Raw genomic sequence first — 42,800 nt, 5'->3', positions numbered from 1 at the left:
TCTGGACCCGGGCCCAGGCGTTCTTCGCCCAGGCCGGAGTCACCGTGGAGCGAGTGCTGACCGACAACGGCGCCTGCTACCGCTCACGCGACTGGTGCGAGCTGCTGGCAGCGGCCGGGATCACACACAAGCGCACCCGCCCCTACCGGCCCCAGACCAACGGCAAGGTCGAACGCTTCAACCGCACCCTGCTCGACGAATGGGCCTACGCCCGCCCCTACCGCTCCGAACAGGAACGGCGTGACGCCTTCCCCGGCTGGCTGCACACCTACAATCACCACCGCGGACACACCGCGCTGAAAGGCCAACCACCCGCCAGCCGCGTCCCCAACCTCACGGGTCAATACAACTAGGGCCCGTCCCTCCGGGAGCGTCTTCGGGGAGCTTCAGGGCCTTCCGGGAGGGCCTTCCGGGGGGCCTTCCAGAGGGTCTTCCGGGGGGTGTTCCGGGGGGTGTTCCGGGGGTCGCCTTTCGGCCGACCGGCACCCGGAGGGGCTAGGCGGGGCGGCGCCGGGTACCCGGCCGGGACCGGAGATTCCGGAACCGAAAGGGGAGGCGAAGCCTCATGGGGCTCGGCGGATGCATCATCCTCATCGCCGTGGGGGCCATCCTCACGTTCGCGACCGACTGGCACATGCACGGCGTCAATCTCACGGTCGTCGGCCTGATCCTGATGGCCGTCGGCCTGATCGGCGTCGCCACGTTCAGCGGTATCGCCCGGCGCCGGCGGGTCGTCGTACCGCCGACCACGCCGATCGTGGAGGAGGAACCGCACCACCACCATCACCACCACACCGGCGACGGCTACACGGACGGCTACGGCGTCTGAGGCCCGCTCGTCCACCGCGCGGCCCGGAAGGAAGCGGGCCGCACGCCGCGAACCGACCGGCGCCCGCCGTGATGAACCCGCCGAACCGGGGAAGGGCTCAGGGCATGAGATTCCTGGTACGCGACCGGCTCCTCGGCATCGGCGAAGACTACTGGATCGAGGACGAGCACGGCCGAAAGGTGTTCCTCGTCGACGGCAAGGCCATGCGGCTGCGGGACACCTTCGAGCTGAAGGACGCCCAGGGCCGGGTCCTGATCGACATCCACCAGAAGATGTTCGCCCTGCGCGACACGATGGTGATCGAACGGGACGGCGAGGGCCTCGCCACCATCAGGCGCAAGCGGCTGTCCCTGCTGCGCAACCACTACCGCGTCGCCCTGGCCGACGGCTCCGAACTGGACGTCAGCGGCAAGATCCTCGACCGCGAGTTCGTGGTCGAGTACGACGGCGAGGTGCTGGCCGTGATCTCCCGGCGCTGGCTGCACCTGCGGGAGACCTACGGCGTGGACGTCGTACGCGAGGACGCGGACCCGGCGCTGCTCATCGCGGTCGCGGTGTGCGTGATCCATCTCGCGGAGAAGGAGCGGGAGGACGACTGACGCGCCGTCGGCATCCGGGGGCGGGCTATCGGCGGGGCGGTGTCAGCCCCAGGACGCGGTCCTTCAGCGCGGGGAACTGCTCCCGCGTCGCCGCCACCTTCGCCGGGTCGAAGTCGACCGTGAGGACCTCCTCGCCGGGGCCCGCCTCGGCCAGCACCTCACCCCACGGATCCACCACGATCGAGTGACCCGCCTGCGGAACTCCCGCGTGGGTCCCGGCCGTTCCACAGGCAAGCACGAACGCCTGGTTCTCCACCGCCCGCGCCTGAGCCAGCAGCGTCCAGTGCGCGCGTCGCCGCTCGGGCCAGCCCGCCGGGAGCACCAGCACCTCGGCGCCGGCGTCGACCAGCGCGCGGAAGAGTTCCGGGAACCGCAGGTCGTAGCAGGTGCCGAGGCCGAGCGTGGCCCCGGGCAGCGGGACCGTCACCAGCTCCCGCCCCGCGCCCATCAGCACGGCCTCGCCCTGGTCGAAGCCGAAGCGGTGGATCTTGCGGTAGGCGGCGGCCAGCTCACCGGAAGGGGAGAAGACGAGGGAGGTGTTGTAGAGGGTCCCGTCGCCCCGCGCGGCCGCGTCGCCCTGCGTGGAGCCGTCGCCGGACGCCGCGCGCTCGGGGATCGACCCGGCGTGCAGCCACACGCCCGCGTCGGCCGCCGCCTTGGCCATCGTCTCGAACGTCGGTCCTTCGAGCGGTTCGGCCTCGCGGCCGAAGTCCTCGTAGGCGAAGGCGCCGGTTGTCCACAGCTCGGGCAGCACCACGAGATCGGACCCGGCCTGTTCCCGGACCAGGGCCGCCGCGCGCTGCCTGCGCGAGTCGACCGATTCGCCTTCGTCAACGGCCATCTGGATCAGAGAGGCGCGCACACTACCACCGTCCTGGCATTCGAGTCGTCCACACGGGCCTACGATCGTCACGCGAAAGCACTGCCGGGGTGCCTGCCAGCAGCGTAACTTAGCTTCTCAGACACCCGCCGACGTGCAGCCGCCGCCCGCTGGCACCGCCGCCGCAACCTGCCCGTGTACCGACCGCCGAGGGGTCCCGTTCCGTGAGTCTGCATCCCACCCTCCAGCCCTACGCCGACGCCTGGACGCACTCCGTCGACGCGATATCAGAGATGGTGCAGCCACTGGCCGAGGCCGAGTGGAACCGGCGGACTCCGTGCCCGGGGTGGTCGGTGCGCGACGTCGTGTCCCACGTCATCGGCCTGGACAGCGAGCTGCTCGGCGACCCGCGCCCCATCCACTCCCTGCCGCGCGACCTCTTCCACGTCGCCAACGAGCACCAGCGCTACATGGAGATGCAGGTCGACGTCCGCCGGCACCACACCGCGCCGGAGATGACGGCCGAACTGGAGTACACGGTCATCCGCCGCAACCGCCAGATGCGCAACGAGAACCGCGAGCCCGACACCCTGGTGCGCGGCCCGCTGGGCACGGAGGTCACCCTCGAACAGGCCTACCGGGTGCGCGCCTTCGACGTCTGGGTGCACGAACAGGATCTGCGTACGGCCCTCGGCCGCCCCGGCAACCTCGACTCCCCCGGCGCGCACGTCACCCGTGACTTCCTGCTGGAAATGCTGCCGAAGATCGTCGCGAAGGACGCGAACGCGCCGCGCAGTTCGGCGGTCGTCTTCGACGTGCACGGCCCGGTGGAGTTCCTGCGCACCATCCGCGTCGACATCCAGGGCCGCGGCACCCTGGAGACCGCCCCGGCGCTCGGCCCGGTGGCCAGCCTCAGCCTCGACTGGGAGACCTACGTCCGGCTGGCGTGCGGCCGCGTGACCCCCGAGGCGGTGGCGGACCACATCAAGACCGACGGCGACCAGGAGCTGGCGGCGGCCATCCTGCACCACTTCGTCGTGACGCCGTGACGCTGTGATGCCGTGACGTCGTGATGCCATGACGTCGTGATGCCATGACGTCGTGACGCCGTGACGGGCGTGACCGTCCGTGCGCCGGCCGGGGTTCGGCCCGCCGGCAAATCGGTGGTGGCGGGCCGGTACGGCCCTCTAGCGTGCCCGGTATGACCAACGCCCTGCCCCGGCACACCCGGCTCACCTTCCACGGCCCCCTCTCGGAGGCCCGCGCGACCGCCATGGTCCGACGGCTCGCGGCGATCCGCCCCCGCACCGTGCTGGACATCGGCTGCGGCTGGGCCGAGTTGCTGCTGCGCGTGCTGGAGGCCGTGCCGGACGCCACGGGAACCGGCGTCGACCTGAACGCCGACGACCTCGCCCGCGCCCGGCGGAACGCCGAGGAACGCGGGCTCGGCCACCGGGTGGAGTTCGCCGAGGAGTCCGCCGTGGGCACCCGGCGGGGCCCGGCCGACCTGGTGCTCTGTCTCGGCGCGACCCAGGCCCTCAGCGAGGCCGAGCCGCCCACCGTCGAGGCCCTGCGCGCGCTGCGCCGCCTGGTGACCGACGAGGGCCGGGTGCTGGTCAGCGAGGGCTTCTGGCAGCGTCCGCCCGCCGAGGCCGAACTGGCGGGCATGTGGCCGGGAGCGACGCCGGGTGACCACGACGATCTCCGGACGCTGCTCGATCACGCGGTCGAGGCCGGTTTCCGTCCGGAGTGGACCGAGACGGCGAGCCCCCAGGAGTGGGAGGAGTTCGAGTCGGGCTACCAGGCGGACCTGGAGGTCTGGCTCGCCGGCCACCCGGACCATCCACTGGCGCCGGAGACCCGGGCCCGCCTGGACCGGCACCGCGCCCAGTGGATGAGCTACCGCGACATCCTCGGCATCGCGTACCTCACCCTCGTCCCGGACCTGCGCTGACGCTGGCCCGGCCGGGCTCACGCCGGTACGTGCACCGTCTCCACCCGGCTGGCCACCAGCCGCTCACGCTCCCGGCGCGCCGCCCGGCCCCGCAGCCGCAGGATCTGGCTGAGCCCGATCGCCTGAAGGACGAACACCGCGCTGAACGCCACCGTGTAGTCGTCCCCCGTCGCGTCCAGCAGCACGCCGATCGCGAGCAGTGTGGTCATCGAGGCGATGAAACCGCCCATGTTGGTGATCCCGGACGCGGTGCCCTGCCGCTCGGGCGGGTTGGCCGGGCGGGCGAAGTCGAACCCGATCATCGAGGCGGGCCCGCACGCGCCGAGCACCGCGCACAGCACGATCAGCAGCCACATCGGCGCGTGCGCGCCGGGGTAGGCCTGCGTCGCCGCCCACAGCAGCGCCGTCGCCCCCACCGTGCCCAGCGCGAGCGGCAGCCGGGCGGCGTGGTGCCGGGCGATGATCTGGCCGTAGACCAGCCCGACCACCATGTTGGACAGCACCACGAGGGTCAGCAGCTCACCGGCCGTGGCCCGGCTGAGCCCCTCCGCCTCGACCAGGAACGGCAGGCCCCACAGCAGCAGGAAGACCATCGCCGGGAACTGGGTGGTGAAGTGCACCCACATCCCGAGCCGGGTGCCCGGCTCCCGCCAGGCCTCGGCGATCTGCCGGCGGACGTAGGCGGAGCCCTGGTGCGGGGACGGCGCGGGCTCGTGCCCCTCGGGGTGGTCCTTCAGGAACAGCAGGGTCAGCACGAGGACGACCACGCCGGCCAGCGCGCTGCCCGCGAACGCCTGCGTCCAGCCGACGCTGTGCAGCAGCCGGGCGAGCACGAGGGTGGAGATCAGGTTGCCCGCCATGCCCACCAGGGCCGCGAGCTGCGCGACCATCGGTCCGCGCCGGACCGGGAACCAGCGGGTGCCGAGGCGCAGCACGCTGATGAACGTCATCGCGTCACCGCAGCCCAGCAGCGCCCGCGAGGCGAGCGCGGTGCCGTACGACGGCGAGAAGGCGAAGCCCAGCTGGCCGATCGTGAACAGCACGGTGCCGAGGGCGAGCACCTTCTTGGTGCCGAGCCGGTCGACCATCAGGCCGACGGGTATCTGCATGCCGGCGTAGACCAGCAGCTGGAGTATGGAGAAGGTGGACAGCGCAGAGGCGTTCACATGGAAGCGGTCGGCCGCGTCGAGGCCCGCCACGCCCAGCGAGGTGCGGAAGATGACGGCGACGAAGTAGACCGCGACGCCTATGGACCACACCCCGACGGCCCGCGCGCCGCCCGGCGGGTCACCCGGAAGAGTGAGCTTGTTCATCGGACCTCCCCCCGCGCGAGCAGAGATACCCGGCTCACGTGCCGGTGCACGACCCCGACGGCCGCCTCCGCGTCACCCGCGCGCAGCGCCTTGAGGATCTCCTCGTGCTCGGCGAGCGTCTTGGCGACCCGGTCGGGGTGCGAGTACATGACGGCGACCCCCATCCGTAGCTGACGGTCCCGTAGCTGGTCGTAGAGCCGCGCCAGGATCTCGTTGCCCCCGCTGCGGACGATCTCGGCGTGGAAGCTGCGGTCGGTCGCCGCCGCCTCGGTCAGCTCCCCGGCGGCAACCTGCGCCTTCTGCCGCTCCAGCAGCTCGGCCAGCCGCTCCACCAGGCCCGGTGGGGCGGGCACGGCCTTGCGCGCGGCGTGCTCCTCCACCAGCAGCCGGGTCTCCACCACATCGGAGATCTCCTGCGCGGAGACGGGCAGGACCAGGGCGCCCTTCTTCGGGTAGAGCCGGATCAGGCCCTCGACCTCCAGCCGCAGCAGCGCCTCCCGCACGGGGGTGCGCGACACCCCCACGGCCTCGGCCAGCTCGCCTTCGGTCAGGAGGATGCCGCCCTCGTAGCTCCGGTCGAGGACGCCCTGTTTGACGTGGGTGTAGACGCGGTCGGCGGCGGGTGGCTGCTTGGCGGGCGGGGAGGAGTGCGAGACGGCCGTCTTCATGCCTACAGGATAGATACATCAGGTACGCAACACGTTCCGGCGTCCACGATGCGGACATGACGCCCATCTCCTTCGATGACCGCACAACTTTCTGTGCTACCTACATGTCAGACAGATGCGACCCCCCTCTCTCGATGCACCTCAACTCGACCGCACCCAGGGGCAATTCAAACAATCGGGGTATACCACTTTGATTACCGGCATCAAGGCCCTCCGCCTCCGCCGAGCCACCGCCGTCGCGATCACCTCCGGCGCGCTGCTCGCCACCGTCGCCCTCACCGCCGCGCCCGCACAGGCCGCCACCGCGCCTCCGATCGTGGCCAAGGGCGGCTACACGATGAACAACGCGAGCGGTTCGACGCTGTACACCAAGAACGCGGACAAGGAACTGCCCACCGGCTCCACCACCAAGATCATGACCGCCAAGGTGGTGCTCGCCCAGACGAACCTCGACCTCGACGCCAAGGTGACGATCCAGAAGGCGTACAGCGACTACGTCGTCAAGAACAACGCCTCCCAGGCCCACCTGATCGTGGGCGACAAGGTGACCGTCCGCCAGCTGCTGTACGGCCTGATGCTGCCGTCCGGCTGCGACGCCGCCTACGCCCTCGCCGACAAGTACGGTTCCGGCTCCTCCCGCTCCGCCCGCGTCGCCAACTTCATCGGCAAGATGAACACCGCCGCGAAGAACCTGAACCTGAAGCACACGCACTTCGACTCCTTCGACGGCATCGACAACGGCAACAACTACTCGACGCCGCGCGACCTGACGAAGATCGCCAGCAGTGCGATGAAGAACTCCACGTTCCGCACCATCGTGAAGACCACGTCGTACACGGCCAAGACGACGACGAAGTCCGGCGGCACCCGCACGATGGGCGCCTGGACCAACACCAACGGTCTCCTCAAGAGCTACAGCGGCACCATCGGCGTGAAGACCGGCTCCGGCCCCGAGGCCGGCTACTGCCTGGTCTTCGCCGCCACCCGCCATGGCAAGACCGTCATCGGCACCGTCCTCGCCTCCACCTCCATCGCCAAGCGCGAGTCGGACGCCACCCTGCTGCTCAAGTACGGCTTCGCCAAGCTCGGCTGAGGCCTGACACCCGCTCATCCGCTCACCCGCCCCGGGCCCGTCGCATCCAGCGGCGGGCCCGTCGCGCTGCCCGGGGCCAGGCGGCCGACCGAACCGGAGGGCCCGGCCAGGCTGCCGCGATGAAGCGAATGGTGCTAGTTTCATTAGCACCATGTTGCTGCGTCTGGACACCACCGACACCCGCCCCCTGCACGAGCAGGTCGCGGCGGCCCTCCGGCGGGCCATCGCCGACGGCGAGTGCCGCGCGGGCGAGCGCCTGCCCTCGGCCCGCGATCTCTCCACGGCCCTGGACATCAACGTCAACACCGTCCTGCGCGGCCTGCGCGAACTACGGGACGAAGGCCTGCTGGAGTTCCGCCGGGGCCGCGGCATCACCGTCACCGAGGGCGCCGCGGCCCCGCGCTCGGAGCTGCGGATCAAGGTGCGCGAACTGGTGGCCGAGGCATCCCGGCTGGGATACAGCCGGACCGATCTCATCGACATGATCCGGGAGTTGTCATGACGGACGGGCACGACGGGGGACACGGCCGGCGCCGTGCCGCGCGCTGGGCACTCGCGGGCGGCATAACGACCGTGGCCGCGCTGATCGCCGGACTTCCCTGGATCCGGCAGGACCGGCTCCCCGGTCGGCTGGCCACCCACTGGAGCGGCGGCACGGCACCCGACGGCTCGATGCCGCTGTGGGCGGCCTCCCTGGTCCCGGCCGCGGTCTGGCTGGTGCTCGCCCTCGCCCTGAGCGTGCGGTGGCGCCGCTCCTGGTCCGGGCCCCGCCCCTGGGTGGCGGTCGCCCTTGTCCCCACCGGTGTCGTCCTCGTCGGCGCCCAGGCCTCCGTCGTCGGGGCGAACCTCGACCGCACCGACTGGCACCAGGCCCACCAGCCGGTCTGGTGGGTCGCCGTCACCCTGGCCCTCGCCGCGGCGTCCGGAGCGCTGGCCTGGCGGCTGGCCGTCCGGGCCAATGCCGCCGAGCCCCCGGCCGGGACCCCGGAACTGGACCTGGCGCCGGACGAACGCCTGGTCTGGTTCTCCCGCACGGCCAACCCCTGGCTGCAACTGCTGTCGGCGGTGACCGGCCTGATCGCCGTCGGCGCCGTGGTGGGGCTCGCACTGGGGCTGGCGCCCGCCGCGTCGCTCTGGCCGGCGTGTGCGGCCTGCGCCCTCGCCTCCGTCGCGGGCGGCGTCTGCTCGTCGGTCCAGGCGAAGGTCTCGGAGGCCGGCCTGGAGGTCTCCTTCGGCCCCCTCGGCTGGCCCGTCCGCCGCTGGTCCCCGGACGCCCTCGTCTCCGCCCGCGCCGAGCGGCGCCTGCCCTCCCAGGTCGGCGGCTGGGGCTACCGCCTCAGCGGGCTGGGCACCACCGTCATGCTCCGCGCCGGCGACTGTCTGGTCGTGCGCCCCCGGGGCCGGCGTTCCGACTTCGCGGTGAGCGTGGACGACGCGGAGCGGGGTGCGGCCCTGCTGAACGCCCTCCGCGCACGCCTGGCCGAGCCCGGCCGGTGAGTCGCCCTCCGGCGGCCCTCCCCTTCCCGTTCTCCTTTCCGTACTCCTTCCGATTCCCCTTCCGCTTCCGCTACTTCGCCTGTATTCGGGAAAGCCGGTCGTAGGTCTGGAAGGTGTACGACGCGTCGTACGTCATCAGGTTGCCCTCGGCCGCCGGCAGGCCGAGACGGTGGTCGAGGAGCTGGGTGCGCGGTCCGCAGTGCTCGGGGGCGGGGACGGTGAAGGTGTCGTCGTAGGCGGAGAACTCGATCAGCGGCGGGTCCTGGGAGACCCAGGTGGAGGGACCCGAGCGCGTCAGCCGGAAGTCGACGGGCGCGTCGGCACCGATGGTGCAGCCCGGTGCCGCCAGCGGGCCGAGCAGCCGGAAGCGGAGACTGAACGTGCCAGTGTAGAAGTCGGACCGGCCGCCGTACTCGGGCTGTATCGCGAGGTCCCGGACTCCGGGCACGGCGGTCGGCGCGCTGTGCATCGCGCCCCACACCTGCCCGGCACCGCCGTCCGGCAAGGGGCCCTCGGCGTGGGTCATGGTGATCGGGGCGAGCCGCGTCGTCATCTTGCCGATGGTCAGCACCGGGGCGGCGGTGTGCACTTCGCATCTCCAGCGGGCCGGGTCCACTCCGTCGGGCAGGGGCGGGCAGTCACGGAAGTCGGTCACGGGCACGGCGGAGGCGGGCACGGTGGACGCGGCGGCCCGGGGCGCGGAGTACGCGAGTCCCGGCGCGCACACGGCCGCCGTACCGGCGAGGACGGCCGCACCGGCGACGGCGGCGGTCCTGCGGGCGAACACGCCCCGCACGAAGGAGAAACGGCGGGTGGAGCCCGAACCGGGCCCGGCGGCAGTGGATTTCGTCATGGCACCAGCGTGCCGCCCACGACCGCGCGCCCACCATCCGTGACACCCCTGGCGAGACCCTGACCTGCCCCTGATCCCCTGTCAGGGGAGGGCCGGGGCCGGGCTCAGGGATCCATCCGGTTCCGGTGTTGAGGTGGTGGCCACGTGGGGTTCAAAAAAAAGTCGTTCAAGGCGTACAACCGTTCCCCGGCGCCGCGAGTCTCTCTTGCGAGTCACCAGACTCACAACATCGTTCAGAGCCCGCACGCTTTCATGCTCGTGCGCGCGGCTCTCTCCACGTGGGGAACATAGATGCGAATTCGTGCCAGCCTGGCCGCCGCGACAGTGTCCGGCGCTGTAGCGCTCACCGCGCTTGTCGCTCCGGCCGCGCAGGCGGCGGACAGCCCGCAGGTCCCGAAGGCCTTCCTCTCGAAGCCTGCGACGCCTTCGACCGGGCGTATGACTCCGGCCGACGAGACCGACGGCGACGTCACGATCACCAAGGTGACCGACAACTCCAACAAGGACGTCGTCGTCGGCACCGGCCAGAAGACCTTCAACATCTACGTGACGGCCAGCGACCCGTCCGGGATCTACACCGCCGACGCCATCCTGTGGCACGGCACCGACATCGACAACGACGTGGACGGCGTGCTCGCTTCGGAGAACGAGGCGACCTGCGACAACTGGAGCGCCACGTCCGCCACCTGCAAGATCACCATCACGGCCACGCCGGGCACCGACCTGTACGACAGCGCCCTGAACGGCAAGTGGAACGTGGCCGTCTACGCGGTCGCCAACGACGGCGACTACATCGAGAAGGACGTCTACAAGAACCGCTGGGTCAAGCGTGCCGCCAGCTTCAGCGGTTTCAACGCCTCTCCGGAGCCCGTGGCCAAGGGCAAGACCATCACGGTCGCCGGAACCCTGAACCGCGCCAGCTGGACCTACCTGAAGTACTACGGCTACGGCAGCCAGTCCGTCGAGCTGCAGTTCAAGCCGGCGACCGGCAGCACCTACAGCACGGTCAAGACGATCAAGAGCTCGTCCACCGGCTACCTGAAGACCACCGTCACCGCTTCGGTGGACGGCACCTGGCGCTTCCACTACGCCGGTAACAGCACCTCCTCCGTCGCGGACGCCTACGACGCCGTCGACGTGCGCTGACCCTTCGCCTGACACGGCATGACGAAGGCCCTGTGGATCACTCCACAGGGCCTTCGGAATTTTCCTCAGGGACCGGTCACGCCCAGGTGATCAGCCGCTTCGGCTCTTCCAGGATCGCGGCCACGTCGGCGAGGACCTTGGAGCCCAGTTCGCCGTCGACCAGGCGGTGGTCGAAGCTCAGGGCGAGAGTCGTCACCTGGCGCGGCTTGACCTTGCCCTTGTGGACCCAGGGCTGGAGCTTGATCGCGCCGATGGCGAGTATCGCCGACTCGCCGGGGTTGAGGATCGGCGTGCCGGTGTCGACGCCGAAGACGCCGACGTTGGTGATCGTCACCGTGCCGCCCTGCATGGCGGACGGGGAGGTCTTGCCCTCCCGCGCCGTGGACACCAGCTCGCCGAGGGCGTCGGCGAGCTGGGGCAGCGTCTTGGCGTGCGCGTCCTTGATGTTCGGGACGATCAGGCCGCGCGGGGTGGCCGCCGCGATGCCCAGGTTGACGTAGTGCTTGACCACGATCTCCTGGTTGGCCTCGTCCCAGGCCGCGTTGATGTCCGGGTTGCGCTTGATGGCGACCAGCAGGGCCTTGGCGATCAGCAGCAGCGGGTTGACCCGCCTGCCCTGCATCTCCTTGTCCTGCTTCAGCTCCTCGACCAGCTTCATGGTGCGGGTCACGTCCACCGTCACGAACTCCGTGACATGCGGTGCCGTGAACGCCGAGCCGACCATGGCCGCCGCGGTCGCCTTGCGCACGCCCTTGACGGGGATACGGGTCTCCCGGGCGCCGTCGTACGTCACCACGGGGGCGACAGCGGCGGGGGCCGCCGCCACCGGCTCGGGGGCCGCCACGGGCGCGGCCGCCGCGTGGACGTCCTCGCGCGTGATGACCCCGTCCGGGCCGGACGGGGTGACCGTGGCCAGGTCGACACCCAGGTCCTTGGCCAGCTTGCGCACCGGCGGCTTGGCCAGCGGGCGGGGGCTGTCCGCCGCGGGCGCGTGGCCGTTCACCTCGGGCTGGGCGGCCGGTGCCGGAACGGTGGCCTCGGGCTGGGCGGCCGGGGCCGGGACGGTGACCTCGGGGCCCTTGCGGGGGCGGCGCTTGGTCGCGGAGGTCGACACGCCGTAGCCCACCAGGACCGGCTGACGGCCCTGGGCCTTCGGCTCCTCGGCCGAAGCAACCGGTGCGGCCGAGACCGCCGGTGCCTCCGCTGCCGCCGCCTCGGGCTGCGCGGGAGCCGGAGCCGGAGCGCCGCCCGCCACCTCCACCGTGATGATCGCCGTACCCACGTCGACCGTGGTTCCCTCGGGGAACCGCAGCTCGCGGACCACGCCGTCGTAGGGGATGGGCAGTTCGACGGCCGCCTTGGCGGTCTCGACCTCGCACACCACCTGGCCGTCGGTGACCGTGTCGCCCGGCTGGACGTACCACTTGAGGATCTCGGCCTCGGTCAGGCCCTCGCCCACGTCGGGCATCTTGAACTCGCGTACGGACGCGTCCGTCATCGTCGTCACGACCCTCTCCCTCAGTACGCCAGCGAGCGGTCGACGGCGTCGAGCACGCGGTCCAGGTCCGGCAGGTACTCCTCCTCCAGGCGGGCCGGCGGGTACGGGGCGTGGTAGCCGCCGACCCGGAGCACCGGGGCCTCCAGGTGGTAGAAGCAGCGCTCGGTGATCCGGGCGGCGATCTCCCCGCCGGAGCCGAAGAACACCGGCGCCTCGTGGACCACGACCAGGCGGCGGGTCTTCTCGACCGAGGCCTGGATGGCGTCGAAGTCGAGGGGGGAGACCGAGCGCAGGTCCAGGACCTCCAGGCTCTTGCCCTCCTCGGCGGCCGCGGCGGCGACCTCCTGGCACAGCTTCACCATCGGGCCGTAGGCCGCGAGGGTCAGGTCGGTGCCCTCGCGGACCACCTGGGCCTTGTGCAGCGGGGCGGGGATCGCCTCGACGTCCACCTCGGCCTTGTCCCAGTAGCGGCGCTTGGGCTCGAAGTAGATCACCGGGTCGTCGCTCTGGATGGCCTGCTGCATCATCCAGTACGCGTCCGACGCGTTCGACGGGCTGACGATCTTCAGGCCGGCGACGTGCGCGAACAGGGCCTCGGGGGACTCGGAGTGGTGCTCGACCGCGCCGATGCCGCCGCCGTAGGGGATGCGCACGACGACCGGCATCTTGACCTTGCCGAGCGAGCGCGCGTGCATCTTGGCGAGCTGGGTGACGATCTGGTCGTAGGCCGGGAAGACGAAGCCGTCGAACTGGATCTCCACGACCGGCCGGTAGCCGCGCAGGGCCAGGCCGATCGCGGCGCCGACGATGCCGGACTCGGCGAGCGGGGTGTCGATGACCCGGCTGTCGCCGAAGTCCTTCTGCAGGCCGTCCGTCACGCGGAAGACACCACCGAGCTTGCCGACGTCCTCGCCCATGACCAGGACCTTGGGGTCGGCCTCCAGGGCGCGGCGCAGCGACTCGTTGATGGCCTTGGCCATCGCCATCTTCTCGGCCATCTCAGTGACCCCCTTCTGCGTCCGCGAACGACGCCTGGTAGGCGGCGAACTGGGCCCGCTCCTCGTCGACGAGCGCGTGCCCGTCCGCGTACACGTTCTCGAAGATGGCGAAGTGGTCCGGGTCGGGCATGGCGCGGACCGCTTCGCGCACTCGCTTGCCCAACGCCTCGGACTCCGCTTCGAGTTCCTCGAAGAATCCCTCGTCCGCGTGGTTTGAGGCCTCCAGGTGGCGGCGAAGGCGCAGGATCGGGTCCTTCGCCTCCCAGGCCTGCCGCTCCTCGTCACCGCGGTAGCGGCTGGGGTCGTCGGAGGTGGTGTGGGCACCCATGCGGTAGGTGAACGCCTCGACCAGGGTCGGGCCCTCGCCGTTGCGGGCGCGCTCCAGGGCCCACTTGGTGACCGCGAGACAGGCGAGCACGTCGTTGCCGTCCACGCGCACGCCCGGGAAGCCGTAGCCCTGGGCGCGCTGGTAGAGCGGCACCCGGGTCTGCTTCTCGGTCGGCTCGGAGATCGCCCACTGGTTGTTCTGGCAGAAGAACACCACGGGCGCGTTGTAGACCGCCGAGAAGGTGAACGACTCGGCCACGTCGCCCTGGCTGGAGGCGCCGTCGCCGAAGTAGGCGATGACCGCCGAGTCCGCGCCGTCCTTGGCCACGCCCATCGCGTAGCCGGTGGCGTGCAGCGTCTGGGAGCCGATGACGATCGTGTACAGGTGGAAGTTGTTGCTGTTCGGGTCCCAGCCGCCGTTGTTCACGCCGCGGAACATGCCGAGCAGGTTGGTCGGGTCCACGCCGCGACACCAGGCGACGCCGTGCTCGCGGTAGGTCGGGAAGACGTAGTCGTCCTCCCGGGTGGCCCGGCCGGAGCCGATCTGGGCGGCCTCCTGGCCCAGCAGGGAGGCCCACAGGCCCAGCTCGCCCTGGCGCTGCAAGGCGGTGGCCTCGGCGTCGAAGCGACGGGTGAGCACCATGTCGCGGTAGAGACCGCGCAGGTCTTCGGGGGTGATGCCGGCGACGTAGGGGTCGTACTCGGCGTTCTTGACCCGCTTGCCCTCCGGCGTCAGAAGCTGCACGAGCTCGGGCTCGGTGCTCTTCTTCGCGCCGGCGCGCGCGGTGCGCGGGGCTCGGGTCGTGCTGGTGGTGCGCTTGGCGCCGGTGGCTCCTGACTTGGTCCCGGCAGCGCCGGTCTTGCTGCCGGTGGTGCCGGCCTTGCCTGCGGCGCTGCGCTTGCGCGCGGCACTGCTGTCCACGGTCACGTGTGCTCCTCCGTCGTTCCGGCCCCCGGGGTTGCCGGTAGGCCAGTGCGGCTCACCTGTTTCGACCACGGGGCACGGGGTGGGTGCCACTCGGCCGGGAACAGGCGTGACAGGTGCCCCGGCGAGCGCCCTGCGACCATTACGTTACCCAGTGCTCCACATTTCTGTGAAACCCCACTTGACCTGCGATTTTGCTTGGATTTCCAAGTAAATCGAGGGGATGCGGAACCGTGCTGGTCACAGCCTTGCGGCAAGGCCGGAGCACCCGAACGTTATCCCGGTCACCCAGGTGACGGGAAGAGTCGGCGGAGGGATACCGACTCCGCGCTCTTTGCGGGAGGAAAACGCGGAAACCTCGGAAACGCTTCGAGACCGGCTCGAACAAAGTCGGCGCCCACGTTCGGCCCGGTTCACCCTGTGACCGATTGCGACCATCGATGACTGACTGTGAAAGCCCCAGCTCACAGCGTGTTTTCCGTGCCTTAGCATCTCCCGCGTGCCGCGCCCTTGTGTACCACCCCCCGCATCCCACGCGCCCCCTCTGGGCGCCCTGCTCCGCCTGTACGACGCCGCTGGTACGCCCCTGGCGTGCGAACCGGTCGACCAGGGGCTGCTCAACCGCGGCTACCGGCTGTGCACCACGCGTGGCCGGTACTTCCTCAAGCACCACTTCGACCCCGACACCGCCGACCCGGCCGCCATCGAACGCCGGCACCGGGCCACCCAGCGCCTGGCCGCCCTCGGCGTGCCGGTCGCCGCGCCGCTCGCGCACCGTGAGGGCCGTACCGTCGCCGTCGTCGGCGGCCATGCCTACGCTCTGCACCCCTGGATCGACGGCGGACACCGCCACGGCGGCCAGCTCACCCGGTCGGAGAGCGCACGCCTGGGGGCGCTGCTGGGCGCCGTGCACGCCTGTCTGGAGCGCGTGATGCCGCCCAAGGGGCGCACCCGCCCGGCCACCAGCCCCCATCCCGTGGAGAGCGCCGACCCGGCCGACACGTTCACCCTCATCGACCTGCTGCTCGCCCGGGTGCGCCGGCACCGCCCGGCCGACGCCTTCGACGCGCTGGCCCGGCACCGGCTGCTGGAACGGCGGGCGCTGCTGGAACGGCACTCGGACCGGCGCCCGCCGCCCGGCGGCCCGGTGGGCTGGGTGCACGGCGACTTCCACCCGTTCAACCTGCTCTACAAGGACGGCGCCCCGGCCGCGATCGTGGACTGGGACCGGCTCGGCGTGCAGCCCCGCGCCGAGGAGGCCGTACGCGCCGCCGCGATCTTCTTCGTGCGCCCGGCGGGCGCTCTGGACCTGTCGAAGGTGCGGGCGTACGCCCGCGCGTACCGGCGCGCGGCCGGCGCCACGCCCTCGGAGCTGGCGGCGGCCGTGCACCGGGTGTGGTGGGAACGTCTGAACGACTTCTGGATGCTGCGCTGGCACTACGAGCGCGGCGACACCCGCGCGGACTGCCAGTTCCCGGCCGCCTCGGCGCTCGTGGTGTGGTGGACCCGGGAGTACGGCGCGGTGTGCGACGCCTTCACCCGGTGAGCGGGTTTACCGGGGCCTCGTCGGCCAAGGGGCGAACGGGGCCCGGCTTCCCGGGCCCCACTGGTGTCACCCGGTGGGCATCCCCGCCGCCCCGCCGGCCGCCGCGTTGCCGTCGGTGGTGTTGCCACTGGTCGTGCCCGCGTCCGTGCCGCCGCCCGTGGTCCCGGTGCCGGTACCGCCGTCGAGGGTGCCGCCGCTCGTGTCGCCGCCGGTCGTCGGGTCCGTGGGCTTCGTCCACGTGGGCTGCGGCTTCGTCGGCTGGTTGGTCGGACCGGTGGTCTGCGGGTCGCTCGGCGTGTACGACGGCGTGTACGACGGCGTCCAGCCCGATCCGGAACCGGTGCCCGACCCGTCGTCGGTGGCGGTGTCCGTGGGCTGCCCGGTGCTGTCGTCGGTCGGGCTCGCGGAGGCGGAACCGTCGTCGGTGCTCTTGGTGTGTGTGGCCGGCGGCTTGGTGTCGGTGCCGGAGCCGCCGCCGGTGCCCGTGCCCTTCAGCGCGAGCGCGACGCCCGCCACGATGGCGATGACCGCGAGCACGGCGAGGATCCACAGCTTGCCGCGGCCGCTGCCCTTGTTGCCGTGCCCCTCGAAGCCGCCGTCGTCGCCGTGGCCGTAGCCCTGCGGCAGCAGCGGCTGCGGGATCTGCGCGGTGCCGGAGCCGGCCATCGCGTGCGGCATGGCGGTCGTCCCCGCGAAGCCGCCCACCGGGGCGTGCCGGCCGTCGTGCCCCGCCACCGGGCCGGTGTTCCAGGTGCCGGTGTGGCCGCCCTGGTCGTAGAGCATCTGCAGGCCGTACTGGACCATGCCCCGCATCTCCTCCGCCGTCTGGAACCGGTCGTCCGGTTCCTTGGCGAGCGAGCGCATGACCAGGCCGTCCAGCTCCGGCGGGCAGGCCTGAAGGACCTGCGAAGGCGCCACCGGCGTGTCCTGCACGTGCTGGTAGACCACGGACAGCGGCGTCTCACCGGTGAACGGGGGCCGCAGCGCGAGCAGCTCGTACAGCAGGCAGCCGGTCGCGTACAGGTCGGAGCGGTGGTCGACGGCCTTGCCGAGTGCCTGCTCGGGGGAGAGGTACTGCGGGGTGCCCATGACCATGCCGGTCTGAGTCATCGTGGACTGCGCGCCGTGCAGGGCGCGGGCGATGCCGAAGTCCATCACCTTGACGGCGCCGCTGTCGGTGATGATGACGTTCGCCGGCTTGATGTCACGGTGCACGATGCCGTGCTGGTGCGAGTAGGCGAGCGCCTCCAGGACGCCGGAGACGATGATCAGCGCCTGCTCGGGGCCGGGCGCCTCCGCGTTCATCAGCAGATCGCGGATGGTGCGGCCCTCGACCAACTCCATCACGATGTACGGCACCGACTGGCCGCCCACGACGTCCTCACCGGAGTCGTACACGGCGACGATCGCATGGTGGTTGAGCCCTGCGACGGACTGTGCCTCACGCGTGAAGCGGGCCTTGGAGACGGGGTCCTCGGCCAGGTCGGCGCGGAGCAGCTTGACCGCGACCGTACGGCCCAGACGGACGTCCTCGGCCGCGAAGACCTCGGCCATGCCGCCCCGTCCCAGCCGGTGCGTGAGCCGGTACCGGCCGTCGCCGACCAGCCCTGCGTTGCCCCAGCTCTCCGGCGTGTCCGACATGCCGCCGCCAGACGCCTCCGGGTCGGACGGGCCCTGGGCGCGCTGCGTCTGTGCCATCAGTCCTCGCCGTCGTTTCTGCCCGCGGTGCGCGCGGTGTTGTCACGGTCTCCGTCGGCCACGCTACAGCCTCCTTGGGGGCCGCCGGTTCGGAACCGGAACCGGGGCCTGCTCTGCGACGGACCGGCCATGAAACCCTCAGCACAGGCCGTCGTGCAAATTCTGTGTGCTGGTCGCGCACCCCCTGTAACGCTTGCGCGACGCTTCTTGCGCGTACGGTCACGGAACGGGCACCGAGCTTGACGTGTCGGAGGCCTGGGGCAGACTTGGCCGGGAATGAGACATTCGATCAAGACCTGCGCGACGAGCCAGGGTGCCGGACGGCCGATGGGGGACGGGGAGAGATGAGCCAGGACGGCGCACACGGCCGGTATACGGGGCAGGCGCTGGCCAGCGGCCGCTACCAGTTGCGCGACTTGCTCGGCGAGGGCGGCATGGCCTCGGTGCACCTTGCGTACGACGCCGTGCTGGACCGCCAGGTCGCGATCAAGACGCTGCACACCGAGCTGGGCCGGGAACAGGCCTTCCGCGAGCGCTTCCGCCGCGAGGCCCAAGCCGTGGCGAAGCTCACGCACACCAATATCGTCTCCGTCTTCGACACCGGCGAGGACGACCTGGGCGGTCTGGCGACGCCGTACATCGTCATGGAGTACGTCGAGGGCCGCCCGCTGGGCTCGGTCCTCGAAGAGGACATCCGGCGGTACGGCGCCATGCCCGCCGACAAGGCGCTGAAGGTGACCGCGGACGTGCTCGCGGCGCTGGACATCAGCCATGAGATGGGGCTGGTCCACCGCGACATCAAGCCGGGCAACGTGATGGTGACCAAACGCGGTGTGGTCAAGGTCATGGACTTCGGCATCGCGCGCGCCATGCAGTCCGGCGTGACGTCGATGACCCAGACCGGCATGGTCGTCGGCACCCCGCAGTACCTCTCGCCCGAGCAGGCCCTCGGCCGCGGGGTGGACGCCCGCTCCGACCTGTACTCGGTCGGCATCATGCTGTTCCAGCTGGTGACCGGACGGCTGCCGTTCGACGCGGACTCCCCGCTGGCGATCGCGTACGCGCACGTGCAGGAGGAGCCGGTGGCTCCGTCCACCGTCAACCGCGCGCTGCCCCCGGCGGTGGACGCGCTGGTCGCCCGCGCGCTGCGGAAGAACCCGAACGAGCGCTTCCCGACCGCCGACGCCATGCGCGAGGAGTGCCTGCGGGTCGCCGCCTCCTTGCAGGCGGCCGCGCCGAGCATCGTGCCGAACGCCGGTCCGCGGCAGAGCGGCTCGGGCGTGGGCTCCGCGGTGTTCCCGCCGGTCGACCAGGCCCACCAGACGGCCCCCGGACCGGTGCAGACGCCGTACCAGCCGGGTCCCTACGGCGCCCACACCCCCGCTCCGGCCACGCCCGCGCCGTCCTACGGCTATCCGCAGCAGGCGGGCTACCAGACCCCTCCGGTGGGCTACGGGACGCAGACCCCGCCGCCGTACGCGCAGACGCCGCAGACCACCGCGCAGGGGTCCGGCCCGGGCGGCGGCAAGAGCAACAAGGGCGTGATCACCGGCGCGATAGCGGTGTCGCTCGTCGCGGTCGTCGGCCTGGTCGTCGCGCTGACCATGAACAGCGGCGGCGGTGACGACACGGGCGGGCACGGCGGCGCCAGTGCCTCGGCGTCCCCCTCCCACCAGACGGGCTACCGGGGCCCGGACACCACCCGGGTGATCGACAAGACCAAGTGCACGGAGCCGAAAGAGTCCTACGACGACCCGGACAAGATCCAGCTCCCCGATTTCCGCTACAAGGACATCAACTCCGTGAAGGCCTGCTTCCAGGCCGCGGGCTGGACCCTGCACGTCAAGAAGGTGGACGACAACACCTGGGGCGACGGGACCGTCATGGACCAGTTCCCGTCCGAGGGCACGGACGTGAACGCCAAGGACCCGGGAACCATCGAGCTGAGTGTGTCGACGGGCAATCCGCCGCAGTGACGCGCGCGTGAGAAGGGGCCCGGCGCTGATGCGCCGGGCCCCTTTCGCGTGTCCGGGGCGCGAAACCTCGTAGGCGAGGTCGCGTGATCCAGAACTCCGGGCTCTACAGGTACGGGCCGCCCGAGCGGCCGGCCGCGTGCTGGTCGTCGCCGCCTTCCGGGCCCGACACACCCGGCGGAAGCGCGCGGCGCATCTGCTCCAGCTGGGCCCGCGCGGCCATCTGCTGGGCGAACAGCGTGGTCTGGATCCCGTGGAAGAGGCCCTCCAGCCAGCCCACGAGCTGTGCCTGCGCGATGCGCAGCTCGGCGTCGCTCGGGGTGACGTCGTCGGTGAACGGCAGGGACAGCCGCTCCAGCTCCTCGACCAGCTCCGGCGCCAGGCCGTCCTCCAGCTCCTTCACCGAGCTGGCGTGGATCTCCTTCAACCGGACCCGGCTGGCCTCGTCGAGGGGAGCCGCGCGCACCTCCTCCAGGAGCTGCTTGATCATGCTGCCGATCCGCATGACCTTCGCGGGCTGCTCGACCTGCTCGGTGACCGGAATCTCGCGGGATCCGTCGTCCCCGCCTCCTCCGCCGAGCGCCATCCCGTCCTGGCCCACGACGAGGATCTGGGGATTCTCCGGCGACCGTTCGTTCCTCGGCATCTCCATGCCGTCATTCTCTCGCACCCGTACACCTCACCACCGCGGCGCCCCCGGTAGGGCCGATCCGCCGTTTAGACCCGTCGGCCCAATCCGGAATGCCCGGACAGCCGGGCGGTGTGAGGCTGTTCCCGTCGGTTCATCATCGATCACGGGCTCACGCCGGCTGGGCTCCGGGAGGTCACCGACGTGACTCCATGGCTGCGACTCACCCACCGCTGTCTGCGGCTGCTGCTCGTCCTCACGACGGCCCTGCCCGCCTACGGCACCGCCACCGCGTACGCCTCCGAAGCCGGCACCCCGCGCTCCGCCTCCACCGGCCATCCCGCCGCGACCACGCCCTCGGCCCGGTCCTCGCCCTCAGACCACACGGACGACACGGGCAGCGCGGACGACGCGGACGAGACGGGCGGGGCGGGCGGCCCGAGCGGCGCCGGAGGGCCTCAAGCGGCCGGAAACTCCGGCGACTCCGGCGACTCGGGCCACTCCGGGCACGGTCACCAGGACCGCCCCGGTCACGACCACGACGGCGCCGGCCCCCAGCACCCCGCGCCCGTCCCCCTGCCCTCCGGCTCCGCCTCCGCCTCGCACCCCGCGCCGTCCGGCGAGCCGTCCCGGGCGGGAAGCGGGGCCGGGGAGGGAAAGCTGCGCCCGGGGCGGCCGGACGGGCCGTGGGCGCAGGTGGAGGGCGACGACGACTCCGTCCCCGACTCCGCGGCCGCCCAGCCGGCGGAGCCGGAGACCGCGGAGACCCCGGCGGCCTCACCGCCGACCGAGGAGGCGGGCCTCGTTCCCACGGCGTCGCCAGGGCAGCCGGCCGAGCAGAACGCCGCCCGGCGGACCGAGAACGCGAGCGAGCCGACCCTGCGGATCCTCCCGCTCGGCAGCGGCCTCGTCCTCATCGGCCTGGGCCTCGGCCTGGCCTTCCTGGGGCTGCGGCTGCGCAGGAGCTGAGCCCCTTCCCGGCCGGTCCGCTACGGCGCCACGAGCAGCACCTTGCCGATGTGGCCGCTCTCCTCCACCACCCGGTGCGCCTCGGCCGCCCGCGCCATCGGCAGCTCACGGTCCACCACCGGGCGCACCTGCCCCCCGGCGACCAGCGGCCAGACGTGCTCGCGCACCGCGGCGACGATGGACGCCTTCTCGCCCAGCGGCCGCGCCCGCAGCGAGGTGGCGCTGACGGCGGCCCGCTTGTTCAGCAGCGCGCCGATGTTCAGCTCGCCCTTGGCACCGCCCTGGAGCCCGATGATCGCCAGACGCCCGTTGACGGCGAGCGCCTGCACGTTGCGGTCGAGGTACTTGCCGCCCATGTTGTCGAGGATGACGTCGACGCCCGCGCCGCCGGTGGCCTCCTTGACCTCGGCGACGAAGTCCTGCTCCCGGTAGTTGATCAGGATGTCCGCGCCCAGCTCGGCGCAGCGCTCCAGCTTCTCCTTGGTCCCGGCGGTCACCGCGACCTTGACGCCCATGGCCTTGGCCAGCTGGATCGCCATGGTGCCGATGCCGCTGGAGCCGCCGTGCACCAGCAGGGTCTCGCCCGGCCGCAGATGGGCGATCATGAACACGTTGGACCAGACCGTGCAGGCCACCTCGGGCAGCGCGGCGGCCTGCACGAGGCCGACGCCCTGCGGCACGGGCAGCAGCTGCCCGGCAGGTACGACGACCTTCTGGCCGTAGCCACCGCCCGCGAGCAGCGCGCACACCTCGTCGCCGACGGCCCAGCCGGAGACGCCGGGGCCGAGCGCGGCGATCCTGCCGGAGCACTCCAGGCCGGGGTAGGGGGAGGCACCGGGCGGCGGGTTGTAGAAACCCTGCCGTTGCAGGATGTCGGCGCGGTTGACGGCGCTGGCCGCCACCTCGACCAGCACCTCGCCCTCGCCGGCCACCGGATCGGGGACCTCGTCCCACACCAGCGCCTCGGGACCACCAGGTTCGGGAATCGTGATCGCATGCATGCCAGTGACGCTACTCCCCCTGCCGCAGCGGGTGATCGCGCCGCTCGGCGGCTCGCTTCAGTCCGCGGGCAGGGGGCGGGGCTGCGGGGTGACCTGGGTGCCGGGGCTGGCGCGGACGATGGTGATGAGCCGGTCGGTCAGCTGGAGCGTGCCGATGGACTGGTCGTCGTAACCGAGCACCCGGTGCCCGCGTACGACGCTCACCACGAGGTCGTCGATCTCGCGCGGTCGCTTGCCCGCCTCGGCGCGCACCACCGGCCGTTCCACGAGGTCCAGGCCGCTGCCCTGCTGGATGAGGTCCTCTATGACCATGCCGGCGGCGGGGCTGAGGACGGACATGCCGAGCAGCCGCCCGGCCGCGCTGGCGCTGGTGATGACGGCGTCGGCGCCGGACTGCCGCAGCAGCGGTGCGTTCTCCTCCTCGCGTACCGCGGCCACGATCTTCGCGCCGCGGTTGAGCTGACGGGCGGTCAGCGTGACGAGCACCGCGGTGTCGTCACGCTGGGGCGCGATGATGATCTGCCGGGCCTTGTGCACCTCGGCCCGCTTCAGGACGTCGCTGCGGGTGGCATCGCCCATGACCCCGGCGTAGCCGTCGGCGGTCGCCGCGTCGATCACCTTGGCGCTGGGGTCGACCACGACCACCTGATCCTTCCTCAGGCCGGTCGCGCACACGGTCTGCACGGCCGACCGCCCCTTCGTGCCGAAGCCGACGACGACGGTGTGCTCGCGCAAGGCGGACCTCCAGCGTTTCAGGCGCCATTCCTCCCGGGTGCGCTCGGTGAGGACCTCCAGCGTGGTGCCGACCAGGATGATCAGGAACAGCACACGCAGGGGTGTGATGACGAAGATGTTGGTCAGGCGGGCGCTGTCGCTGACCGGGGTGATGTCGCCGTATCCCGTGGTGGAGAGGGTCACGGTGGCGTAGTAGAACGAGTCGAGCAGGTCCACTGATTCGTCGGAACTGTCGTGGTAGCCCGCGCGATCGGCGTAGACGACCAGCGCGGTGACGACCAGCACCAGCAGCGCCATGAGCAGCCGTTTGGCGACCTGACGGAGGGGGCGCTCCACCACCTTCACCGGGAGTCTCACCCGGTGCGTGACGGGGCGTTCGTCCCCCGCGAGGGTGTCGTCCTGGGGGCTTCCGGCGCCTTCGGGCTCATCGGAGGGGTCGCTGCCCGCACGTTTCACGTGAAACATACCCCGATCCCCGCGGTAGCCCAGGGCAGATCCAGCAGCTCCGTCTCCGCGCCCTGCCTGGCCCCACCGGGGGGTACGACGGCCAGCGCGTCGGCGGCGGCGACACCGCGCAGCATGGCCGGGCCGTTGTAGCGCAGCGGTACGGCGCGGTCGCCGCGCAGCACCACGGGGACGAGCCGGGTGTCGTACGGGTGTCCCTGCACCGCCTCCGTCAGCGGCAGGGTGTACGGCTCGGGTGCCGGGCGGGCGGCCAGGGTCCGCAGCAGCGGCTCGGCGAGCGTGAGCAGGCCGGAGACGGCCGCGAGGGGGTTGCCGGGGAGACCGACGAGGTGCTGGCCCTCCTTGGTGCGCGCCAGCAGCATGGGGTGGCCGGGGCGCACCTTCACGCCGTCGACGAGGAGTTCGGCGCCGAGGCGTTCCAGGATGGGGTGGACGTGGTCGACGGGTCCGGCGGCGGTGCCCCCGGTGGTGACGATCAGGTCGGCCGTGGAGGCGGCGATCGCCTTGTACAGCGCCTTGGCGTCGTCACGGATCCGGCGCACCGCGACGACCTCGGCACCGAGCGCCCGCAGCCAGGGCGGCAGCATGGGGCCGAGCGCGTCCCGGATCAGCCCCTCGCGCGGCAGCCCCTCGCTGAGCAGCTCGTCCCCGAGGACCAGGACTTCGGCGCGGGGGCGGGGGACGACGGTGACGGTGTCGTATCCCGCGGCCGCGGCCAGACCGAGGACGGCTGGGGTGATCTGGGTGCCGACGGGCAGCAACTGGTCGCCGCTGCGGCACTCCTGGCCACGCGGGCGGATGTCCTGGCCGTGGACCATGTCCCGGGTGGCGTGCAGCCGGGCCTGGGCGTCCGTGCGGCCGTGCTCGGTGCGCAGGACCGCGGTGGTGCCGCCGGGGACGCGGGCGCCGGTCGCGATGCGGACCGCCTCGCCGTCGGTGAGCGGCGCGGGCAGGGAGTGCCCGGCGAACACGCCCTCCTCGCGCACCGTCCAGGGCCCGGGTCCGGCGACGGCCCAGCCGTCCATCGCGGAGGTGTCGAAGGAGGGCAGGTCGGTGAGCGCGTCGAGGGGCGCGGCGAGGACGAGGCCGAGGGCGTCGCCGAGGGGAACGGAGACGGGGGTGCGGCGGGGGACTGGGCCGGCCGGCGGGGTGGCCCCGGCGGTCTTGGTGCTCGTGGCGGTCCGGGCCGAGCGGGTGGCGCGGGCCGCGCGGGCGGCGGTCTCACGGGCCTGCGACCAGGACGTGGCGTGGTGCCGCTCGACGGGACGCTCATCCCCCGCGTGGGACGCCGGGGCCGGTACCGGGCCGACGCCGTCGTCCTTGGCTTCCCTCACGAGGGCCAGGGCCTCCTCGACATCGAGGTCGTCGCTGTCCCCCACGGGTACCCCGCCCCGCAGGCCGGGCGCCGTCATCCGGCGTCCGGGGCGCTCGGGCCCCCCTTCCCCTGGGCCTCCGCCGCCTCTTCCTCCCAGCGCAGGGCCAGCGCGGCGGCCTTGCGGGCGGCCTCGGCGACGGCCTCGCGGCCGCCCGCGCCCTGTGCCGCGGCGTAGCCGACGAGGAAGGTGGTCAGCGGGGCGGCGGGCCGGGCGACACCGTGCGCGGCGTCCCGGGCCAGGTCGAGCAGTGCGTTCGTGTCGACGTCCAGGTCGATGCCCAGCTCGTCCTTGACTGCGGAGATCCATTCATCCAACACGTGCCCATGCTCCCTGATGCGTGCCCTGGCGTTGACGATGTCGTCCCAGGTGTCGCAGTCGAAGGACGCGCGCGGGTCCGGGACGCGGGTGAGGCGGAGGGCGCCGGTGAGGCGGCGCAGCGGCAGGCCGGTGAGGCCGTCGTGCTCTGCGGCGAGAACGGCCAGTTCCCGGCGCAGCGCGGTGGTGCGGTAGGCGGCGACCAGGGGCTGGTCGCGGCCGTCCGCGTCGGTGAGCAGCGCGCCGTCGGCACCGGTCTCGCCCAGGACGGTCAACAGGCGGTGCAGCGTGGCCGGTCGCAGGAAGGGCAGATCGGCGGAGAGGACGACGGTGTGTTCGGCCGTGGTGTGCGGCAGCCCGGCCGCCAGCGCGGCGACCGGTCCCGCGCCGGGCGGCTCCTCGCGCGCCCAGCGCACCGGGCGGACGGTGGGCCGGGGCACGGCCACCACGACGGTCGCACCAGCGCCCGCGCAGGCCGTGAGCACCCGGTCCAGCAGTGCCCGGCCGCCGACCCGCACTCCGGGTTTGTCGGCCCCGCCGAGCCGCCGCGCGGCTCCGCCGGCCAGCACGACGGCGTCGTACGGCAGCGGGGCCGCGTCGGCTGCGCGGGCCGCCGGCCCGGCGGTGGCTTTGTCGGTCACTCCCCGAGTATGCGGGCCGGGCCGGTCACAGGGAACCGAGGGGCGCGAAGGCCCGGCGGGTCACAGGGTGCGCAGCAGCACCGCCGGCTGTTCGACGCAGTCCGCCACGTACCGCAGGAAGCCGCCCGCCGTGCCGCCGTCGCACACCCGGTGGTCGAAGGTGAGCGAGAGCTGGACGACCTGGCGCACCGCCAGCTCCCCTTCGTGCACCCACGGCTTGGGGATGATCCGGCCGACGCCGAGCATGGCCGCTTCGGGGTGGTTGACGATCGGCGTGGAGCCGTCGACGCCGAAGACGCCGTAGTTGTTCAACGTGAAGGTGCCGCCGGTGAGTTCGGACGGAGTCAGCGTCCCCTCGCGGGCAGCGCCGGTGAGCCGGGCGAACTCGGCCGTCAGCGACTCCGCGTCGCGGGCATGGGCGTCCCGGACGACCGGCACGACCAGGCCGCGCTCGGTCTGCGCCGCGAATCCGAGGTGGACGTACGGGTGCTGGACGACTTCGCGGGCCTCGGTGTCGACCGAGGAGTTCAGCTCGGGGAACCGCGCGAGGGCGGCGGAGCAGATGCGGGCGAGCAGCGCGAGGAGGGAGATCTTCGAGCCTCCCGCCGCGTTCATCGCGGCCCGCGCGCGCATCAGTTCCGTCGCGTCGGCGTCCACCCAGCAGGTCGCGTCCGGGATCTCCCGGCGGCTGCGGGACAGCTTGTCGGCGACGGCACCGCGGATGCCCTTGAGGGGGATACGGACCTCGCCCGAGACCGAGGCCGAGGCCGAGGCGGGAGCGGCAGCGGCCGCGACGGGGACCTCGGCCGTACGACCGCTGTCCTGGCCCGCCTTGGCCCGCAGGGCGTGCTCCACGTCCGCGCGCAGAATCAGCCCGTCCGGGCCCGAGCCCGCCAGCTGCCGCAGATCCAGTCCGCCCTCCCGGGCCAGCCTGCGGACCAGCGGGGAGATCACGGGCACGGGACCACCGGGCGGCACCGCGGTGACGGGCAGGCCCGCCGCCGGGGCGGGGGCACTGCCGTTCACTGCGGCACCCGGGCCCGCGCCGCCGTTTACGCGCGCGCCCTCGCCGGTCCCCGTGCCACCGCCGGTCAGGGCCGCCGGCCGCACCCGCCGTCGCCGTCCAGGTGCCTCCGACGTGCCGTAACCGACCAGGACGTTGCCCGAACCGGCCGTGGGCTCCGCGTCCGGTTCGCCGACGGCGACCGTCAGGAGCGGGGCGCCGACCGGGAGTTCGGCGCCCTCCTCCCCGTAGCGGGCGGTGACGACGCCGCCGTAGGGGCAGGGAACCTCCACCGACGCCTTGGCCGTCTCGACCTCGACCACCGGCTGGTCGATGGCGACCACGTCGCCGACCTGGACCAGCCAGCGCACGATCTCCGCCTCGGTCAGTCCCTCGCCGAGGTCGGGCAGCTTGAACTCCAGCACCTGTGCCATCAGCCCTCGGCCTCCCACTGCAACCGGGCCACGGCGTCCAGGACGCGGTCCACGCCGGGCAGATGGTGCCGCTCCAGCATGGGCGGCGGATAGGGGAGGTCGAACCCGGCCACGCGCAGCACCGGGGCCTCCAGGTGGTGGAAGCAGCGCTCGGTGACACGGGCCGCGATCTCGCCGCCCGGCCCGCCGAACCCGGTGGACTCGTGCACCACGACCGCGCGTCCGGTGCGCCGCACGGAGGCGCAGACCGTCTCGTCGTCGAACGGCACCAGGGAGCGCAGGTCGATCACCTCCAGGTCCCAGCCCTCGGCCCGCGCGGCCTCGGCGGCCTCCAGACAGACGGGCACGGAGGGGCCGTAGGTGATCAGCGTGGCACTGCGTCCGGCGCGCCGGACGACCGCCCGGCCGATCGGCTCGACCTCGGTCGGCTGCTCGGGGTTCCAGGTGTCCTTGGACCAGTAGAGCCGCTTGGGCTCCAGGAAGACGACCGGGTCGTCGGAGGCGATGGCCTGGCGCAGCAGGCCGTAGGCGTCGGCGACGGTCGCGGGCGTGACCACATGCAGGCCGGGGGTGGCCATGTAGTACGCCTCGGAGGAGTCGCTGTGGTGCTCGACGCCACCGATGCCGCCGCCGTAGGGGATGCGGACGGTGATCGGCAGGGGCATCCTGCCCCGGGTGCGGTTGCGCATCCGGGAGACATGGCTGACCAGTTGCTCGAACGCCGGGTAGGCGAAGGCGTCGAACTGCATCTCCACCACCGGGCGCAGGCCGTACATGGCCATGCCGACGGCGGCACCGAGGATGCCGGCCTCGGCGAGCGGGGTGTCGGTGCAGCGGTCCTCGCCGAACTCCTTGGCGAGTCCGTCGGTGACGCGGAAGACACCGCCGAGGGTGCCCACGTCCTCGCCGAGCACGTGCACGCTGGGGTCGGCGGCCATCGCGTCGCGCATCGCGCGGGTGAGGGCCTGTGCCATGGTGGCGGGCTTGACGGCCACGGTGGTCATCGGCGGTCGCCTTCCTGCTGGTCGGGCCCGTCCTGCTCGGCCGCCAGCTCGGCCCGCAGCAGGTCCCGCTGTTCGCGCAGTTGGGAGGTGGTCTCGGCGTAGACGTGGTCGAACAGGTCCATCGGGTTGAGCTCGGGGTCCTGGTTCATGCGTTCGCGCAGGTCGGCGGCCATCGCCTCGGCGTCCTCCCGTACGGCCTCCAGGCCGGCCTCGTCGATGAGGCCGCGTTCGGTCAGCTCCGCCTCCAGCAGGCGCACCGGGTCGTGCGCCCGCCAGGCCTCGACCTCGGCGTCGCCCCGGTAGCGGGTGGCGTCGTCGGCGTTGGTGTGGGCGTCGATGCGGTAGGTGACCGCCTCGATCAGCGTCGGTCCGCCGCCCGCGCGGGCGTGCCGTACGGCGTCGCTGAGCACCTCGTGGACCGCCGCCGCGTCATTGCCGTCGACCAGGCGGCCCGGCATGCCGTAGCCGACGGCCTTGTGGGCCAGGGAGGGCGCGGCGGTCTGCTTGGCGAGCGGGACGGAGATGGCGAAGCCGTTGTTCTGCACCAGGAAGACGACGGGTGCCTGCCAGACGGCGGCGAAGTTCAGCGCCTCGTGGAAGTCGCCCTCGCTGGTGCCGCCGTCGCCGATCATGGCGAGCGCGACCACGTCGTCGCCCTTGAGGCGGGCGGCGTGGGCGAGGCCGACGGCGTGCGGGAGCTGGGTGGCCAGCGGGGTGGAGAGGGGGGCGACCCGGTGGGCGTAGGGGTCGTAGCCGGTGTGCCAGTCGCCGCGCAGCAGCGTGAGGGCCTCGACGGGGTCCACGCCGCGGGCGACGACGGCCAGGGTGTCGCGGTAGCTGGGGAAGAGCCAGTCGCGCTCTTCGAGTGCCAGGGCGGCGGCGACCTCGCAGGCCTCCTGGCCGGTGCTGGAGGGGTAGACGGCGAGTCGTCCCTGCTTGGTGAGCGCGGTGGCCTGGGTGTTGTAACGGCGGCCGCGCACCAGCTGGGCGTGGAGCCGGCGGAGCAGACCCGGATCGGCCTTGGCGGCGGCCTCGGTGCCGAGGACGCGGTAAGGCTCGGCGTCGGGCAGCAGCGGCGCGGGGTCCATACGGGGCTGCCAGGCGGGCGGCGGCGATGGCCGGTACGCGCCCCGCTGCTCCAGAACCGTCATGACGGCACCTCCTCGTGGGAGCGGCTACGGGAGGCGTGTCGGTTGTGACCCGCCTCACCTACCGATTGTTCGGTCGTCGGCACATTTTGGCTACAGGCCCCTTCAGGCTGTGGACAAACGGTTCTCCACAGCCTGGAATGAACGCAGGACGTCCACGGCGATGAAGCGGGGGGACATGGCACCTGAACAAATGGCCGAGACAGCGCAGGACGCGGTGCTGCCGCCGGTCCGGCCGCTGGACGCCATCGACCAGGACATCCTGCGCATCCTCCAGGCGGACGGGCGTGCCTCGATACGGTCCGTCGCCGAACGCGTCCACGTCTCGCGGGCCAACGCCTACGCGCGCATCAACCGGCTGGTCGAGGACGGGGTGATCCGGGGCTTCGGCGCCCGCGTGGACCATGAACGGGCCGGACACAGCACCTCGGCGTACATCACGCTGAAGATCGTCCAGAACACCTGGCGCACGGTCCGCGAGCAGTTGCGGCAGTTGCCCGGCGCCTCGCACATCGCGCTGGTGGGCGGCGACTTCGACGTCCTGTTGCTGGTGCACACGCCCGACAACCGGGCGCTGCGCGAGCTGGTGCTCACCCGGCTCCAGGCGATCCCGGAGGTGCTGAGCACCCGCACGCTGCTGGTGTTCGAGGAGGAGGACCTGGAACCGGACGCTTAGGCGCGCCTGGGTGTGTTCGCGGACAGTTGAGTGACGTCAGGCCCGGCGCAGGCCGGAGAAGACCAGCTGGACGACCGCGTCGGCCACCTCGCGCCCCGTGGCGCCGCGGGCCTCCGGCCGGTACCACTCCACAATGGAGTTGATCATGCCGAAGACCAGCCGGGTGGCCAGGCGCACCTCCACGTCGGGACGCACGTCCCCGTCGGCGGCGGCCGCCTTGAGCAGCTGGGCGACCCGGTGGTCGAAGTCGCGGCGGCGCTCCAGCGCCCACCGCTCGGTGGCGGTGTTGCCACGCACCCGCAGCAGCAGCGTCACATAGGGCAGTTCGGATATGAGCACCTCGACCATGCGCCGCACGACGTGCTCCAGGCGCTCCACGGGCCGCCCCTCACACGCCTCCGGCTCCTCCAGGATGGCGAAAAGACCGTCCAGGGCGCGGCTGACCGCCCGCCGCAGCAGCTCCTCCTTGCCGCTGACATGGTGGTAGATCGACGACTTGGAGATGCCGGCCGCCTTGGACAGGTGCTCCATGGAGGTGCCGTCGTAGCCGCGCTGGTTGAAGACCTGGACGGCGACGGAGAGCAGCGTCTCCGGGGTGTACGTGTCGCGCCTGGGCGTGGTCATGAGGCGCCGCCCTCCCGCCGGTCGTCGGCGTAGGCGTGGCGGTAGAGCGCGAGGGAGGGCGCGTAGCGTCCGGAGGGGTCGCGCTCGTGCATCGCGTCCAGGACGTCGTAGGCGAAATCGTCGCCCAGCCTGCGGTCCCATTCGAACGGGCCGAGCGGGTAGTTGACGCCCAGGCGCATCGCGGTGTCGACGTCCTCCTCGGTGGCGACGCCCTTGGCGACCGCGTCATGGGCGAGGTCGATGATCCGGGCCACCGTGCGCGCCACGATCATGCCGGGGACGTCGCCGATGACGCTGACGTCCTTGCCGAGCGCCTGGAACAGGCCGACGGCCTCGGCGAGGGTCGCCGGAGCGGTGTCCTGGGAGGCGGACAGGGCGATACGGGTGGCCTTGCGGTAGTCGAGGGCGAGGTCGAAGTAGACGACATCGTGGAACTCCACCGAGGTCTGGCCGTCGGCGAGGACCAGCTGGCCGCCACCGGGCAGTTCCAGATGGCCGCCCTCGTCGCCGTCCTCCTCGCGCACCTGGATGCCCGCCTCGCGGATCAGCGTGAGCAGCTCGGCGGCGGGGCCGAGCCTGCCCTCGACGAGGACATAGGCGGGCGGCTGCTCCTTGTCGGCGGTGTGCGGCTCGGGCCGCTCGGCGCCCTCGCCATGGTCGTACCAGCCATGACCGGCCTTGCGGCCCAGGCGGCCGGACTCCACCAGGCGGCGCTGGGCCAGGGAGGGGGTGAAGCGCACGTCCTGGAAGAAGGACTGCCACACCGAGTGCGTCACCGCCTCGTTGACGTCCTGGCCGATCAGGTCGGTGAGTTCGAACGCGCCCATGCGGAAGCCGCCCGACTCGCGCAGGACCGCGTCGATGGTGGCCGGGTCGGCGCCCTGGGCCTCGTAGACGGCGAACGCCTCGGCGTAGAAGGGCCGGGCGATCCGGTTGACGATGAAGCCCGGCGTGTCCGCGCAGGCCACGGGCGTCTTGCCCCAGGCCCGGGCGGTCTCGTACGCGCGCGTGGCCGAGGCGACGTCGGTGGCGAACCCGGAGACGACCTCGACCAGCGGCAGCAGCGGCGCGGGGTTGAAGAAGTGCAGGCCGAGGAAGCGGCCTGGATGGCGCAGGGCGCCGCCGATCGCCGTCACCGACAGCGAGGAGGTGTTGGTGGCGAGCAGGCAGTCCTCGGCGACGATGTCCTCCAGCTCGCCGAAGAGCTGCTGCTTGACGTCCAGCCGCTCCAGGACGGCCTCCACGACGAGGCCGCAGTCGGCCAGCTCCGCGAGCGTGTCCGCGGGCTCCAGGCGGGCGCGGGCCGCGTCCCGGGCGGCGGCGTCGAGGCGCCCCTTCTCCACCAGCCGGTCCAGGCGCGCGCCGATCGCCGCCGCGGCGTCCCGGGCCCGCCCGGGTGCGGCGTCGTAGAGCCGCACCGGGTGGCCGGCGACCAGTGCGACCTGGGCGATGCCCTGGCCCATGGTGCCGGTGCCGACGACGGCCACCGGGCTGCTGAGGTCGAGTGCTGTCATGTGCGCGATCCTCCCGCACGGGGTTTTCCACAGATGCGGCGGACCCCCTTGAACCGACCGATCGTTCGGTTACTCTAGCCCTGACCGTCCCATTCCGCTGCTCTTTCTGCCAGGTCCTGAACTCGAAGGCGAGTTCTCCAGACGAGGAGTTGGTCCCGCATGGCCGCCGAACTGACCGCCCCCGAGCTGATCGCGAAGCACCGGCCCACTCTCGACCAGGCCCTGGAAGCGATCCGCACCCGCGCGTACTGGTCCCCGCACCCCGAGCACCCCAAGGCGTACGGCGAGCACGGCAGCCTGGACGCCGCCGCGGGCAAGGCCGCCTTCGACGCCCTGCTGGGCACCCGCCTCGACCTCGGCCAGGCGGGCACGGACGACTGGGTGGGCGGTGAGGTCTCGCCGTACGGCATCGAGCTGGGCGTGAGCTACCCGCACGCGGACCTGGACGTGCTGCTGCCCGCGATGAAGGCCGGGCAGCGGGCGTGGCGGGACGCGGGCGCCGAGGTGCGGGCCGTGGTCTGCCTGGAGATCCTCAAGCGCATCAGCGACCGGACGCACGAGTTCGCGCACGCCGTCATGCACACCAGCGGCCAGGCCTTCCTGATGGCGTTCCAGGCCGGCGGCCCGCACGCCCAGGACCGCGGCCTGGAGGCGGTGGCGTACGCGTACGCGGAGCAGGTCCGCACCCCCGGGGCCGCCGAGTGGACCAAGCCGCAGGGCAAGCGCGACCCGCTGGTGCTGACCAAGAACTTCACGCCCGTCCCGCGCGGCATCGGCCTGGTCATCGGCTGCAACACCTTCCCGACGTGGAACGGCTATCCGGGCCTGTTCGCCTCCCTGGCGACCGGCAACGCGGTCCTGGTCAAGCCGCACCCGCGCGCGGTGCTCCCGCTCGCGCTGACCGTGCGGATCGCCCGCGAGGTCCTCACCGAGGCCGGCTTCGACGCCGACCTGGTCGCCCTGGCCGCCGAGCGCCCCGGCGAGGGCATCGCCAAGGCCCTCGCGACCCGCCCGGAGATCCGGATCATCGACTACACCGGTTCGACGTCCTTCGGCGACTGGCTGGAGGCCAACGCCCGCCAGGCGCAGGTCTACACGGAGAAGGCCGGCGTCAACACCGTGATCGTGCACTCCACGGACGACTACAAGGGCATGCTGTCCAACCTGGCGTTCTCGCTGTCCCTGTACAGCGGCCAGATGTGCACCACCCCGCAGAACCTGCTGATCCCGAGGGACGGCATCCACACCGACCAGGGCCCGAAGACCTTCGACGAGGTCACCGCCGACCTCGCCCGCGCGGTCGACGGCCTGCTCGGGGACGACGCGCGGGCCAACGCGCTGCTGGGCGCGATCGTCAATCCCGACGTCAAGGCCCGCCTGGAGGCCGCGGCCGGCCTCGGCGAGGTCGGCCTCGCCTCGCGGGAGATCACCAACCCGGAGTTCCCGGGCGCGGTGGTGCGCACCCCGGTGATCGTCAAGCTGGACGGCGCCAAGCCGGACGCCGAGGCCGCCTACATGAGCGAGTGCTTCGGCCCCGTCTCCTTCGCCGTCGCGGTCGGCTCGGTGACCGACGCGGTGGAGCTGCTGCGGCGCACGGTCCGCGAGAAGGGCGCGATGACGGTCGGCGCGTACACCACCGACGGCGAGGTGGAGCGGGCCATCGAGGAGGTCTGCCTGGAGGAGGCCGCCCAGCTGTCCTTCAACCTCACGGGCGGGGTGTTCGTGAACCAGACCGCCGCCTTCTCCGACTTCCACGGCTCGGGCGGCAACCCGGCGGCGAACGCGGCCCTGTGCGACGGCGCCTTCGTGGCGAACCGGTTCCGGGTGGTCGAGGTGCGCCGGGAGGGCTAGGAACGGGCCAGAAAGCGAAAAGGTCGGGAGAGGAGGTTTCTTCTCCCGACGGCCGCGAAGCTACCGAAAGACAGAGCCTAGGCGGCGGGCGCGCCCGCGGCGGCGCTCCAGTGGTACAGCGTCATCGCCACGCTGGTGGCGAGGTTGTAGCTGGATACCTGGGGGCGCATCGGCAGCCGCAGCAGATGATCGGCCCTCGCGCGTACCTCCGCCGAGAGGCCGGTGCGCTCCGAGCCGAACGCGAGCACGGCGTCGTCGGGCAGCTCGGTGCCCCGGATGTCCTCGCCCTCCGGGTCCAGGGCGAACAGCGGGCCGGGCGGCAGCTCGTCGGCGCCGAGGCGCTCCACGGCGGTCGCGAAGTGCAGGCCCGCGCCGCCGCGCACCACCGTGGGATGCCACGGGTCGAGCGTGCCGGTGGTGACCACACCGGTCGCCCCGAAACCGGCGGCCAGCCGGATCACGGCGCCCGCGTTGCCGAGGTTGCGGGGGTTGTCGAGGACCACCACGGGGGCGGTGCGCGGCATCCGGGCGAGCGCGTCCAGATTGGCCGCGCGTGAGGGCCGTACGGCGAGCGCGGCGACCCCCGTCGGATGCGGGCGCGCCACGAGCGCGGCGTACGTCTGTTCGGGCACCTCGGTGAGCAGCCCGTCCAGGGTCCCCCGCACGTCCCCGGCCAGTTCCTCGGCCAGGGCGAGCGCGGCCCGCCGGTCGGTGGTGACCGCCACCGGCACTTCGGCCCCGAACCGCAGCGCGTGCTTGAGGGCGTGGAAGCCGTCGAGCAGCACGGCGGAGGCGGCGTGCTCGCGCCAGCGGGTCAAGGAGTCGGTCATGCCGTGAACCCTACGCGGCCGGGCGTGCTGTCCTCCGGGGTGCGAGGCGCGGGCACCGACCCGTCTCCGCCGTCGTTCTCGACGAACCGTCCCCGCGCGCGGGCGAGGAAGGACTCGATCCGGCGCAGGAAGGAGGTCGGCAGGAAGACCGCGTCCGCGCTGATCATCGCCAGCGAGAAGAACGGCAGGCCGAGGACGACCGCGATCACGGAGTGCTCCAGCACCAGCAGCACCAGCAGCACGTTCTTCACCCGCCGGTTGAGCAGGGTGAAGGGGAAGGCGACCTGCACGATGACGGTGCCGTACGCCACGATCATCAGGATGGTGCCGCTGGCGGACATCAGACCGGCGAGACCGGGCCAGGGAGTGAAGTAGTCCAGGTGGAGCGGGTAGTAGACGGCGGTGCCGTCCTGCCAGCGCGAGCCCTGGATCTTGTACCAGCCGGCCGTGGCGTAGATCAGGCACGCCTCGGCCATGATCACCACGAGGGCACCGTTGTGCAGGACGTTGGCGATCACGTCCAGCAGGATCCGCGGCTCGGCCGAGCGCGCCCGGCGCTGGACCAGCCACCACAGGCCGAGCGCCACCCACACCGTCCACAGCAGGACGGGGATCAGCCAGGCGTTGCCGAACAGCCGGCCGGTCGCCGTCACCGTGACCAGCGCGATTCCGAGGACCGCCCACAGGACCGGGCCGACCCGGTCGATGGGAAGCCGGTCGGCGGGGGCCCGCCCGACGCGCGCCGTCCGCCGCGCGTCGAGGGACCACACCTGCCCGCAGCGCGTGAACACGAGGTAGATGGCCATCAGGTGCAGCACGTTGTCGCCGCCGTCGCCGATGAAGACACTGCGGTTCTGCAGCGACAGGACACCCACCATGAACAGCACCGACGCGGTACGGGTGCGCCAGCCGAGCAGCAGCGCGGCGGCGGCGAGGATCGCGAGCGCGTAGAAACACTCGAACCACAACTGCCCGCTCGACCACATGAGGGCCGTGAAGGCGTGGTTGTCCTCGATCAGCCGCCGGCCCATGCTCCAGTCCCAGGGACCGTTCGGGCCGTACAGCTCCTGGCGGTGGGGGAACTCGCGCAGCAGGAAGAGCAGCCAGGTCCCGGCGAAGCCGATCCGGATCACGGCGCTCTGGTACGGCCCGAGGGCCGCCTCGGTGATACGGGCGAGCCCGCGCGACAGTGCCTGGGAGACCTGGTTCACCGCACGCCTCCGGCGGCCTCGTCGGCGCTCACCGTCCACCAGGGCAGCACGCGGTACATGGGCTTGTCGGACACCTGTTCATGGCTCCACGAGGGGGGCTGCACATTGAGGGTGCAGGAGCGGACCTGCACCCGCTGGATGACGCCGAGCTCGCTGGTGGGATCGGTGCGGTACAGGCGCATCACCACGATCCGGCGCAGGTACTCCTCGGAGAGGGCGCCGCGCATGCCGACGGGACGGTTGTCCGCGGTGTGCGTCGCGGTGAGGAAGTCCCAGGCGCGGCGCAGCTCGTTCTGCTGGGTGTGGCTGGGCGCCGGGTTGCCGACGATGGCCGCGCCGTCCTGGGCGGAGAGGTCGGTCCAGCCGGTGGTGCGCACGCTGCCGTCCTTCATCCGCACGTCGGCCCGCACCTGCACGGCGACGTTCTGCTGGAGCGGGTTGGGGGCGAACAGCTTCCAGTTCTGTTCGAACTCCGGGAAGACCCATTCTTCGACGGCCTTGCCGTGCTGCTTCGACACCGTGTTCTGCGGCGCGACGCTGAGGAACACCATCAGCAGATGCACACCGACGCCGACGACGATCGCGGCGACCGCGAGCGCGGCGACGACCTGGTAGCGGGGAGAGAGGGCGGCCAGCCCACGCCGGGGCGGCTCCTGGGCCATCGAGTCCGCGCCCGTCGAGTCCTCGTCCGTCGAGTCCTCGTCCGTCGAGTCCTCGTGCGTCGGTTCCCCGCCCTGCTTCTCGGACCCCTCTGAGGCGTCCGGATGCCTCCTGGGCCTCTCCGAGGTATCCGGATGGCTCTCGGACCTCTCCGAGGTGTCCGGCCGGATCCCGGATCTCTCCGTTCTGTCCGGCTCGTCCGGCTTCTCCGGGGGACGCGCCCCGGCCGACCCGTCCGGGCCGCGCACGGCCCCCGGGTCCTCGTCGTACGCGTCCATTCCGCCCCGTCCCCCAATTCCGGCTCAGTCGTAGGTCGGCCCACCAGGTCATCCCCGCCGGCCCATCCGATACGGCCGCCCGGCACAGGCACCGAACGGTTCACGGACGCCCATCGCGGCACATGCACGGAACGGTACTCAGCCCCGGCCCGCGAGCGCAGCCCCGGGGCCGGACGCTTCTGTCCCCACACGCTTCGTCCATGAACACCGCTCGTCCGCGGGCTCCGCTCGTCCACAAGTTCGGCTCGTCCACAGGTTCCGCGCGGAGTTTTCCACAGCGGTTGACACTGTCCGGCGGCCCGGCACACCATTGACGCACACGGACCGAACGATCGGTCGGGAGAGTCCCACCGCAGAACCCGAGGTCAGGGGGATCGCATGGCCACAGCAGCCGCGCAGCGCACGGCCCGCCCGGAGGCGGACGACGCCCGGAACACCGCCGGGGACCCGGCGGAACACCAGCGCGCCTTCGACGCGGCCGTGGCCGCCGACGAGCGCATCGAACCGCGCGACTGGATGCCCGACGCCTACCGCGCGACCCTGGTCCGCCAGATCGCTCAGCACGCGCACTCCGAGATAATCGGTATGCAGCCGGAGGCCAACTGGATCACCCGCGCGCCCTCCCTGCGCCGCAAGGCGATCCTGATGGCCAAGGTCCAGGACGAGGCGGGGCACGGCCTGTATCTGTACAGCGCGGCGGAGACCCTCGGCACCAGCCGGGACGAACTGCTCGACAAGCTGCACAGCGGCCGCCAGAAGTACTCCTCGATCTTCAACTACCCCACGCTGACCTGGGCCGACGTCGGCGCCATCGGCTGGCTGGTGGACGGCGCCGCGATCACCAACCAGGTCCCGCTGTGCCGCTGCTCCTACGGCCCGTACGCACGCGCCATGGTGCGGGTCTGCAAGGAGGAGTCCTTCCACCAGCGCCAGGGCTACGAGCTGCTGCTGGCCCTGAGCCAGGGCACCCCGGAACAGCACGCGATGGCACAGGACGCGGTGGACCGCTGGTGGTGGCCCTCGCTGATGATGTTCGGGCCGCCCGACGACGAGTCCCAGCACTCCGCCCAGTCGATGACCTGGAAGATCAAGCGCCACTCGAACGACGAGCTGCGCCAGCGCTTCGTCGACATCTGCGTCCCCCAGGCCGAATCCCTGGGCCTCACCCTCCCCGACCCGGACCTGACGTGGAACGAGGAGCGGGGGCACTACGACTTCGGCCGGATCGACTGGACGGAGTTCTGGGAGGTCCTCAAGGGCAACGGGCCGTGCAACGAACAGCGCCTCACCCAGCGCAGACGAGCCCATGACGAGGGCGCGTGGGTGCGGGAAGCGGCCGCCGCCCACGCGGCCAAGCACACCGGCGGCGCGGAAGCCGCCGGACACGAGACGACGGGAGCAAAGCGAGCATGAGCACCACCGACTGGCCCCTGTGGGAGGTCTTCGTGCGCTCCCGGCGCGGCCTCTCCCACACCCACGCCGGCAGCCTCCACGCGCCCGACGCCGAGATGGCGCTGCGCAATGCCCGCGATCTGTACACCCGCCGCGGCGAGGGCGTCTCCATCTGGGTCGTCCCGGCCGCCGCGATCACCGCGTCCTCGCCGGACGAGAAGGACCCCTTCTTCGAGCCGGCCGCCGACAAGCCCTACCGGCACCCGACCTTCTACGAGATCCCGGAAGGGGTGAAGCACCTGTGACCGCCACCGGCCCCGCCACCGTCCCGGTGACCGCCGCGCTCGCGCTCGGCGACGACGCCCTGGTGCTCTCCCACCGCCTGGGGGAGTGGGCCGGGCACGCCCCCGCCCTGGAGGAGGAGGTCGCTCTCGCCAACATCGCCCTCGACCTGCTCGGCCAGGCCCGGGTGCTGCTGTCCCTGGTCGGCGACGAGGACGAACTGGCCTTCCTGCGCGAGGAGCGGTCCTTCCGCAACCTCCAGCTGGTCGAGCAGCCGAACGGCGACTTCGCCCACACCATCGCCCGCCAGCTGTACTTCTCGACCTACCAGCACCTTCTGCACGCCGAACTCGCCGCCGGGGACGGTCCGTTCGCCCCGCTGGCCGCGAAGGCGGTCAAGGAGGTCGCCTACCACCGCGACCACGCCGAGCAGTGGACCCTGCGCCTCGGCGACGGCACCGAGACCAGCCATGAGCGGATGCGGCGCGCCTGTGACGCGCTGTGGCGGTTCACCGGGGAGATGTTCCAGCCCGTGGAGGGCCTGGACGTCGACTGGGCGGGCCTGGAGTCCCGTTGGCTGGAGTCGGTCACGCGGGTGCTCGACCGGGCCACCCTGACCGTCCCCGAGGGGCCCCGCATCGGGGCCTGGTCGGCGGGCGCCGGCCGCCAGGGCATCCACACCGAGTCCTTCGGCCGGATGCTCGCCGAGATGCAGCATCTGCACCGCAGTCATCCGGGGGCGTCATGGTGACCGCCACCGCTCTGGAGGCGGAGCTGCTGGAGCTGGCCGGCTCGGTCCCCGACCCCGAGCTTCCGGTGCTCACGCTCCATGAACTGGGCGTGGTGCGTGCGGTGCGCCTGCGCGGCACCGACGCCGCCGAGGTCGACCTGACCCCCACCTACACCGGCTGTCCGGCCATCGAGGCGATGTCCCTCGACATCCAACGGGCCCTGCGGGAGCACGGCCTGCGCGAGGTCTCGGTCCGCACCGTGCTCACACCCGCCTGGTCGACCGACGACATCACTCCCGAAGGCCGCCGCAAGCTGCGGGAGTTCGGCATAGCTCCCCCGCGGGTGCGCGAGGCCTCCGGTCCCATATCGCTGACCCTCGGCCCGACCCGCACCGACGACACCACCGAGGCCACCGAGGCCACCGAGGCCGAGCCGGTCCACTGCCCGCACTGCGACTCGGCCGACACCGAGCTGCTGAGCAGGTTCTCCTCCACCGCGTGCAAGGCACTGCGCCGCTGTCTGTCCTGCCGCGAACCGTTCGACCACTTCAAGGAGTTGTGATGGCGCGCTTCCACCCGCTCCAGGTGGCCGCGGTCGACCGGCTCACCGACGACTCCGTCGCCCTCACCCTCACCGTCCCGCCCGAGCTGCGCGCGGAGTACCGGCACGCACCCGGCCAGCACCTCGCGCTGCGGCGCCGGGTGGACGGCACGGAGGTGCGGCGGACCTACTCGATCTGCTCCCCCGCCCCGGACACCGAGGGCCCGAGCAGCCTGCGCGTGGGGGTGCGGCTGGTGGAGGGCGGCGCCTTCTCCACCTACGCGCTGAAGGAGATCAACGTCGGGGACGAGCTGGAGGTGATGACCCCGGCCGGCCGCTTCACCCTGGAGCCGGCGCCGGGGCTGTACGCGGCGATCGTCGGCGGCAGCGGCATCACCCCGGTGCTGTCCATCGTCTCCACCCTGCTGGCGAGGGAGCCCGAGGCCCGGTTCTGTCTGATACGCGGGGACCGTACGGCCGCCTCCACGATGTTCCTGGAGGAGGTCGCCGACCTGAAGGACCGCTACCCCGAGCGGCTTCAGCTGGTGACCGTGCTCTCCCGGGAGGAGCAGCAGGCGGGCCTGCCCTCCGGCCGGCTCGACCGGGAGCGCCTCGCCGGACTCCTGCCCGCGCTGCTGCCGGTGGAGCGGGTGGCAGGATGGTTCCTGTGCGGGCCCTACGGGCTGGTGCAGGGCGCCGAGGGGGCGCTGCACGGGCTGGGCGTGGACCGTGCCCGGATCCACCAGGAGATCTTCCACGTCGACTCGGGTCCCACCGCGGCGGGCACCGCATCGGCGGCCGCGCACAGTACCGTCACCGCCCGGCTCGACGGACGCGGTGGCACCTGGCAGGCGCAGGAGGGCGAGTCCCTGCTGGAGACCGTGCTGCGCAACCGTCCCGACGCGCCGTACGCCTGCAAGGGCGGGGTCTGCGGCACCTGCCGGGCCTTCCTGGTCTCCGGTGAGGTCCGCATGGACCGCAACTTCGCCCTGGAGCAGGAGGAGACGGACGCCGGATACGTGCTGGCCTGCCAGTCGCATCCGCTGACCGAACAGGTGGAGCTGGACTTCGACCGCTGAGAAACGCACCGCAGGACGCGCTGCGGGGAACGCACTGCGGGGAAAGGACCGCAGCGGGTCCCTTCCCCTCCCTGCGCGCCGCGGCTGCGGAGGGCGTTCGGCGGGCGGGGCTAGATCACGTGGCCCGGCTGGCCGTCGTCGGTGATCACGGGGCGGCCCGCGGCGGCCCAGGACTGCATGCCGCCGTCGATGTTCACCGCGTCGATGCCCTGCTGGACCAGATACATGGTGACCTGGGCGGACCGGCCGCCGGAGCGGCAGATCACGTGGACGGGGCCGTCCTGCGGGGCGGCCTCGGTCAGCTCGCCGTAACGGGCCACGAACTCGCTGGTCGGGATGTGCAGCGCTCCCTCGGCGTGGCCCGCCTGCCACTCGTCGTCCTCGCGGACGTCCAGCAGGAAGTCGTCGTCCTTGAGGTCCGCGACACCGACCGTGGGCACACCAGCTCCGAAATTCATGTCTCCGACGCTACCCGACGTCGGGCGTGGTTCAGCCCTGCCCCAGCAGCGCGGCCAGCTCCGCCTCCCGCCGGGTGATGTCGGCGCGGAGCTTGTCGGCGATCTCCTCCAGCAGCGCGTCGGGGTCGTCCGGGGCGAGGCGGAGCATGCCGGCGATGGCGCCGTCCTCCAGTTCGCGGGCGACCAGGTTGAGCAGTTCCTTGCGCTGGGAGAGCCATTCGAGGCGGGCGTAGAGCTCCTCGGCGGGGCTGGGGCGCCGCTCGGGCGGTACCGGTCCCGCCGCCCACTCCTCGGCCAGTTCCCTGAGCAGGTTCTCGTCGCCGCGGGCGTAGGCGGCGTTGACGCGGGTGAGGAACTCCTCTCGCCGGGTGCGCTCGTTCTCCTCCTGCGCCAGGTCGGGATGGGCCTTGCGGGCCAGCTCGCGGTAGAGCTTGCGGGCCTCCTCGCTGGGCCGCACCCGCTCCGGGGGGCGCACCGCCTGATCGGTGAGCATGGCGGCGGCCTCGGGATAGAGGCCGTGGCCGTCCATCCAGCCGTGCATCAGCTCTTCGACGCCGGGGATCGGCAGGACGTTGGCACGGGCCTCCTCGGCTCGGCGTACGTCCTCCGGGTCACCGGTGCGGGCGGCCGTCGCCTCGGCGATCTCGGCGTCCAGTTCCTCGAGACGCAGGTAGAGCGGGCCGAGTCGCTGTTCGTGCAGCCGGGAGAAGTTCTCGACCTCGACGCGGAAGGTCTCCACGGCGATCTCGTACTCGATCAACGCCTGCTCGGCGGCCCGTACTGCCTGTTCGAGCCGCGCCTCGGGGCGGGGGGCGTGGGGTTGTTCGGCTTCCGGGGTGGTCACGCGCCCCAGCGTAGTCGCTGCGCCCGGCTCGGACCGGGGGTGGAGGGGACGGTGCCGGTCCGGTGCCGGCGACGGGAGCCTGAGGCACCCCAGGGGCACCGGTCCGTCGCCGGGCGCGGGTCCGCCGCCGGGCGCGGGTCCGCCGCCGGGCGGGGTCCGTGGCGGACGGGGGTCCGTGGCGGACGGTCGCGCCCACGCGGCACAGCCCCGTACCAGGAGAGCCCCGCGCCCCCGAGGAACCGCGCTCGGCTCCCCTGGCGAATCCGCGGCGTCTCCCTATATGCCCAGCTCCGCCGCTATGCGGCCGGTCCGTATCGCCGTGACCAGAGCCGAGTGGTCGGATTCCGTGAGGTCGGCGTAGGTCACGGCGAAG

The 42,800-nt window shown here is 72.2% G+C and carries 43 protein-coding genes (1 of these 43 running past the window's edge); 19 read left to right on the top strand and 24 right to left on the bottom strand.

Features of this window, described 5'->3' with window-relative positions:
• From AB0927_RS09180 to AB0927_RS09170, 3 genes are all read left to right on the top strand, one after another.
• Nucleotides 1-353, top strand: a 353-nt coding sequence (locus AB0927_RS09180) for an integrase core domain-containing protein (RefSeq protein WP_366666879.1), incomplete at its 5' end; no start/stop codon positions are given.
• A 212-nt stretch (nucleotides 354-565) separates the two neighbouring features.
• Nucleotides 566-829, top strand: a complete 264-nt coding sequence (locus tag AB0927_RS09175; protein WP_366666878.1) for a DUF6458 family protein — start codon at nucleotides 566-568, stop codon at nucleotides 827-829.
• 104 nt (nucleotides 830-933) lie between these two features.
• On the top strand, nucleotides 934-1,428 hold the full coding sequence (locus AB0927_RS09170; RefSeq protein WP_366666877.1) for an LURP-one-related family protein: 495 nt from the start codon (nucleotides 934-936) through the stop codon (nucleotides 1,426-1,428).
• A 25-nt stretch (nucleotides 1,429-1,453) separates the two neighbouring features.
• Here the strand turns inward: AB0927_RS09170 and AB0927_RS09165 are convergent, their stop codons facing one another.
• Nucleotides 1,454-2,290: a carbon-nitrogen family hydrolase gene (locus AB0927_RS09165; RefSeq protein WP_366666876.1), complete on the bottom strand. Its 837-nt coding sequence runs from the start codon at nucleotides 2,288-2,290 to the stop codon at nucleotides 1,454-1,456.
• A 182-nt stretch (nucleotides 2,291-2,472) separates the two neighbouring features.
• Between AB0927_RS09165 and AB0927_RS09160 the strand changes: the two genes are divergently transcribed.
• Together AB0927_RS09160 and AB0927_RS09155 are read left to right on the top strand one after the other, a co-directional pair.
• Nucleotides 2,473-3,297 (top strand): maleylpyruvate isomerase family mycothiol-dependent enzyme, encoded by an 825-nt coding sequence (locus AB0927_RS09160; RefSeq protein ID WP_366666875.1) that lies wholly within the window; start codon nucleotides 2,473-2,475, stop codon nucleotides 3,295-3,297.
• A gap of 152 nt (nucleotides 3,298-3,449) precedes the next feature.
• The gene (locus AB0927_RS09155; protein WP_366666874.1) at nucleotides 3,450-4,202 is read left to right on the top strand and encodes a class I SAM-dependent methyltransferase; all 753 of its coding nucleotides are present in this window, start codon (nucleotides 3,450-3,452) and stop codon (nucleotides 4,200-4,202) included.
• 17 nt (nucleotides 4,203-4,219) lie between these two features.
• On the opposite strand, the gene AB0927_RS09150 is transcribed toward AB0927_RS09155, so the two are convergent.
• Both AB0927_RS09150 and AB0927_RS09145 read right to left on the bottom strand, forming a co-directional pair.
• Nucleotides 4,220-5,515 (bottom strand): MFS transporter, encoded by a 1,296-nt coding sequence (locus AB0927_RS09150; protein WP_366666873.1) that lies wholly within the window; start codon nucleotides 5,513-5,515, stop codon nucleotides 4,220-4,222.
• On the bottom strand, nucleotides 5,512-6,183 hold the full coding sequence (locus AB0927_RS09145) for a GntR family transcriptional regulator (RefSeq protein WP_366666872.1): 672 nt from the start codon (nucleotides 6,181-6,183) through the stop codon (nucleotides 5,512-5,514). Before AB0927_RS09145 ends, AB0927_RS09150 begins: the two co-directional genes overlap by 4 nt.
• Before the next feature lie 190 nt (nucleotides 6,184-6,373).
• Here AB0927_RS09145 and AB0927_RS09140 point away from each other — a divergent pair, with 190 nt between their 5' ends.
• The 3 genes from AB0927_RS09140 to AB0927_RS09130 all read left to right on the top strand — a co-directional run bounded on the left by AB0927_RS09140 (nucleotide 6,374) and on the right by AB0927_RS09130 (nucleotide 8,773).
• Nucleotides 6,374-7,276: a serine hydrolase gene (locus tag AB0927_RS09140; RefSeq protein ID WP_366666871.1), complete on the top strand. Its 903-nt coding sequence runs from the start codon at nucleotides 6,374-6,376 to the stop codon at nucleotides 7,274-7,276.
• Nucleotides 7,277-7,427: 151 nt separating this feature from the next.
• Entirely contained in the window at nucleotides 7,428-7,778 is a 351-nt protein-coding gene (locus AB0927_RS09135; RefSeq protein WP_366666870.1) for a GntR family transcriptional regulator, read from the top strand.
• Complete coding sequence (locus AB0927_RS09130; protein WP_366666869.1) at nucleotides 7,775-8,773, top strand: DUF1648 domain-containing protein; 999 nt, start codon at nucleotides 7,775-7,777, stop codon at nucleotides 8,771-8,773. Before AB0927_RS09135 ends, AB0927_RS09130 begins: the two co-directional genes overlap by 4 nt.
• Before the next feature lie 70 nt (nucleotides 8,774-8,843).
• Here the strand turns inward: AB0927_RS09130 and AB0927_RS09125 are convergent, their stop codons facing one another.
• Nucleotides 8,844-9,626 (bottom strand): hypothetical protein, encoded by a 783-nt coding sequence (locus tag AB0927_RS09125; RefSeq protein ID WP_366666868.1) that lies wholly within the window; start codon nucleotides 9,624-9,626, stop codon nucleotides 8,844-8,846.
• Between the two features lie 291 nt (nucleotides 9,627-9,917).
• Here AB0927_RS09125 and AB0927_RS09120 point away from each other — a divergent pair, with 291 nt between their 5' ends.
• Complete coding sequence (locus AB0927_RS09120; RefSeq protein WP_366666867.1) at nucleotides 9,918-10,772, top strand: calcium-binding protein; 855 nt, start codon at nucleotides 9,918-9,920, stop codon at nucleotides 10,770-10,772.
• A gap of 76 nt (nucleotides 10,773-10,848) precedes the next feature.
• Here AB0927_RS09120 and AB0927_RS09115 read toward each other — a convergent pair whose 3' ends face one another.
• Genes AB0927_RS09115 through pdhA (AB0927_RS09105) form a run of 3 tightly spaced genes read right to left on the bottom strand, consistent with a single transcriptional unit; the run spans nucleotide 10,849 to nucleotide 14,523 of the window.
• A complete protein-coding gene (locus tag AB0927_RS09115) occupies nucleotides 10,849-12,279 on the bottom strand; it encodes a dihydrolipoamide acetyltransferase family protein (RefSeq protein ID WP_366666866.1) in 1,431 nt (476 codons plus the stop codon).
• 11 nt (nucleotides 12,280-12,290) lie between these two features.
• The gene (locus AB0927_RS09110) at nucleotides 12,291-13,268 is read right to left on the bottom strand and encodes an alpha-ketoacid dehydrogenase subunit beta (protein WP_366666865.1); all 978 of its coding nucleotides are present in this window, start codon (nucleotides 13,266-13,268) and stop codon (nucleotides 12,291-12,293) included.
• Between the two features lies 1 nt (nucleotide 13,269).
• Entirely contained in the window at nucleotides 13,270-14,523 is a 1,254-nt protein-coding gene (gene pdhA, locus AB0927_RS09105) for a pyruvate dehydrogenase (acetyl-transferring) E1 component subunit alpha (protein ID WP_366666864.1), read from the bottom strand.
• Nucleotides 14,524-15,019: 496 nt separating this feature from the next.
• Between pdhA (AB0927_RS09105) and AB0927_RS09100 the strand changes: the two genes are divergently transcribed.
• Complete coding sequence (locus AB0927_RS09100; RefSeq protein ID WP_366666863.1) at nucleotides 15,020-16,066, top strand: phosphotransferase; 1,047 nt, start codon at nucleotides 15,020-15,022, stop codon at nucleotides 16,064-16,066.
• Between the two features lie 66 nt (nucleotides 16,067-16,132).
• Here AB0927_RS09100 and AB0927_RS09095 read toward each other — a convergent pair whose 3' ends face one another.
• Nucleotides 16,133-17,764, bottom strand: coding sequence for a protein kinase (locus AB0927_RS09095; RefSeq protein ID WP_366666862.1), 1,632 nt, complete (start codon nucleotides 17,762-17,764; stop codon nucleotides 16,133-16,135).
• A 344-nt stretch (nucleotides 17,765-18,108) separates the two neighbouring features.
• On the opposite strand from AB0927_RS09095, the gene AB0927_RS09090 reads away from it, so the two are divergent.
• On the top strand, nucleotides 18,109-19,740 hold the full coding sequence (locus AB0927_RS09090; RefSeq protein WP_366666861.1) for a protein kinase: 1,632 nt from the start codon (nucleotides 18,109-18,111) through the stop codon (nucleotides 19,738-19,740).
• 103 nt (nucleotides 19,741-19,843) lie between these two features.
• On the opposite strand, the gene AB0927_RS09085 is transcribed toward AB0927_RS09090, so the two are convergent.
• A complete protein-coding gene (locus AB0927_RS09085) occupies nucleotides 19,844-20,389 on the bottom strand; it encodes a bacterial proteasome activator family protein (RefSeq protein ID WP_366666899.1) in 546 nt (181 codons plus the stop codon).
• 180 nt (nucleotides 20,390-20,569) lie between these two features.
• Here AB0927_RS09085 and AB0927_RS09080 point away from each other — a divergent pair, with 180 nt between their 5' ends.
• Nucleotides 20,570-21,334, top strand: coding sequence for a hypothetical protein (locus AB0927_RS09080; RefSeq protein WP_366666860.1), 765 nt, complete (start codon nucleotides 20,570-20,572; stop codon nucleotides 21,332-21,334).
• 20 nt (nucleotides 21,335-21,354) lie between these two features.
• Here AB0927_RS09080 and AB0927_RS09075 read toward each other — a convergent pair whose 3' ends face one another.
• From AB0927_RS09075 to pdhA (AB0927_RS09045), 7 genes are read right to left on the bottom strand one after another with little or no spacing between them, the layout of a single operon-like run.
• Nucleotides 21,355-22,335, bottom strand: coding sequence for an NAD(P)H-quinone oxidoreductase (locus AB0927_RS09075; protein ID WP_366666859.1), 981 nt, complete (start codon nucleotides 22,333-22,335; stop codon nucleotides 21,355-21,357).
• A 57-nt stretch (nucleotides 22,336-22,392) separates the two neighbouring features.
• Nucleotides 22,393-23,535 carry a potassium channel family protein gene (locus AB0927_RS09070; RefSeq protein WP_366666858.1) on the bottom strand — a complete coding sequence of 381 codons (1,143 nt, stop codon included), beginning with the start codon at nucleotides 23,533-23,535 and terminating at the stop codon, nucleotides 22,393-22,395.
• Nucleotides 23,523-24,947 (bottom strand): molybdopterin molybdotransferase MoeA, encoded by a 1,425-nt coding sequence (locus AB0927_RS09065; protein ID WP_366666857.1) that lies wholly within the window; start codon nucleotides 24,945-24,947, stop codon nucleotides 23,523-23,525. Before AB0927_RS09065 ends, AB0927_RS09070 begins: the two co-directional genes overlap by 13 nt.
• Nucleotides 24,944-25,867 carry an NTP transferase domain-containing protein gene (locus AB0927_RS09060; protein ID WP_366666856.1) on the bottom strand — a complete coding sequence of 308 codons (924 nt, stop codon included), beginning with the start codon at nucleotides 25,865-25,867 and terminating at the stop codon, nucleotides 24,944-24,946. Before AB0927_RS09060 ends, AB0927_RS09065 begins: the two co-directional genes overlap by 4 nt.
• Nucleotides 25,868-25,927: 60 nt before the next feature.
• Nucleotides 25,928-27,304, bottom strand: a complete 1,377-nt coding sequence (locus AB0927_RS09055; RefSeq protein WP_366666855.1) for a dihydrolipoamide acetyltransferase family protein — start codon at nucleotides 27,302-27,304, stop codon at nucleotides 25,928-25,930.
• A complete protein-coding gene (locus tag AB0927_RS09050) occupies nucleotides 27,304-28,308 on the bottom strand; it encodes an alpha-ketoacid dehydrogenase subunit beta (RefSeq protein ID WP_366666854.1) in 1,005 nt (334 codons plus the stop codon). Before AB0927_RS09050 ends, AB0927_RS09055 begins: the two co-directional genes overlap by 1 nt.
• Complete coding sequence (gene pdhA, locus AB0927_RS09045; RefSeq protein ID WP_366666853.1) at nucleotides 28,305-29,459, bottom strand: pyruvate dehydrogenase (acetyl-transferring) E1 component subunit alpha; 1,155 nt, start codon at nucleotides 29,457-29,459, stop codon at nucleotides 28,305-28,307. The genes AB0927_RS09050 and pdhA (AB0927_RS09045) overlap by 4 nt, the downstream gene beginning before the upstream one ends.
• A 190-nt stretch (nucleotides 29,460-29,649) precedes the next feature.
• Here pdhA (AB0927_RS09045) and AB0927_RS09040 point away from each other — a divergent pair, with 190 nt between their 5' ends.
• Complete coding sequence (locus tag AB0927_RS09040) at nucleotides 29,650-30,132, top strand: Lrp/AsnC family transcriptional regulator (RefSeq protein WP_366666898.1); 483 nt, start codon at nucleotides 29,650-29,652, stop codon at nucleotides 30,130-30,132.
• Between the two features lie 36 nt (nucleotides 30,133-30,168).
• Here the strand turns inward: AB0927_RS09040 and AB0927_RS09035 are convergent, their stop codons facing one another.
• A complete protein-coding gene (locus tag AB0927_RS09035) occupies nucleotides 30,169-30,756 on the bottom strand; it encodes a TetR/AcrR family transcriptional regulator (protein WP_366666852.1) in 588 nt (195 codons plus the stop codon).
• A complete protein-coding gene (locus AB0927_RS09030) occupies nucleotides 30,753-32,270 on the bottom strand; it encodes a 3-hydroxyacyl-CoA dehydrogenase (RefSeq protein WP_366666851.1) in 1,518 nt (505 codons plus the stop codon). The genes AB0927_RS09035 and AB0927_RS09030 overlap by 4 nt, the downstream gene beginning before the upstream one ends.
• A 159-nt stretch (nucleotides 32,271-32,429) precedes the next feature.
• On the opposite strand from AB0927_RS09030, the gene paaN reads away from it, so the two are divergent.
• Nucleotides 32,430-34,121 (top strand): phenylacetic acid degradation protein PaaN, encoded by a 1,692-nt coding sequence (gene paaN, locus AB0927_RS09025; protein ID WP_366666850.1) that lies wholly within the window; start codon nucleotides 32,430-32,432, stop codon nucleotides 34,119-34,121.
• Nucleotides 34,122-34,198: 77 nt separating this feature from the next.
• Here paaN and AB0927_RS09020 read toward each other — a convergent pair whose 3' ends face one another.
• The 3 genes from AB0927_RS09020 to AB0927_RS09010 are packed head-to-tail and all read right to left on the bottom strand — an operon-like array spanning nucleotide 34,199 to nucleotide 37,100.
• A complete protein-coding gene (locus AB0927_RS09020) occupies nucleotides 34,199-34,951 on the bottom strand; it encodes a TrmH family RNA methyltransferase (protein ID WP_366666849.1) in 753 nt (250 codons plus the stop codon).
• Nucleotides 34,948-36,162, bottom strand: coding sequence for an HTTM domain-containing protein (locus AB0927_RS09015; RefSeq protein WP_366666848.1), 1,215 nt, complete (start codon nucleotides 36,160-36,162; stop codon nucleotides 34,948-34,950). The genes AB0927_RS09020 and AB0927_RS09015 overlap by 4 nt, the downstream gene beginning before the upstream one ends.
• On the bottom strand, nucleotides 36,159-37,100 hold the full coding sequence (locus tag AB0927_RS09010) for a DUF5819 family protein (protein ID WP_366666847.1): 942 nt from the start codon (nucleotides 37,098-37,100) through the stop codon (nucleotides 36,159-36,161). The genes AB0927_RS09015 and AB0927_RS09010 overlap by 4 nt, the downstream gene beginning before the upstream one ends.
• A 378-nt stretch (nucleotides 37,101-37,478) precedes the next feature.
• On the opposite strand from AB0927_RS09010, the gene paaA reads away from it, so the two are divergent.
• The 5 genes from paaA to paaE are packed head-to-tail and all read left to right on the top strand — an operon-like array spanning nucleotide 37,479 to nucleotide 41,125.
• A complete protein-coding gene (paaA, locus tag AB0927_RS09005; protein WP_366666846.1) occupies nucleotides 37,479-38,513 on the top strand; it encodes a 1,2-phenylacetyl-CoA epoxidase subunit PaaA in 1,035 nt (344 codons plus the stop codon).
• On the top strand, nucleotides 38,510-38,797 hold the full coding sequence (paaB, locus tag AB0927_RS09000) for a 1,2-phenylacetyl-CoA epoxidase subunit PaaB (protein ID WP_366666845.1): 288 nt from the start codon (nucleotides 38,510-38,512) through the stop codon (nucleotides 38,795-38,797). The genes paaA and paaB overlap by 4 nt, the downstream gene beginning before the upstream one ends.
• A complete protein-coding gene (gene paaC / locus AB0927_RS08995; RefSeq protein ID WP_366666844.1) occupies nucleotides 38,794-39,525 on the top strand; it encodes a 1,2-phenylacetyl-CoA epoxidase subunit PaaC in 732 nt (243 codons plus the stop codon). The genes paaB and paaC overlap by 4 nt, the downstream gene beginning before the upstream one ends.
• Nucleotides 39,519-40,067, top strand: coding sequence for a 1,2-phenylacetyl-CoA epoxidase subunit PaaD (paaD, locus tag AB0927_RS08990; protein ID WP_366666843.1), 549 nt, complete (start codon nucleotides 39,519-39,521; stop codon nucleotides 40,065-40,067). The genes paaC and paaD overlap by 7 nt, the downstream gene beginning before the upstream one ends.
• A complete protein-coding gene (gene paaE / locus AB0927_RS08985; RefSeq protein ID WP_366666842.1) occupies nucleotides 40,067-41,125 on the top strand; it encodes a 1,2-phenylacetyl-CoA epoxidase subunit PaaE in 1,059 nt (352 codons plus the stop codon). Before paaD ends, paaE begins: the two co-directional genes overlap by 1 nt.
• Before the next feature lie 110 nt (nucleotides 41,126-41,235).
• Here the strand turns inward: paaE and AB0927_RS08980 are convergent, their stop codons facing one another.
• The 3 genes from AB0927_RS08980 to AB0927_RS08970 all read right to left on the bottom strand — a co-directional run.
• Nucleotides 41,236-41,565 carry a rhodanese-like domain-containing protein gene (locus tag AB0927_RS08980; RefSeq protein WP_366666897.1) on the bottom strand — a complete coding sequence of 110 codons (330 nt, stop codon included), beginning with the start codon at nucleotides 41,563-41,565 and terminating at the stop codon, nucleotides 41,236-41,238.
• Between the two features lie 49 nt (nucleotides 41,566-41,614).
• Nucleotides 41,615-42,427: a hypothetical protein gene (locus AB0927_RS08975; RefSeq protein ID WP_366666841.1), complete on the bottom strand. Its 813-nt coding sequence runs from the start codon at nucleotides 42,425-42,427 to the stop codon at nucleotides 41,615-41,617.
• 276 nt (nucleotides 42,428-42,703) lie between these two features.
• On the bottom strand, nucleotides 42,704-42,800 hold the end of the coding sequence (locus AB0927_RS08970; protein WP_366666840.1) for a DUF2252 domain-containing protein. 1,355 nt of this gene lie beyond the right edge of the window; the window shows 97 of its 1,452 coding nt (coding positions 1,356-1,452); the start codon falls outside the window, past its right edge; it ends in the stop codon at nucleotides 42,704-42,706.

The organism is Streptomyces sp. NPDC048106 (assembly GCF_040706415.1).
Taxonomy (GTDB): Bacteria; Actinomycetota; Actinomycetes; order Streptomycetales; family Streptomycetaceae; genus Streptomyces.
Note: the sequence above shows the minus strand (reverse complement) of the source record. Positions and strands in the feature narration are given on the sequence as shown.

Excerpts from the sequence above, each read along its gene's own strand:
- AB0927_RS09175 (WP_366666878.1), top strand. The coding sequence starts at position 566 with ATGGGGCTCGGCGGATGCATCATCCTCATCGCCGTGGGGGCCATCCTC.
- AB0927_RS09170 (WP_366666877.1), top strand. The coding sequence starts at position 934 with ATGAGATTCCTGGTACGCGACCGGCTCCTCGGCATCGGCGAAGACTAC.
- AB0927_RS09155 (WP_366666874.1), top strand. The coding sequence starts at position 3,450 with ATGACCAACGCCCTGCCCCGGCACACCCGGCTCACCTTCCACGGCCCC.
- AB0927_RS09150 (WP_366666873.1), bottom strand. The coding sequence starts at position 5,515 with ATGAACAAGCTCACTCTTCCGGGTGACCCGCCGGGCGGCGCGCGGGCC.
- AB0927_RS09145 (WP_366666872.1), bottom strand. The coding sequence starts at position 6,183 with ATGAAGACGGCCGTCTCGCACTCCTCCCCGCCCGCCAAGCAGCCACCC.
- AB0927_RS09135 (WP_366666870.1), top strand. The coding sequence starts at position 7,428 with ATGTTGCTGCGTCTGGACACCACCGACACCCGCCCCCTGCACGAGCAG.
- AB0927_RS09130 (WP_366666869.1), top strand. The coding sequence starts at position 7,775 with ATGACGGACGGGCACGACGGGGGACACGGCCGGCGCCGTGCCGCGCGC.
- AB0927_RS09125 (WP_366666868.1), bottom strand. The coding sequence starts at position 9,626 with ATGACGAAATCCACTGCCGCCGGGCCCGGTTCGGGCTCCACCCGCCGT.
- AB0927_RS09120 (WP_366666867.1), top strand. The coding sequence starts at position 9,918 with ATGCGAATTCGTGCCAGCCTGGCCGCCGCGACAGTGTCCGGCGCTGTA.
- AB0927_RS09110 (WP_366666865.1), bottom strand. The coding sequence starts at position 13,268 with ATGGCCGAGAAGATGGCGATGGCCAAGGCCATCAACGAGTCGCTGCGC.
- AB0927_RS09095 (WP_366666862.1), bottom strand. The coding sequence starts at position 17,764 with ATGGCACAGACGCAGCGCGCCCAGGGCCCGTCCGACCCGGAGGCGTCT.
- AB0927_RS09090 (WP_366666861.1), top strand. The coding sequence starts at position 18,109 with ATGAGCCAGGACGGCGCACACGGCCGGTATACGGGGCAGGCGCTGGCC.
- AB0927_RS09085 (WP_366666899.1), bottom strand. The coding sequence starts at position 20,389 with ATGGAGATGCCGAGGAACGAACGGTCGCCGGAGAATCCCCAGATCCTC.
- AB0927_RS09075 (WP_366666859.1), bottom strand. The coding sequence starts at position 22,335 with ATGCATGCGATCACGATTCCCGAACCTGGTGGTCCCGAGGCGCTGGTG.
- AB0927_RS09070 (WP_366666858.1), bottom strand. The coding sequence starts at position 23,535 with ATGTTTCACGTGAAACGTGCGGGCAGCGACCCCTCCGATGAGCCCGAA.
- AB0927_RS09065 (WP_366666857.1), bottom strand. The coding sequence starts at position 24,947 with ATGACGGCGCCCGGCCTGCGGGGCGGGGTACCCGTGGGGGACAGCGAC.
- AB0927_RS09055 (WP_366666855.1), bottom strand. The coding sequence starts at position 27,304 with ATGGCACAGGTGCTGGAGTTCAAGCTGCCCGACCTCGGCGAGGGACTG.
- AB0927_RS09050 (WP_366666854.1), bottom strand. The coding sequence starts at position 28,308 with ATGACCACCGTGGCCGTCAAGCCCGCCACCATGGCACAGGCCCTCACC.
- pdhA (WP_366666853.1), bottom strand. The coding sequence starts at position 29,459 with ATGACGGTTCTGGAGCAGCGGGGCGCGTACCGGCCATCGCCGCCGCCC.
- AB0927_RS09040 (WP_366666898.1), top strand. The coding sequence starts at position 29,650 with ATGGCCGAGACAGCGCAGGACGCGGTGCTGCCGCCGGTCCGGCCGCTG.
- AB0927_RS09035 (WP_366666852.1), bottom strand. The coding sequence starts at position 30,756 with ATGACCACGCCCAGGCGCGACACGTACACCCCGGAGACGCTGCTCTCC.
- AB0927_RS09030 (WP_366666851.1), bottom strand. The coding sequence starts at position 32,270 with ATGACAGCACTCGACCTCAGCAGCCCGGTGGCCGTCGTCGGCACCGGC.
- paaN (WP_366666850.1), top strand. The coding sequence starts at position 32,430 with ATGGCCGCCGAACTGACCGCCCCCGAGCTGATCGCGAAGCACCGGCCC.
- AB0927_RS09020 (WP_366666849.1), bottom strand. The coding sequence starts at position 34,951 with ATGACCGACTCCTTGACCCGCTGGCGCGAGCACGCCGCCTCCGCCGTG.
- AB0927_RS09010 (WP_366666847.1), bottom strand. The coding sequence starts at position 37,100 with ATGGACGCGTACGACGAGGACCCGGGGGCCGTGCGCGGCCCGGACGGG.
- paaA (WP_366666846.1), top strand. The coding sequence starts at position 37,479 with ATGGCCACAGCAGCCGCGCAGCGCACGGCCCGCCCGGAGGCGGACGAC.
- paaB (WP_366666845.1), top strand. The coding sequence starts at position 38,510 with ATGAGCACCACCGACTGGCCCCTGTGGGAGGTCTTCGTGCGCTCCCGG.
- paaD (WP_366666843.1), top strand. The coding sequence starts at position 39,519 with ATGGTGACCGCCACCGCTCTGGAGGCGGAGCTGCTGGAGCTGGCCGGC.
- paaE (WP_366666842.1), top strand. The coding sequence starts at position 40,067 with ATGGCGCGCTTCCACCCGCTCCAGGTGGCCGCGGTCGACCGGCTCACC.